Source organism: Kocuria sp. CPCC 204721 (genome assembly GCF_040980945.1).
GTDB classification, from domain to species: domain Bacteria; phylum Actinomycetota; class Actinomycetes; order Actinomycetales; family Micrococcaceae; genus Kocuria; species Kocuria marina.
This window is the reverse complement of record NZ_JAVKPO010000003.1, coordinates 171,776-229,446: the sequence shown is the minus strand read 5'-3', so window position 1 is coordinate 229,446 and position 57,671 is coordinate 171,776. Positions and strand designations below refer to the sequence as shown.

The window sequence follows — 57,671 nt, the reverse complement described above, 5'->3', positions numbered from 1 at the left end:
TCAGGCGTACTCCCCCGTGGGTCAGCTCGCGTCGGACATGATCCTGCGTGAGCTGGTGGCCCGCACGGGTGCCCTGGACCTGGGGAGCCATGCGCGGCAGTGGAGTGCACTCCGTGAGGTCCGTACCGCGGCGGCATGGGTCGATCTGGGATACCTTTCGAACGAGGATGAGGCCTCCCGGCTGCGGAGTGGTGAGTACCGCGCCCGTTTGGCGGAGGCGCTTCTGTGTGGCCTCCAGCGTGTTCTGGCGTCCACTCCGGAACCCACCGCCACGGGAACCATGAGCCTGGCGGACATCCAGGACTATTACCGTAGGGACGGCTGAACGCACCTCATCATGGGGCGATAGCGACTCGTTGGAGACAAGGCTGATCGACTTGCTGGTGACACTCGATCTCCCGGCTGATCTGTTGAGGTGATGGAAGTAGGGCCGCGATGTTTCACGTGAAACATCGCGGCCCTTATTCGTGGCTGCGGAAGCTCAGTTCGCGTCCAGCTTGGGGTCCAGCACGTCGATGATGCGGTTGAGGTCTTCGACCGATGCAAACTCGATCGTCATCTTGCCCTTGCGCGCACCGAGCTGGATCTTCACGCTCGTGTCCAACTTGTCGGAGAAGGCATCTGCGATGTAACCCAGTCGGTCATCGTGGCGGGTTACGGGGGTCTTCCGCTTGGTCGCGTGTCGCTTGAGACCGTCGGAGAGGGCCACGAGCTCCTCCGTGGCGCGCACCGACAGCCCCTCCGCCACGATCCGCTGGGCGACCCGCTCCATCTCGGCGGGATCCGTTAGCGCCAACAGGGCACGCGCATGTCCCGAGCTCAGTACCCCCGCGGCCACGCGACGCTGCACGAGCGCAGGGAGTCGGAGCAGGCGCAGAGTGTTGGAGATCTGCGGCCGGGAGCGTCCGATCCGTTCCGAGAGCTGCTCCTGAGTGGCCCCGAACTCCTCCATGAGCTGCTGGTACGCGGCGGCTTCTTCAAGGGGGTTGAGCTGAGCCCGGTGCAGGTTCTCCAGCAGGGCGTCCCGCAAGAGATCATCGTCCGCTGTGTCCCGGATGATGGCCGGGATGACGGCCAGACCGGCCTCCTGGACGGCTCGCCAACGCCGTTCGCCCATGACGAGCTCGTACTTCTGCTCTCCCCCCTCGTGACTGGGACGCACGACGATGGGCTGCAGGACACCGAGTTCCTTCACCGAAAAGGCGAGCTCGGCGAGCTCGTCCTCATCGAAGTCCTGGCGCGGCTGTTTGCGGTTGGGGTGGATGTCCGTGACCGAGATCTCCGCGAAGGTGGCTCCGGGGATGCTCTGCAGGTCTTCCTGGGCAGAGTGTTCGGTAGTCACGGCCTGTCGCTGTGACGCGGTGACGTCCGCCGTGGGGATATGCTCTCCGACGGTGTCCGCAGCACCATCGGCGGAGGCGGAAGGAGGCGCTATGTTCCACGTGGTAGAAGATTGGACCGATGTTTCACGTGAAACGTCGGCAGAGCCGGACTTTACCTGCTGGTTCCCCTGACCGGCATTCGTGGGCGTATTGCGCTCGGTCTCCTGGTGGGACCCATCCGCTGCACTCGAGGGGGTCACCTCTCCGACCTGCGAAGAGTCACGGACTTCGTCGGTACGCGAAAAGTCGTCAGAGTTTTCCGCATCAGTTTCTTCGTCACCACTCGATGGCAAGAAGAACATGTCCACCGGGCGGCGCACATTCGTTGTACTGCGTAGGGCCTGGCCCATGTCCCTCCGGGTCCGTGGCGACTTGCTTCCACGTGATGCCGGAGCCTTCGGGGAATCGGATGTTTCACGTGAAACATCGTCGGATCGTGACCCAGCGACGTCGGCACCGTCTTTGGTCGTACTCACCTGCGTCTTAAGCTTGGCCGCGTCTGGTTTAGTGCCCACACCCTTTTCGGAGCCCGCCTCCCCCGCTTTATTGGATCGCGACGACCGACGCACTGAGGTTCCGGTTTGATTGCCGTCACCGGTCGGGCCGGCTTTCTTACCAACTGCCTCAGCGTCGGGGCCTGATGCCTCGGTCTTGTTGCTCTTTGTCGCGGTTTTCTTGGGGGTCGCCGTCGCGAGTGGAGTTGCCTCCTGACGATTCTCGTCGGCAGACTTCAAGGGGGGGGTGGCCCGTACCCCCTTGGCAGTACCGGCTTTACGAGACGAGCTCCGATCGGGGGTCTCGGTCGGGCCGCTTCGAGAGGACTGCTTGCCACGACTTGCGGTCTCCCTAGGGTCGACCGCTGGCGGTGTCGTTTGCTCCTGAGCGTCCCCATTCGGGATGAGAGCGCCTAAACCGCGCCCGAGGCCACGACGTCGTTCTGCCACGATGAATTCCTCCCGGTGATGATGGTGTATCCATCGTAGTCAAGAACGGATCCTTCGTATGGCCCATTCACCGGCGGTAACCGCGCGCCTGACACACGATTACCTCGATGTTTCACGTGAAACATCGGGGTCATGATGGAAAGATCTATCAGCGCAGCGTTATGCGACCTGGCGCCCGCCAGCTGCAACTACGCAGAAAGTGGCTGCCTCGTTCGCGGTATCGAAGATGCCTACTCGGCCGCGCCGGATCCGCGGCTGGCCAGTTCCGCCGCAGCCTCCAGGTACGACAGCGCTCCGGTGGAACTGGGGTCGTAGGTGATGACGCTCTGCTGATAACTCGGCGCCTCCGAGACTCGCACCGACCGGGGAATCATGGTCTCCATGACCTCCCGAGGGAAGTGCTGCCGAACTTCGTCGGCCACCTGCGACGCCAGGTTGGTCCGCCCGTCGTACATCGTCAGCAGGATGGAGGACACCACGAGCTTCGGATTCAGGTGCTTCTGGATCATGGTGATGTTGTTGAGCAGCTGGCTCAGCCCTTCGAGCGCGTAGTACTCGCACTGGATGGGGATCAGTACCTCGGTCGCCGCAACGAACGCGTTAATCGTGAGGAGGCCGAGGCTGGGCGGGCAGTCGATGAACACGTAGTCGAGACGGGGGAGCCCATGCTCCTCGCGCGATGTCGCGTACTCCGCCAGAGCCCGCTGCAATCGCTGTTCACGAGCCACCACGGACACGAGTTCGATCTCGGCACCGGCAAGGTCGATGGTCGCCGGGAGGACCCACAGGTTGGACACCTCGGGGGACTCCTTGACCACCTCGGCCACCGGCACCTCGTCGATGAGCACGTCATAGACAGAGTCCGCATCCGCACCGTGGGGAATCCCGAGTGCGGTGGACGCGTTGCCCTGCGGATCGTTGTCCACGACCATCACGTTCTGGCCCTGCTGCGCGAGCGCCACAGCGAGGTTGACCGACGTACTGGTCTTCCCCACACCACCTTTCTGATTGCTGATGGTGATGTAGCGCGTGTTCTCGGGGCGGTCCAGGTGCACGTTCTTGAGCTTGGCGCGGCGCTTGTTCTCTTCCACGAGTTTCCTCCCCAGGGCGGTATCCGCCACCGCGTCTTGTGCCGTCACTCCTGCTTGACCGTCTGTTTCACGTGAAACATGGCGTCCGCGATCAGGAACAACTTTTTTTGTTTGCGAAATTGGATCAGGCGGCAATCCGAAGTCGTGTCCACGGGTACGTCCTGCTGTGGGCCGTTCCGGCTCGGTCATCGACTGTCCCTTCCGTGACTGGTGCGGTGCTCCTAGTAGCTTATCGACAAGGCCGCACCGGCAACGACGGATTCACAGCACGAGCCGGACCACCGTGGTGGGTTCCTCCAGGAGGTCCTCGCCCACGGTCACGACCTCCGAGGACCGAACCCCGAAACGATTGAACTTCTTGCTCGCCTTGCGCAGCTCGTCCTGGGCGGAGCGTCCCTTGAGCGCGAGCAGCTCACCTGAACCCTTCAACAGCGGCAGGGTGATGTCCACCAGACCGATGAGCGCGGAGACGGCTCGGGCCGTGACCACATCCACCGGGCCCACCTGGTTCTTCGCCTGTTCGGCGCGCGCCCGCAGCACACAGACGTTGTCCAGGCCGAGATCCGCCGCAATCTCCTCGAGCCACGCGACACGGCGCTCCAGCGGCTCGATCAACGTGATGGACAGATCGGGCCGGGCGATCGCGAGGCACAGGCCGGGAAGGCCGGCCCCCGAGCCCACGTCCGCGACGTGAGCGTTCCGCGGGATCAGGCTCTCCACCACCGCGCAGTTGAGTACGTGACGTTCCCACAATCGCGGGGCCTCACGGGGACCGATCAGTCCACGGACGATGCCCGAGGACGCCAGGTGCTCCGTGTAGCGCCGCGCCAGGTCGAGGCGGTCATCGAAGATCGTGCGCGCCGCGGCCTCGTGCTCACCGAGCTCGGGGGCTGGCTGGGGCTCGGGAGCGGGACGCGACGCGCCCTCGGCGCCCGACCCGTTCTTGTCCTGCCCGGACGCGGCGGGGTGCGGGGTGGAACGCGACACAGTCACTGAGCCGCCGAGACCACGATGTGGCGCCCGGCGCCGTCGCCCTCGGACTCGGAGACCAGACCGGCGTCCGCGACGGCGTCATGGACGATCTTGCGCTCGTACGGGGATAGCGGGGGCAGGTGCACGCTGCCGCCCTCGGACTCGACCTTGGCCACGGCGTCCTGCGCCATCTCGCGCAGCTCCGAGGCTCTCTCGTCACGGTGTCCCGCGATGTCCAAGATCAACCGGCTGCGCCGCTGCGTGGCGCTGAGGACGGACAGCCGCGCGAGTTCCTGCAGCGCCTCGACCGTCTCGCCGTTCTCGCCCACGAGCTCTCGCAGAGGGGAGTCGTCACCGTCCTCCGCGACCACGGAGACGTACGTGCGGCCGTCCCGGACCTCGATGTCGATGTCGCCGTCGATGTCCGCGGTGTCGAGGAGCTCTTCGATGTAGTCCGCGGCGATCTCACCCTCCTCCTCGAGGGGGGAGAGCTCGGAGGTCTGCGCGTCGGAGGACGCGTCCTGCGAGGGCAGCTGCTGCTGTTCGTCGATGTCGTTCATCGGGTGCGACCTCTCAGCCGTTCTTCTTGGCCTGTTGCTTCTGGCGCTTCTTGGACACGGGCTGCTGACGCTGGCCCGCCGCCGCGCGTTCACGCTGCTCCTCGAGCTTCTCCTCGTGCTCCTTCTTGGTCATGCCCACCGGGGGCAGACCCTTGGCCGCACGGCGTTCGTTGAGTTCACGCTCTGCCTGGGACCCCTTGGTGGGGTTGTTGCGGATGACCCACCACTGCTGGCCCATGGACCACAGGTTCGAGACTGTCCAGTAGATGAGCACACCCAGCGGGAAGTTGATGCCACCGATCGCGAAGATGAGCGGGAACAGGTAGAGCATCATCTGCTGCTGGCGGTACATGGGCGATTCCTTGGCGGCATCGCTCATGTTGCGCGCGGTCAGCTGCTTCTGCGTGATGAACTGCGTGGCACACATGGCCACGATCATGACGATCGCCAGCACGATGGTGGCCGTGTGGTTGCCCGCACCCGGCTGCATCAGGGTGGAGAACAGGGGAGCGCCGAAGATCGTGGAGTCGTTGAACTGGTGGACCAGCTGCGGCGTGAGGACGTGGATGGACTCGTCGTTCTGGGCGGCCTGCGGGACCGAACGCAGCACCTGGAACAGCGCGAAGAAGATGGGCATCTGCACGATGATCGGCAGGCACGCCGCGAACGGGTTGGAACCGTGTTCCTTGTACAGGGCCATCTGCTCCTCGGCCATGGCCTGGCGGGAGAGCTGGTCCTTCTTGCCCTTGTACTTAGCCTGCAGCTTGGCCATCTCCGGTTGCAGTTCCTGCATGCCGCGCATGGACTTGATCTGCTTGAGGAACAGCGGGATGGTCAGTGTACGCATGACCAGGGTCAGGCCCACGATGCACAGCACCCAGGTGACACCGGAGGTCGGATCCATCCCGAGGGTGGTGAACAGTTCGTGGAACACCCACAGCACGGCGGAGACGATCCACCTGAAGGGGAAGAGAATGATGTCGAAGAAGTTCATCGAGCGTTGGCTCCTTGAGCCGCGTGGTCGTCACGGGCCGGGCAGTCGTGCACGTGGTCGCGCACGAGGGTCGGGTGGTTGAGCAGAACGATTTTGGGGGTCGAGGCCACAGAGGGGAACTCCCGACCGCCGCTCGGGACCCTATCGATCCCGCCGGCCGCCCACGGGTGGCAGCGCAGCAGACGTCTGACGCTCAGTCCCAGTCCGCGCACCGCGCCGTGCACGGTGAACGCCTCCAGCGCGTATGCGGAACAGGAGGGGAAATACCGGCACACGTCTCCGTACAGCGGGGAGACAATCGTGCGGTAGAGCTTGAGCAGGGCGATGCAAAGATTCTGCGGAAGATGCTTCATGGTGCGCACGAGGCCACCGCCGGGGTTGTACTCGTGCGGCGCGCGCGCGAGGAGTTGCTCGGGAGACGGACGTGATGTCACGTGCGGGCCTCCTTCTCGACTCTGTACAAGCAACGTTACGGCATCCGCCGCGTACGCAACGGGGAGGTCATCGCGCCTTGCGCAGCGCGGCATGCAGGGCGTCGCGGTAGTCACGCCCCAGTTCGTCCCACCCTGCCGCGGCGGCCGCGGGCAAAGCACGGACGACGACGTCGAGCCCGGCCGGGTGTTCGCGGACGGTCACGGCAGCGAGTTCACGCAGGCGGCGCTTAACCTTGTTCCTGACCACGGCGTTGCCCACCGCCTTGGAGACGATGAACCCCACGCGGGACGCCTGCTCCGTGGTGCTTCGCACGGATACGACGACGTTCCGGCGGCCACTGCGGGCGCCGGAACGTACGGTGTCTGAGAACTGCGCCGAGGTCCGCATCCGATGCCTGGTGGGCAGCACGATGCGAACCTCGCGAGTTGACGATGAGTCAGGCCGACAGGCTGGCGCGGCCCTTGCTGCGGCGGGCGCCGATGATGGCGCGGCCGGCACGGGTGCGCATGCGAGCACGGAAGCCGTGCTTGCGAGAGCGGCGGCGGTTGTTGGGCTGGAAAGTCCGCTTGGGCATTAGTCACTCCACGAGGTTGGACAACGGCGCGCCAACTGCGACGGATCACAGGGGACGCACGCGGTACGTATTTGGGGGCATGCGGACGCGCAGAAATCGCAATCCTACACGCACAAGACTGATTCACAGTAGTCAAAAGGGCCACACCGGTCAAATTGCCGCACACTACGATCGGCGGTCCGGTGGGCTGCCAGACGGGCGGCCGCGTCCCTCCACAAGTGTGTACACCGCCCCCCGGGAGCATGTGGAAAAGCGCCGGATCACACCCCGCCAGAGCAAGTTATCCCCAGGTGGGAACTACACAGTTGTAGTTCTGTGCACCGGCTCCGACGGGCTATGTCGAGCCCGGAACCATGCTCTAGGCTGAGGTTTGCGGCCGCCCCCACGAGGTTATCCACCGCTGTGTACAAGTCTGTGGAAAACTGGGGCTTCCCCGTATCTCACGTCAGGAGTCGTTCATGCAGCAGGACAACAGGGCTTTGCTCGAGCAATGGGCAGAGTGCGTCCGCGTCATGAACGAGAACCCGCGGGTCACGGGACGGGCACGCGGGACCATCGCGGTGTGTGAACCCCGCGGCCTGATGGGCACCACGCTGCTGATCGCGGTCCCGAGTGAGGCCACGCGGGAATTCCTGCAGAACCGCCCCATGTCCGAGATCCTGGACGAGAGCGTGGGCCGGGTCCTGGGAGCGGACACGCTCGTGGCATTCGTCGTGGATCCCGAGCTCGAGGTCCAGCCGCCCACCACGCGCGCCGCGACCGACGCGCGGTCCTCCGACCGCACCATCCCCTCGCTCAACGAGCTCGAAGCCGAACGTACGCCCGGGTCCTTCCAGCCCGCTCCCGGCCGCGATGCGCCGTCGGGCGAGAGCGTCCCGCGCTCCCCGGCCGGCCTGGCAACCACCGAGCCCGGCGACGGCGCCGGCGAGTACGACGATCTGCCCCCGCGCCGCCTACCCGAAGCCGCGCCCCCGGTGCCGCAACAGCGCGAGGTGCTCAGCACCGGCAACGGTTCGGACACCAGCCCGGCGGATTCGGAATGGGACAGTTCCGCCCGACTGAACCCCAAGTACGTCTTCGACTCCTTCGTGATCGGCCAGTCGAACCGGTTCGCCCACGCCGCAGCCTTCGCGGTCGCAGAGACCCCCGCCAAGGCATATAACCCGCTGTTCATCTACGGGGATTCGGGTCTCGGCAAGACCCACCTGCTGCACGCGATCGGGCACTATGCCAAGCGGCTCTACCCCAAACTGCGCGTGCGGTACGTGAACTCGGAGGAGTTCACCAACGACTTCATCAACTCCATCCGCGACGACGAGGGCTCGTCTTTCAAGGGCATCTACCGCAACGTGGACCTGCTGCTGATCGATGACATCCAGTTCCTCGCGGGCAAAGAGCACACGCAGGAGGAGTTCTTCCACACCTTCAACGCGCTGCACAATCACGAGAAGCAGATCGTGATCACCTCGGACATGCCGCCCAAACAGCTCACGGGATTCGCCGAGCGGATGCGCTCCCGCTTCGAGTGGGGACTGATCACGGACGTGCAGCCGCCCGAGCTCGAGACCCGGATCGCGATCCTGCGCAAGAAGGCGATCAGCGAGGGGATGGACGCCCCGGACGATGTTATGGAGTACATCGCCTCCCACATCTCCACCAACATCCGCGAACTGGAAGGGGCGTTGATCCGGGTCACGGCTTTCGCGTCCCTCAACAAGCAACCGGTGGATCTCCCGCTCGCAGAGCTCGTGCTGAAGGATCTGATCACCGACGACGGGGGACAGGAGATCACCGCGGCCTCGATCCTGGGGCAGACCGCCGCGTTCTTCAACATCACCCTGGACGAGCTGAAGTCCAAGTCCCGCACGCGCACCCTGGTGACCGCGCGCCAGATCGGCATGTACCTGTTGCGGGAACTCACGGACATGTCCCTGCCCAAGATCGGTCAGGAACTGGGCGGGCGGGACCACACCACGGTCATGCACGCGGACCGTAAGATCCGCACGCTCATGGCCGAACGCCGGCAGATCTTCGATCAGGTCACGGAGCTGACCAACCGGATCAAACAACAATCGCGCGAGGGCTAAGACCCGCCCCGATCACGCGATACCCGGAGACGGGCCCTCGGAACACGGTTCCGGGGGCCCGTTCTTCTTGTGATTCGTCCACAGGCCGAGCCCGCGGATCCACTGCTTTCGCCGCCCACGGTGCACAGGAAAATTCGGGGGTGTGGACGCGCTGTGCACAGTCCTGTTCAGGCCCGTGTGGAAAAATCTGTGGACAACGCAGAGCAGGCGGTGGACAACCGCCGCGCATCGGTGGGCGAGCCTGTGGAATCCGCGGAATCACGCGGAAGTTGTGCACTCGGCACGCACAAGGCAATCCACAATCTTGCACACCGGATCAACACCCCCGAACCGCGAGATTCCTGAGGAACAGGCAGTTATCCACAGAGTCCACAGGGGTTATTAACACTTCTACCCCTTAAGAAAAGATCGACCGAATAACAAAAATCCGGTCCTCCCTGACCGAACGGGTCCCCGGGATCTCTGTAATTACAAGAATCCAGGAACCGCCACGGGCGGTTCCTGTCCGAACCCGACGATCCGGGGGTTCGGATGACGTCCCCGCGGCCGGATACCATGCAGACAAAACACTTCGGTTCCAAACCAAAGAGGGGCACCCCGTGAAGTTCTCGGTCGAGCGCGACGTACTGGCTGAAGCAGTCACCTGGACTGCCCGTTCGCTGTCACCGCGGCCTCCCGTCCCCCTGTTGTCCGGACTACTCATCAAGGCGGAGAACGGTTCGCTGTCCATCGCAAGCTTCGACTACGAGATCTCCGCGCGCCTGACCATCAGCGCGGACGTCCTCGAGGAGGGCACCACCCTGGTCTCCGGCCGTCTGCTCGCGGACATCTGCCGCTCGCTGCCCTCCGCTCCCGTGCAGCTCGAGGCCGACGGCGGCAAGGTCACCCTCACGTGCCGTTCCGCCAAATTCAACCTCGCGGCCATGCCCGTGGACGACTATCCCCAGCTGCCCGGACTGCCGGACCTGTCCGGCGTCGTGGCCGGGGACGAGTTCGCGCACGCCGTGGCACAGGTCAACATCGCGGCGTCCAAGGACGACACTCTGCCGATCCTCACGGGCATCCGCATAGAGATCGAGGGCGAGAAGATGACCCTGCTGGCCACCGACCGTTACCGGCTGGCCATGCGGGAACTGACCTGGCGGCCCTCCGATCCCACGATCTCCACGGCGGCCCTGATCAAGGCCAAGACGCTCAACGACATCGCCAAGACCTTGGGATCCTCCGGGGACGTGAACATCGCGCTCGCTCAGAACACGGAACTCGTGGGATTCGAATCCGGCGGACGACGCACCACGAGCCTGCTGATCGACGGCGAGTACCCCAAGATCCGCTCGCTGTTCCCGGATCACACACCGATCACCGCCGTGGTGAAGACCTCGGAACTCGTGGAAGCGGTGCGCCGCGTGTCCCTCGTAGCCGAACGCAACACCCCCGTGCGGCTCGCGTTCAGCGAGTCCCGGGTCGCGCTCGACGCGGGAACCGGGGAGGACGCCCAGGCGTCCGAAATTCTGGACGCCCAGCTCAACGGGGACGACATCACCGTGGCCTTCAACCCCACCTACCTCTCCGAGGGACTGCACGCGTTCGACTCCGACTACGTCCGGTTCTCGTTCACGGCCCCTCCGAAGCCGGCCGTGCTCTCGGCCCAGAGCAAGCCCGACGGCGAGGACAGCGTGGACTACAAGTACCTGCTCATGCCGGTGCGTCTGCCCAACCAGTGATCGTGTGTTCATAGACCACCTGTCGCTCGCCAACTTCCGGACCTACCCCGGTCTGGACCTCCCACTTGCCCCGGGTCTCACGGTGTTCGTGGGACCCAACGGTGTGGGCAAGACCAACATCGTGGAGGCGATCGACTGGGCCGCGACCCTGGGCTCCCACCGCGTGTCGGGCAACGGACCGCTCATCACCACGGGATCGGACCAGGCGATCATCCGGGTACGCGTCAACCGCGGGGGACAGCGCACGGTCCTCGAGTACGAACTCAACGCCGCGCGGGCCAATCGCGTGCGGATCAACCGGGCGGCCCCGGTCCGCGCCCGTGAGGCCCTGGGGACCCTGCACACCGTGTTGTTCTCCCCGGAGGACCTGACCCTGGTCAAGGGGGATCCATCCCACCGGCGGCGGTTTCTGGACGATCTCGCCACGGCCATGCGGCCGGTGCTCGGTGCCGCGCGCTCGGACTACGACCGGGCGCTGAAGCAGCGCAACGCCCTGCTGAAATCGGCGCGGCGCTCCCGGGGGTTCTCGGACTCGGATCGTGCGACGCTCGCGGTGTGGAACGACCAGCTCGCGCGCGCCGGCGCGGCCGTGATGGGTGCGCGGTTGCAGTTGCTCAAGGCTTTGGAGCCCGAGGTGGACCGGGCATACCAACAGCTCACGGACGGACCCAAGCACGTGTCCCTGGGCTACGAGAGCTCGTCCGTGGCACCCGGTGCCGATCAGGAAGCGCTCGAACACTTCTCGGTCACGGACCTCTACGAGCTCATGATGAATGCCTTCGAGCGCATGGCACGTCATGAGCGGGATCGCGGGATCACCCTGGTGGGACCGCATCGGGACGACCTCGTGATCCGGCTGGGCGACACCCCCGCCAGGGGCTACGCGTCCCACGGGGAGACCTGGTCCACGGCCCTGGCCCTCCGCCTGGGCTCGTGGTATGTCCACCTCGCCGACGATCCGGCCCGGGGTTCGGCGCCCGTGCTGATCCTGGACGACGTGTTCGCGGAACTGGACGCGCGCCGTCGACGCCGCCTGGCCGAGCTCGTGCGGCAGGCCGAGCAGGTGCTCGTAACCGCCGCGGTGGACGAGGACCTACCCGCGGCGCTGCTCGAGGACTCGCCCACGGTGATCGAGGTAGAGCCGGGGGCGGTATGGAACCGCGCGGCGTCGTCGGCCGAGCCCGAGCCCGAGTCCGGACCCGAGCCCGGGTCCGGCGGGAACCAGAACGCTCCCCAGGCGGAGCAGCCGTGAGCGAGCCCGTGCATCGCGACGTCGTGGACGCGGCGGCCGTGGCCCTGCAACGGGCCCGGAAGGCCGCCCGCGACCGCGGGGACACGCCCCTGTCCAAGGCGGCCGCGGCCAAGAACATGCGCGCCTTCGGCACGGCCATGGAGGAGGGAACGGGCTCCCCGGCATTGCGCGCGCGGGACCGCTACGGCGTGGATCCGCGGCAGCTCGGGGGCTTCTCGGGACCGGGGCGTTCCGCGCGGGACCCCCGAGCGCTGTCCACCGTGGTGGACGCGCTGATGACCCACAGGGGCTGGAAGACGCCCGTGAACGTGAGCAGTGTGCTCGCGGACTGGCCATCCCTCGTGGGGGCGCGCAACGCTGAGCACACGTGGCCCGAGAGTTTCGAGGACACCGTGGTGCGCGTGCGCTGCGACTCCACGGCCTACGCGACCCAGCTGCGGTTGATCCAACCCCAGATCATCAGGAAGTTCTCGGACAAGCTGGGGGAGGGGATCGTCACGCGGCTCGAGATCCACGGTCCCGTGGGGCCGAGCTGGAAACGGGGGCGCTGGTCGGTGCAGGGCAGGGGGCCGCGGGACACCTACGGGTGAGCTGAAATCGTCAAAAACGCGCCAGAAGCGCGCGAGGCGCACCGCACCCCGAAAATGGGTCCACCCAGCGCGGCGGGGCTCCGGGGCGTCTGCGGGCCGTCCAGCGCTTCATGCGGTAGAATGGGAAGCCAAAGATCTTCCCGTCCCGCCAGCCGATGAGCCGCGAGCCGTCTCATCGGCTGTATTCATATGGGTCGGGTGATGATCGCCATCGATTACGCAGGAGGACCGGAGACCCCGTGGCTACAGAGGATCCCCTACAGCACGAGTACGGCGCGAGCGACATCACCGTTCTGGAAGGCCTCGAGGCGGTCAGGAAGCGCCCGGGGATGTACATCGGTTCCACTGGCCCCCGCGGCCTGCACCACCTGGTCTACGAGGTGGTCGACAACTCCGTGGACGAGGCGCTCGCGGGGTACTGCGACCACATCGAGGTGACCCTCCAGTCGGACGGCGGCGTGCGCGTGAGCGACAACGGCCGCGGCATCCCGGTGGACATGCACCCCACGGAGGGCAAGCCCACCGTGGAGGTCGTGATGACCATCCTGCACGCCGGCGGCAAGTTCGGCGGCGGTGGCTACGCCGTGTCCGGCGGTCTGCACGGCGTGGGCATCTCGGTGGTCAACGCCCTGTCCCGGCGTGTGGACACCGAGGTCCGCCGGCAGGGCTACGTCTGGCGGATGAGCTTCGCGAACGGCGGCCACCCCCAGGGTGAGCTCGAACGCGGCGAGCAGACGGACGAGACCGGGACCACCCAGGTCTTCTACCCGGACCCCGAGATCTTCGAGACCGTGGATTTCGATTTCGAGACCCTGCGGGCGCGGTTCCAGCAGATGGCGTTCCTCAACAAGGGTCTGCGGATCACGCTCACGGACGAGCGTGTCACGGACGAGACCGGCGAGGAGATCGCGGGGGAGTCCCCCGTGGACGCCTCCGGTCCGGTCGAGGGACAGGACGGAGGGACGGTCGGCGCGGACGACGCCGCTGTCCACGCCCACGCGGGCGCCCGCCGGGTGGTCTACTGCTACGAGCACGGGCTGCTGGACTACGTCACGTTCCTGAATTCGGCCAAGAAGGTCGATCTGATCCACGACGACGTCATCTCGCTCGAGGTGGACGACCCGGACAAGAAGATGTCCCTGGAGCTGGCCATGCAGTGGACCACGGCGTTCAACGAGTCCGTGCACACGTACGCCAACACCATCAACACCCACGAGGGCGGCACCCACGAGGAGGGCTTCCGCACCGCGCTGACCACGCTCATCAACCGCTACGCGCGGGAGAACAGGCTGCTGCGCGACAAGGACGACAACCTCACGGGCGAGGACGTGCGCGAGGGGCTCACCGCGGTGATCTCGATCAAGCTCGCGGAACCCCAGTTCGAGGGGCAGACCAAGACCAAGCTGGGCAACTCGGAGGCCAAGACCTTCGTTCAGCGCGAGATGTTCGACTTGTTCGGGGCGTGGTTGGAGCGCAACCCCAACCCCGCCAAGGACATCATCCGCAAGGCGATCTACGCGTCCCAGGCGCGGTTGGCCGCGCGCAAGGCACGCGAGACCACACGACGCAAGGGCCTGCTGGAGTCCGGGGGCATGCCGGGCAAACTCAAGGACTGCTCGTCCAAGGACCCCACGGTCTCCGAGATCTACATCGTGGAGGGTGACTCCGCGGGTGGTTCCGCCGTGCAGGGCCGCGATCCCGCGCACCAGGCGATCCTGCCGCTGCGCGGGAAGATCCTCAACGTGGAGCGGGCCCGGTTGGACCGGGCGCTGTCCAACGCGGAAGTGCAGTCCATGATCACAGCCTTCGGCGCGGGGATCGGTGACGACTTCGACATCGAGAAGGCCCGCTACCACAAGATCGTGCTCATGGCGGACGCGGACGTGGACGGTCAGCACATCACCACCCTGTTGCTCACGCTGCTGTTCCGGTTCATGCGTCCGCTCATCGAGCACGGGTACGTGTACCTCGCGCAGCCGCCGCTGTATCGCATCAAGTGGTCCAACGCGCCGCACGACTACGTGTTCTCGGACGCCGAGCGCGATGCCGCCCTGGCCAAGGGGCTGGCGGAGAACCGCCGGCTGCCCAAGGACAACGGCATCCAGCGTTACAAGGGTCTGGGCGAGATGGACTACACCGAGCTGTGGGAGACCACCATGGACCCGGAGCACCGCACGCTGCTGCAGGTCACCATGGACGACGCCGCCGCGGCGGACCAGGTGTTCTCGGTCCTCATGGGCGAGGACGTGGAGTCCCGCCGCGAGTTCATCCAGCAGAACGCGAAAGACATCCGCTTCCTGGACATCTGAGCATGTGACGCCCGGAATATTCCGGCGCGAGTATGAACGATGATCCCGGGGACGAGAGAAGGAAACAGCAACCCATGAGTGACGAGACGCAGGACGGCAACGGCCCCGTGGACCCGCAGGACGCACCCGAGGCCGGCGACGGCGTCGTGACCGACGAGGTGGCGATCACGGGCGACCGCGTGGAGCAGATCGATCTCCAGACGGAGATGCAGCGCTCCTACCTGGACTACGCCATGGCGGTGATTGTGGGGCGCGCGCTGCCGGACGTGCGGGACGGTCTCAAGCCCGTGCACCGGCGGGTGCTCTACACGATGTACGACGGCGGTTACCGCCCCGATCGGTCGTTCAACAAGTGCGCGCGCGTGGTGGGCGACGTGATGGGCAACTACCACCCGCACGGTGACTCCGCGATCTACGACGCCCTGGTGCGACTGATCCAGGACTGGATCATGCGCTACCCACTGGCGCTGGGGCAGGGCAACTTCGGTTCCCCCGGTAACGACGGCGCCGCGGCCCCCCGGTACACCGAGACCAAGATGGCGCCTCTGGCCATGGAGATGGTCCAGGACATCCACGAGGACACCGTGGACTTCCAGGACAACTACGACGGCAAGCAGCAGGAACCCGTGGTGCTGCCCGCGCGGTTCCCCAACCTGCTGGTCAACGGCTCCTCCGGCATCGCGGTGGGCATGGCCACCAACATCCCCCCGCACAACCTGCGCGAGGTCGCGGACGGCGTGCAGTGGTACCTCAAGAACCCGCACGTGGACCGCGAGACCCTGCTCGAGGAACTCATCAAGCGGATCAAGGGTCCGGACTTCCCCTCCGGGGCGCAGATCCTCGGCCACAAGGGCATCGAACAGGCCTACCGCACCGGTCGTGGTTCCATCACGCAGCGCGCGGTGGTCAGTGTGGAGGAAATCCACAACCGCACGTGCCTCGTGGTCACGGAGCTGCCGTACCAGGTCAACCCGGACAACCTGGCCATCAAGATCGCGGACCTCGTCAAGGAAGGGCGGGTCCAGGGCATCGCCGACATGCGCGACGAGACCTCGGGGCGCACGGGTCAGCGGTTGGTGATCGTGCTCAAGCGGGACGCCGTACCCAAGGTCGTGCTCAACAACCTCTACAAGCACACGCAGTTGCAGGAGAACTTCTCCGCGAACATGCTCGCGCTCGTGGACGGGGTGCCCCGGACGCTGTCCCTGGACGCGTTCGTGCACCACTGGGTCACCCACCAGATGGAAGTCATCGTCCGGCGCACCACGTACCGCCTCAAGCAGGCGCAGGAGGAAGCGCACATCCTGATCGGCCTGCTCAAGGCCCTGGACGCCCTGGACGAGGTCATTGCCCTGATCCGGCGCTCGCCCACCGTGGAGCAGGCACGCACCGGGCTCATGGAGCTGCTCGAGATCGACGAGGCCCAGGCCCAGGCGATCCTCAACATGCAGTTGCGCCGCCTGGCCGCGCTCGAACGGCAGAAGATCCAGGACCGGCACGCCGAGCTGCAGCGGTTGATCGCCGAGTACGAGTCGATCATCGCGTCCGAGGAGCGTCAGCGCGAAATCATCTCGGAGGAACTGCAAGGCATCGTGGACCACTACGGTGACGACCGCCGCACCGAGGTGCTCTACGGCTTCGACGGGGACGTCTCCATGGAGGACCTCATCCCGCAGGAGCAGGTGGTCGTGACCATCACGCGCGACGGCTATGTCAAGCGAACCCGCGCGGACGAGTACCGCGCCCAGCACCGAGGTGGCCGCGGCATCAAGGGCGCGCAGTTGCGCGGCGACGACGTCGTGGAGCACTTCTTCGTGACGAGCACCCACAACTGGATCCTGTTCTTCACGACCCTCGGGCGCGTCTACCGCGTCAAGGCCTACGAGTTCGTGGAGGCCGGCCGGGACGCAAAGGGCCAGCACGTGGCCAACCTCATGGAGTTCCAGCCCGAGGAACGCATCGCCCAGGTCATGGAGCTGCACTCCTACCAGGACGCCCCGTACCTCGTGCTCGCGACCCGCAACGGGTTGATCAAGAAGTCGCGGCTCACGGACTACGACACCAATCGTTCCGCGGGCGTGATCGCGATCAACCTGCGCGAGAACGACGAGTTGGTCTCGGCCATGCTCGTGAACACCGACGACGACGTCATGCTGATCTCGCGCCTGGGCCAGTCCCTGCGGTTCACCGCTGACGACGACGCCCTGCGCCCCATGGGTCGCGCGACCTCCGGTGTCACGGGCATGAAGTTCCGCCCCGGGGACGAGTTGCTCTCCGCCAACGTGGTCAGCGACGACTCCTACGTGTTCGTGGTGACCGAGGGCGGCTACGCCAAGCGCACGAGCGTCCAGGAGTACCGCGTGCAGGGCCGCGGTGGCCTGGGCATCAAGGTTGCCAAACTCGCCGAGGTCCGCGGTGGCCAGGTGGGCGGGCTGATCGTGGGCGAGAACGACGAGGTGCTCGTGGTCATGGAGAGCGGCAAGGTCGTGCGCTCCAACGTGAGCGAGGTCCCCGCCCGCGGCCGTGACACGATGGGTGTGATCTTCGCCAAGCCGGGTCCCAACGACGCTATCGTGGGGGTCGCCCGCAACGCCGAGCGGGAGATCGAGAAGGAGGTCGCGGAGGAGGATGCCGCCGAGGCCACCGGGCCGAGCGACGTCGCCCCCGGCTCTACGATGGACTCCCCCGAAGCCACGACCGCGGACGTCCCCGCGGGCCAGGACGGTGCCGACGCCGCTGCGCCGGTCGGTGACGACGATGCAGTAGCGTTGGAGCACAACGACAACGGAGGTGACGCATGAGCGCGAGCTCAGCCTCGAAGGCGGGCCAGCCCGTGAAGACTTCTTCCCCCCAGAAGCCGTCCCCGCAGAGCGCCAAGAGCTCCGGCAAGGGACTCGTGCGACCCGCCCCCCGGGCCAAGGTGCGCCGCGCACGGCTCGTGGTGTCCAAGGTGGACACGTGGTCCGTGCTCAAGCTGGCCTTCCTGCTCTCCGTGGCGCTCGGGATCATCACGGTCGTGGCGTCCCTGGTGCTGTGGATCGTGCTGAGCCTCACCGGGTTGTTCGACGGGATCAACGAACTGCTGTCCATGCTCGGCGGCAGCGCCGGGGGAGCGGACATCAAGCGGTTCCTCTCGCTCGGCAACGTGGCCCTGTTCGCCACGATCATCTCCGTGGTCAACGTCATCCTGCTGACCGTGCTGTCCGTGCTCGGGGCGCTCGTGTACAACATCGCGGCGTCCCTGATCGGGGGCATCGGGGTGACCCTGACCGACGACTGATCCCGCGGTCCGCCCGATTTTGTGCGGCGGATGAAACTCCGGTAAAGTCTTGGCGTGGCCGATCAGAGGACGATTCTGGCGGTGCACGCTGAGGGCGTATAGCTCAGACGGTTAGAGCGCTTCGCTGATAACGAAGAGGTCCCAGGTTCAATTCCTGGTACGCCCACCCATCGAATTCCCGCCAACCGCGAGATGATCTCGTTCGGAGGGTCCCCATGAAGGCACGAATCGCAGCCCTGGCCGCACTGGCCGGCTTGTCCGTGGCAGCCTTCAAGTCCTGGCGCGAGGCGGAAGCCAAACGAGAGGCGTGGAATTCGGCCGTGGACCCCGTGGACTGACCGTCCCGGTACCGCGATCCGCGTTCTGCAGGATCAGCACCACAACTGAACACGGGGCCTTAGCTCAGTTGGTAGAGCGCCGCCTTTGCAAGGCGGATGTCAGGAGTTCGAATCTCCTAGGCTCCACACCCGAGAACCCCCGGGGACCGCAGCGCCGGTCCCCGGGGGTTCCTTCGTGCCGGGCCTGTTCCTGGTCCATGCTCATCCGCTTTCATCCGGTTCGTCCTGGCCCGGTTCCTCCTGTCCCCGGCCTAGCGTGCGCGTCCCCGGTCCCCGGCGGGGACACACCAGCCATACTTCGCCACCGAAGGAGTGTGGCTCACCCCGCGTGAAAGACTGCATGAGCACAACTGTGACCTGATTCATGCCCGAAGTGTGGAGCCCCCCGATGCGCGACAAGACCCCGCTGCAACCCCTTCCGTCCATCGACCCCGATGAGTCGTTGGAGAAGGTCAAACGGTGGCAGCTGATCGGTCCCGGTCTCGTGGTGGCGGCCACGGGCGTGGGTGCCGCGGACATGGTGGCCACGCTGACCGCCGGCTCGCGCTACGGCTACACCCTGTTGTGGGCGGTCATCGCGGGCACGATCATGAAGATTGTGCTCGTGGAGGGCGCCGGTCGGTACTCGCTCGCGAGCGGGCGCACTATTTTCGAGGGTTGGCGCTCCCTGGGCCGGTGGACGTCCTGGTACTTCGGTCCGTACATCCTGATCTGGGGATTCGTGTACGGCGCCACGGCCATGTCCTCCTCCGCCCTGCCGCTCGCCGCGCTGTTCCCCATCCTGCCCCTGTGGGCGTGGGCCATCCTCATGGGCCTGATCGGGTTCGTGATCGTGTGGGCGGGGCGCTACGCGGTGATCGAGAAGATCACCGCGGCCATGGTGGGGATCATGTTCCTGGTCATGGTGGGGCTCGCGATCATCACCCTGCCCAATATCCCTCAGATGCTTACCGGGCTGATCCCCGTGATCCCGCAGGGCGGTGTGGTCTACACGCTCGCGTTGGCCGGCGGCGTGGGCGGCACGATCACCCTCGCGGCTTACGGTTACTGGCTGCGGGAGAAGGGCTGGCACCAACCGCGGTGGATGCGCGTGATGCAGCTCGACAACACCGTGGCCTACACCGTGACCGGTATCTTCGTGCTCGCAATGCTCGTGGTGGGTGCCGAGGTCCTCTACTCCGCCGGCTACGCCATCAGCGCCGGGGACAAGGGCCTGCTGGACCTGGACCGGGTGCTGCGCGACCGCTACGGGGACGTCATCGGCATCGCGTTCCTCGTGGGGTTCTGGGCGGCCTCGTTCTCCTCCGTGGTGGGTGTGTGGTCCGGGGTGTCCCTCATGTTCGCGGACTACTGGGGCAACATCCGCAAGAAGCCCAGCGGCCATCCGGACACCCGCAACGGCGGGAAGTACTTCAAGTTCTACCTGCTGTGGCTCACGTTCCCGCCCATGCTCCTGCTCCTGTTGGACCGGCCCGTGTTCCTCATCCTGCTCTACGGCGTGCTCGGGGCACTGTTCATGCCGTTCCTGGCGGTCACGCTGCTGGGACTGCTCAACACGTCCCGCACGCCCAAGCGCTGGCGCAACGGTGTGTTCACCAACGCGGTCCTGGTGGTCTGCGCCGTGCTGTTCATCATCCTGGGCGTCTACCAGATGTGGGACACGGTCTCCAACATCTTCTCCTGAGTCCCACCGCACGGGCCGCGGGTCTCCCGGCGCGGCCCGTGCGTTCGCAGCGAACGACTCATGCGTTCCTTCCATGTAGCCCGTGCGCTCGCCACGCACGGGTTCGTGTGTTCATTCCGGTACGACGACGGCGCCGCACCCCCGAAGGGATGCGGCGCCGTCGTCGTCGTGCGGGTCACGCGCGGTCGACGCGCGAGAACCGGCTCAGTGCTTGGGATCGCCCGGGTTGTGCTTGGAGCGGTTGTCCGGGGTGCCCATGTCGTCCGTCTTGGAGCCCTTGATCTGCTCCTTGACCTCGTTCACGGTCTGCTTGGCGTCCTCGGCCACGGACTTCACGCTGTCCGAGGCGCGGTGGGCGGCCTGGGACGCGGTGCCCGCCTTCTGGGCGGAGGAGGTGGGGTCCTTGACGTCGTCCACCTTCACACCGGTGCCGGCGGCGACCGTGGAGTTCGTGTTGACCGGGGAAGCCGATACACGCGGGGAGGCCGTGACGGGGGTCTTCCAGGGGTCCTGCACCGGGCGGGACGCGCGCCACGCGGCCACACCGGCCACGCCACCGGCGGCGAGGAGACCGAGGAGCAGCAGACCCTTGTGGCCACCCTGGGCCTTCTTCTGCTGCTTGGCGTATTCCTTGGCCGAGTTCTTCGCGGCCTTCTGGATGCGCTTGACGGTCTTCTTGTCACCAGTCAGCTTGGCCACGAGGGCGTCGAACTGGTCCGAGGTGTCCGCGTGGGCGACCTTGGAGGCCAGCGCGGCCACGGCGCCGGAGTATTTGTCCTGCGCCACGGCACGGCCCTCGGCGGTCTTTTTGGCGGCCTTCGCGGCCATGGGGGCGGCGGCAGCGGCACCGGCGGCCTTGGCCTTCTCGCCGCGGTGCTTGATGTCCTCACCGAGGTTCTGCGCCTTGCCCAGACCGTCCTGGACGTAGGGACCCGTGGCCTCCACACCGCTCGCGAGGGCGGACGCACCCGCCTGCACGCCGTGCTGCAGCTTCTCCCCGAGCTCACCGATCTCGCTGGAGAGCCAGTCCCCAGCGCTGACGACCTTGGACTCGGCGTTCTTCCGGGCGTGCTCGGTCTGCTTCTGGGCCTTGCTCTTGAACAAGCTCATTGTGTGTCCCTCCTACAGTGGTGACCGTAAAAATCTCCACCTTCAGCATACGGTCTGACAACCCCGGGATTCCCGGGGAAAAGCGACACCCCAGCCCTTTTCACTGTGCGCTGAACACCTCGGGAGCGTTCTGTCGGCCCCGAGGACGCCGTGCCACAATGTGAATCATGACTTCCGCTATCGCCACGCACAAGGCCACCATCCACACCAACCACGGGGACATCGTGGTGGACCTTTTCGGCAACCACGCGCCCAAGACGGTCAAGAACTTCGTGGGTCTCTCGGACGGCACCCAGGAATGGGCGGACCCCCGCACGGGTGAGAAGCAGAACGGTCCGCTCTACAAGGACGTCGTCTTCCACCGCATCATCAAGGACTTCATGATCCAGGGCGGGGACCCGCTGGGCCAGGGCATCGGTGGCCCGGGCTACAACTTCGACGACGAGATCAGCCCCGAACTGAACTTCAACGCCCCGTACATGCTGGCCATGGCCAACGCCGGTACCCGCAACGGCCGCGGCACCAACGGCTCCCAGTTCTTCATCACCACCGCGCCCACCACGTGGCTGCAGGGCAAGCACACCATCTTCGGTGAGGTCGCGGACGACGAGTCCAAGAAGGTCGTGGACGAGCTCAACAACGTGCGCACCGGCGGCCAGGACCGCCCCGTGGAGGACTGCGTGATCACCTCCATCGACATCGAGAAGCTCTGACCCGCAGCTTTCACGCCCGGCACGAAGCCCACCCGGTCCCCGGGTGGGCTTCGTCCGTATTCGAGCCCCGTCCAGCCGCCCCGCCCACTCCCGGAGGATGACCATGACCCACCACCCCGACGACCCGCCGGACCACGGACGGCCCGCCGGCGCCCCGGACGGTCCCGCCCCGTGGAGCGGCGCGCCCGTTCCCGCCCCGCGGTACGGGCAGTACGTCCACGGTCAGCAGTCCGCCCACCCGGGTGGCGCGCCACGCGGCGGGTACGACGGCGCTGCGCCGCACCGTCGTCGCAGCCCCCAGCGCGTCGGGGGCATGCCCGTGACGTGGACGCTCATCGGGCTCTGCGTGGTCATGTGGGGCCTGCAGTGGCTCACGAGCCTGTTCACGCCCTACAGCCTGACGAGCATCCTGGGATACGCTCCCTCGCTCACGGACACCCAGCCGTGGCGGATGCTCACGAGCGGTTTCGTCCACGCGATGCCCTCACCGCTGCACCTACTGCTCAACATGTACACGCTCTATCTCTCCGGTCGGATGCTCGAGCCGCTGCTGGGGACCTGGCGGATGGCCGTCCTGTTCGTGGTGTCCGTGCTGGGCGGATCCGTGGGAGTGCTGTTGCTCGGTAATCCGTGGGTGCTCGTCATCGGGGCGTCCGGCGGCGTCTTCGGGCTCTTCGGCGCCATGTTCGTGTTCATGCGCCACTTCAAGAACAACATCACGCCCATCGCGGTGTTGATCGCGATCAACCTGGCTTTCGGTTTCCTGGTGGGCGGCATCGCCTGGCAAGCGCATGTGGGCGGGTTGATCGCCGGTGGTCTCGTGGCGCTCGCCATGCTGCCGGGGCTGCGTCGCCGACTCTGACCGGGCCCGGCCGCAAGCAGGGAAAGCTCTCCCGTTCCGCCGGATCCGGGTCGGGGATCGCGCTCTGATCTGGGCGTCCCAATGGCTGTCCACAGGGGTTGTCCACACCTGTTAACAACTTACAGATGTGTAATTCCACAACTGTGAACACCCCTGTGGATACCGCGACAGCGCGCTAGGACTGCCCCGTAGGGGACATGTCGATCGCGATATGCACACGGTTCTCCACACCTGTGGATAACTTTCGTGCACGGGGTGGGGACAGTTCGTGATCGTGACCTCACCCACACGTGCGCGGGCTCGTGAATAAATCGCGCGTGCACCGTGTTGTAGTAATCCTGTGCCCGCCCGGGTGCTGCCCGAATGGTCCGCCCGCGCGGTTCACCCGCTACGAGCGCCTGCGCGGTGCGCTGTCATAGGCCACGGACCGATCGCCACGGCCTCTCCGGCCACTCGCCCGCATCCCTCTGGGGAGCTCCACCTGCGAATCCTCGAAAGGTCGCGCGTCCATGACCCAGTTGACCCCCGCCCGTCGCAGACTCGCGCTGTTCGCCCTGGCTCTGGGCGGTTTCGGCATCGGCTGCACGGAATTCGCGTCTATGGGACTGTTGCCCCAGATCGCCCAGAACCTCCTGCCCGATCTCTACGGTGCGTCCTCCGAGACCGGGATCGCACGCGCCGGGTGGCTCGTGAGCGCGTATGCCATAGGTGTCGTGGTGGGGGCCCCGGTCATCTCCTTCTTCGCCGCGAAGTCCTCCCGCACCACGATGCTGCTCGTGATGGCCGCGGCACTGCTCATGGGCAACCTCGCCTCTGCAATCGTGCCCACGTTCGAGTCCCTCCTGGTGATGCGGTTCCTCGCGGGTATTCCCCATGGCGCATACTTCGGTCTGGCGTCCCTCGTGGCCGCCACCGTGATGGGTCCGGGGAACCAGGCCAAGGGTGTGGCACTTGCTTTATCGGGGCTCACGGTCGCCAACGTCGTAGGTGTCCCCGTGATGACGGCGGTCGGTCAGGCCTACGGCTGGCGCATGGCATACGTCGCGGTGGCCGTGGTCTTCGCGGTCACTGCGATCGGCGTGTGGCTGACCGTCCCGCACCAGGACCGGGTGGTCGGAGCGAACCGGCGCCGTGAACTGCGGGCGTTCCGGCTGCCGCAGGTGTGGATCGTCATGGGGATCGCGGGGATCGGTTTCGGCGGGTTCTTCGCGATCTACAGCTACCTGACCCAGATGAGCCGTGAGCTGGCGGGGCTGTCCGGCGCCGGCATCCCGTGGTTGCTCGCGGTCGTGGGAATCGGCATGACCCTGGGCAACATCCTGGGCGGGATCAGCGCGGACCGCAGTGCCCGGCGCACCATGGCCGTGGGTTTCCCGGCCCTCACCGCGGCACTGTTGCTCGTGGGGGCGCTCGCGGGATCCCCCGTGGGGATCTTCGTGGCCGGGTTCCTCATGGCACTGGCCAACTCGTTCATCATGCCCAGCATCCAGAGCTGGCTCATTACGGCGGCGGGGCCCGCCCAGCTCATGGGCGCATCGCTCAACCACGCGGCGTTCAATGTTGCCAACTCGATCGGGGCCCTACTGGGCGGTGCGGTGATCTCCGCCGGTTTCGGCTACCGCTCCCCGGCCCTCGTGGCGGCCGCGCTGGCCGTGATCGGAGGTCTCCTCGCGCTCGCGGGTGTGAAGCGCCAGAAGGCGGACCGGCGGCGTCGGCTCGAGGCCGGCCTCCCGGTGACGGCCTCGCAACAGGCCGTCTGACGCCCCACCCGCGCTCCGCGGACACCTGGCCCGCGCCTTACTGGACCAGGAAGTGGCCCACCAGCAGGAACTCCCCGGCGTCCAGGAGCATGAGCAGCGCCGCGAGGCCCAGCACCGCGGTGACCAGCCGGTTGACCCACGGGGACACGGCGGCCCATGCCCTGCGCATGACCCGGGAAAACCGCTGCTGTTTCCCCAGGATCGTCAGTAGCATCAGAAGTGTCAGGGGGAACTGACTGATGAGGGACCACGCGATCCATCCGGCCACCCCGTGGGACGGGGGTTGTGAGGCGGCGGTGGCCACGTGCACGTCGAACGGGAGATCGAAGATCACGATGCCCACGAAGACCACCGCGGTCACGTACAGGGCCCACGGACTCGTGGCGGGCTTCTCCTCGGGGGTGTCGCGGCCCCGGGAGCGCCGCGCCGCCACCACCCGCCACACGGCGTAGCCACCGATGGCCAGGGCGAGGACCAGTTCGATCCCCGCCGAGATGCTGCCGTGGCGGAGGAGTTCCCCCCAGTTCACGCGCTGCAGACCGGGGCCCACGAGCAGGGTCAGGGCCATGCCCCACGCGGCGGTGCCGCCCAGCAACACCCCGGCGGAGCCCATGATGTGCCGTTTCCGGATCCCCGCGCCCAAAGCTGCCGCGAAGATGAGCAGGGGCGCGGGGTCGAAACCACCCAGGGCCGTGAGCAGGACGCTGAGCGCGTATTCCTGGGTGTTCATCTACGCCGTGCCGGTCAGGAGCTCACGGGCGCGAAGGCCGGGGACGTGCGGCCGAGCCATTCGAGGGACGGATCCAGCTGGGCCTCCCACAGCGCCACGCGGTGGCCGCCGCTCTGTGAGAGGTTGGACACCAGGGTCGTGGGCGGGGACACCGACGCCGCGAACTTGCGCACCGCGTCGACCGAGATGGTGTCCTCACCGCCGGAGAAGAACCAGATCTTCACGTCCGGTTTGTCCCGGGCCACGACCGAGGCCAGGTCGTAGGAGCGAGGATCCGTGGTCTTCCACTGCTGGCCCTTGCTGTACGTGGGGGCGAAGTACCCGGCCAGGTTCACGCTGCTGGCCCAGACGTCCGGGTGACGCACGGCGAACATGGACGAGCACCAACCACCGGCGCTGTAGCCCAACGTGCTCCAGGCTTCCCGGTCCGTGGACACCCGTAGATTGCCGCGGATCCACGAGACCACGTCCTTGCTCACATAGCTCTCCCACTGACCGTTGTTGCTGTCCACGCATTCGGTGTCGTTGTTACCGGGATAAACGTTCGGGATCACCACGATGGCTTCCCGCATGGCGCCGCTGTTGACCCGCGAACGAATGTGCTGGGCGATGTCCATGGCCTTGGTATAGGTCTTCACGTCCCCGGGGAAACCGGTGAAAGCGGTGATCACCGGATACGCCCGCTGCGGTTGTGTCATGTAGGACGGCGGTAACCAGACGGTGGCTTCCTGCGTGATGCCGGATTGCGGTCCGTGAATCTTCAGATTCACCCACTGCCCTGACGTGTTGTTGGGATCCATCTGGGACCCGAAGAACGCGTTCTGCGTGGGGTTCGTCTGCATGGCGTTGAACGCCCGATGCGGCAGGTCCTTGATGGGCTTGGCCGCCGCGGCGGTGGCACCCACATCCGTGACGGCCACCTGGCCGCCACCGTCGGAGAGTAGGTCCCCCCAACTGGAATACCACTGGTTGTCCATGTTCATCTTGAGGAAGATCCCCACCAGCACCAACAGGGACACGAGCGCCACGCCCACGAATTGCATCGCGTACTTGAGGATTCCCGGCCGGCGTTGCCGCGGCAGCACCACGACGGTGAATGCCAGCGCCAGGAAGGCCAAGGTCACGGTGATGATGAACAGGGGCCACCCGTTCAGCTCGAAGAACGCCATTGCGAATTGCTCGTTTCCAGAGATTCCCCACGTATCTTGTGTGCAGTACGAAGCCCGGCGGAATAAGACATAACCAATGGGTAGCCGCACGGAAAAACAGCATAGGTACATCGGCGCCGCGCGCTACACTCGCCGGGCCCGTAAGGGGAAGTTGATGGTTGACGCCCAGCTCGCGCACGGTTGCCGTGTGCCCGAGCTCAGCACCACCACGCCGGCGCAACGGCGGTGGGCGAGGATCCTCACGTGGGTCTTCGCCGTGGCCACCCTCGTGGGGGTGGTCCTGCTCCTGCTGCACTGGGTGGTGCGCATCAATCCGCTGCCCACCCTGCTCTTCGGGACCCTCAACATCCCCGTGGCGCCCTCGCTCGTGTCCGTGGTGGTGCTCGGGTTGCTCACCGGTGCGCTCGTGCGCCGCAAGCGCATTGCGCTGGTCACGGTCGCGATCACCCAGATCGTGGGTGTGCTGTGGTCCGTGTTCCAGGAGGTCCTGCGGGCAATGGGCCCCGAGGTCCCCAATCACGGGCCCATCCCCTCCGTGGTGTTCGTGACCCTGGACGTCGTGGCCATCGTGGTGGGCATCGCCGCGCTGTGCCTGCTGTGGTGGTTGCGCCCGGCGTTCCCCGCGCGCACGGCCCCGCGCGGTGCGATGGCCGCCCTGGGGACCCTCGTGGGCGGTGTGGTCCTGACGATCATGGCCACCCACGCGGTGCTACTGGTCACGACGAACTCGGCGATCGACGACTGGAACGTCCTCGCCCAAGCCCTCGTGCGCAGCCTCGGCTGGGCGGGCCCCCGGCGACACTTCCACGGCACGGTCCCGCCGTGGCTCCCCGAACTGACCTCCGTGTCGCTGGCCCTGACGATCGTGCTCGCGGTGCTGATCTTCCTGCGCTCGTCCTCCCGTGCGGCGTCGTGGCGGCCCGGGGACGAGATCGCGGTGCGCTCGCTGCTCGCGCAGTACGGTGACGAGGACTCCCTGGGGTACTTCGCGACCCGCCGCGACAAGATCTCGGTCTTCTCCGTGGACGGACGCGCATGCGTCACCTTCCGGGTGGTGGGTCAGGTGGCGATCGCCTCCGGTGACCCGGTGGGGGACCCCGCGGCGTGGACTAACGCCGTGGAACGCTGGCTCGCGCGCACGCATCACTACGGCCTACTCCCGGCCGTCACCTCGGCATCCGAACGGGGTGCACGGGTGTATGCCTCTCAGGGAATGAGCGTATTGGTCATGGGGGACGAGGCCGTCCTGCATCCCGACCGCTTCTCCCTGGCCAACTCCTCGATGACCGCGGTGCGCCGGGCGGTGCGGCATGCGCGCCGGGCCGGGCTCACGGTGGAGATCGCCCGGCACGAGGACCTCGACCCGCAGGAGCTCGAGCGCATGGGGCGGCTCGCGGACGAGTGGCGCGGGAACGAACCGGACCGCGGGTTCTCCATGGCGCTCAACCGCTGGGGGGACCCGGCGGACGGTCGCTGCATGCTCGTCGTCGCCCGCGATCGCGACGGCGCGGCGCTGGGCCTGCTCTCGTTCGTCCCGTGGGGTCGGCGCGGACTGTCCCTGGACGTGATGCGGCGCAGCCCCCAGGCGCCGAACGGCACCACGGAACTGATGGTCTCGGAGCTCATGGACTACGGGGCGTCCCACGGGATCCGCGAGGTCTCCTTGAACTTCGCGATGTTCCGCGGGGTCTTCGAGGACTCCGAGAAGCTCGGTGCTGGTGTGATCACCCGCTTCAACTCCTCGGTGCTGGGTTTCATGGACCGGTTTTTCCAGCTCGAGAGCCTGTACCGGGCCAACGCCAAGTACCTGCCCGAGTGGGTACCCCGCTACGCGTGCTTCGACGGCTTCCTGTCCCTGCCCCGCATGGCGGCCGCCACGGCCCAGGTGGAGGGGTTCCTGCCCGCGGTGTTCGTGCGCACGGGGTCACAGCCGCAGCTCGACGCCGAAACACTCGCCGTGGTGCGCGCGATCGACCACGAACCCGCACCCAGGCGCGTCCTGGCCCCCAAGCGCTCGCAGCAGACCCGCCACCGCATGCGGCACGCGCGTGCCCTGGCCCACGCGGGGATCGACCCTTACCCTGTGGGTCTTGCGGAGGCCGAGCCCCTCGCTGCGGTGCTCGCGCGCCGGGGCGACGCCGCGGCGTCGTCGGCCGTGCGCACGAGCGGGCGCGTCCGCAGGTTCCGCGACTTCGGAGGCGTGGGTTTCCTGGACCTGACCGACGGCGGCGCGACCGTGCAGGTGCTCGTGGACCGCGAGCGCGTGGACGCGTCCTGGGCGGCGATCCGGCCCAACCTGGACGTGGGTGATCTCGTGGTGGTGGACGGGCACTGGGGTGTGTCCCGCACCGGCACGGAGTCCGTGCTCGCCGAGCGGGTGACGATGGCCGCGAAGGCGCTGCAGCCCGTCCCGTTCGGCAGTTTCGAGAACCCGGAACAGCGGCTGCGCAAGCGGTCCATGGACCTCCTGGTGCACCCGCGCGGGATGGACCTGTTGCGTCAGCGCTCGCTCGCGGTGGACACCGTGCGCCGCGTGTTGACCGGGCAGGGCTACCGCGAGGTCGAGACACCGGTGCTGAACACGGTGCACGGTGGGGCCTCGGCGCGCCCGTTCCGCACGTACATCAACGCGTACGGGATGGACCTCACGCTGCGGATCGCACCCGAGCTGTACCTCAAGCGACTGCTCGTGGCGGGCAGCGGGCCCATCTTCGAGGTGGCCCGCAACTTTCGCAACGAGGGCGCGGACGCGACCCACAACCCGGAGTTCACCGCGCTCGAGGCGTACCACCCGTTCGCGGATTACACGGTCATGCGCGAGCTGACCGAGACGATGATCAAGACGGTGGCCCAGGCGTTGCACGGTACCCAGGTGCTGCCCCTGTACGACGTGCACAACCCCGACGCCGCGCCCGTGCTGACCGACGTGTCCGGGCCGTGGCCCGTGATCGCCGTGACGGATGCGGTGAGCAAGGCGGTGGGACGGCGGATCTCGATCGAGTCGGACTTCGAGACCCTGCTCGCAGTGGCCGCGCAGCACGACGTGGTGATCGGTCCGGGCATGGGCCCCGGGGCGGTGCTCGAGAGCCTCTATGAGGAGCTCGTGGAACCGCACACCGTGTTCCCCACGTTCTACTGCGACTTCCCGGAGGAGACCTCCCCGCTGACCGCACCCCACCGCTCCGATGGCGGGCTCGTGGAACGCTGGGACCTGGTGGTCAACGGCATGGAACTCGGTACGGCGTACTCCGAGCTGACCGACCCGGTGGTCCAGCGCCACCGGCTCACGGAGCAGTCGCTCAAGGCCGCCGCGGGGGACCTCGAGGCCATGCGGGTGGACAATGATTTCCTGGACGCCCTGGAGGTGGGCATGCCCCCGGCCGGTGGCATGGGGATCGGGCTGGACCGGTTGGTCATGCTCATGACCGCCACGACCATCCGCGACGTCCTGAGTTTCCCGTTCGTGAAGCCGCAGCAGCCGTGATCGCGCCCCGCGCGACCCCGGTTGCGGGCACACCCACGGGACGAACGAGCTACCCCGGGCGAGCGCCGTCGTCCGGGGAGGAACAGGACCGTGGTGCGCGGCACCCGGCCCACGAGGAGAAGAGTGGGTCACCATGACGCTTGAACTGCTGCACACCGCGGGAACGCTGATCCCGCAGCTGCCACCGCTAGGCGATCCCGCCCAACTGCTCGAGCAGCTGGGGCCGTGGGCGCTCGCCGGGACCACCCTGATGGTGTTCGTGGAATCGGGGCTGTTGTTCCCGTTCCTGCCCGGGGACTCCCTGCTGTTCACGGGTGGACTGCTGCACGAGGCGTTGCAGGTCCCGCTGTGGCTCATGATCCTGGTACCGTTCATCGCGGCGGTCGCGGGGGACCAGGTGGGCTACTTCCTGGGTAACCGGTTCGGCCGGCGCTTCTTCTCCGACGACGCCCGGTTCCTGAAGACCTCCTACCTCAACCGCACGGAGGACTTCTTCCTGCGCTACGGCGGCAGGGCGATCGTGCTCGCGCGCTTCGTCCCGATTATCCGCACGTACGTCCCGCTCGTGGCGGGCACGGCGCGCCACCCGTACCGCCGCTTCGTGGGTGGAACGTCCTGGGTGGCTTCCTGTGGGTGACCATCATGGTGGTGGCCGGGTCCCTGCTGGGCGGGATCCCGCTGATCCGTGACCACGTGGACCTGATCGCGATCCTGATCGTGGTGATCTCGGTGATCCCGGTGGCCCTGCAGATCCTCAAGGGGTTCCGGGACCGGGGGCCGCAGGAGAGTGCTACGGGACGATCGTGAACTTGACGTGGCCGTCCCCGCCGCGTTCGACGATCCGCAGCACCTCGCCGGCCTCCTCGAACGGGTATACGGGGCCCAGGCAGTAGTCCACGATCACCTCGCCGTCGTGGATGCGGTGCACGGCCTTGTGGAAGGATACGAGACCGGGCTCGGACCGGGCGGCCACGGAGGCCAGTTCCTCGTCCGGGACCCGGACCGTGTGCGCCCCCAGCTCCCGGGCGATCCGCAAGCGTGATTCCTGCTTGTCCGAGACGATCACCTGCTCGAAGCCCCGGCGCAGCGCGTCCTGGAGGAAGAACAGATCCGCGGAGCCCGCACCCATGATCACGCACGTGCCCGCGTGGCCTCCGGGGTCGGTCACTGCTCGGTCAGGATGGTCCCCTTCTCGAGGACATGGGTTGCGCGCACGATGACTCCTCCACAACGGGGACGGACAGGCTTCCGTCCTCACCGTATGGCACCGGTGTGGTCCCCGTGACAACGTACCGGTAACCTGTGCGGGTGAAACTTCCCCGGGCCCTGCGGCCGTTCTCGTCACGTGCGTACACGGTGCTCGCCGTGGCCATGTGCATGAGCGTCTTCGGCTCCGGGTTGTGGGCCGTGGCCCTCGTGGCGCGGGTCATGGCGCTCGGGGGTTCCGCGGTTCAACTGTCCCTCGTTATGGCCGCCGGCGCGGTGGGCATGGTGTGCTTCGTGCTGCTCGGCGGGGTCACCGCGGACCGCCTGCCCCTGGGACTCATCCTGCGGTGCGTGGAGGTCACCAACCTGGTCACGGCGTTGACCATCGTGATCCTCACCTGGACCGACACCCTCGCGCTGTGGCACCTCGCGCTCGCCGCGTTCGTCTTCGCCGGCACCGTGGGGTTCTTCTACCCCGCCTACTCCGCGGCCCTGCCCAGGATCCTGCCGCCCGATCAGCTGCTCGCGGCCAACGGCGTGGAGGGCACGGCCCGCCCCCTGCTGCAGATCGCGGCCGGGCCCGCGGTGGGCGGGGTCCTCACGGGCCTGGCCCTCCCTGGGGCGTCCGTCCTGGCGATCGCGGTGTGCCACGCGATCGCGCTGTCCTTCATGCTGCGGTTACGGATCCCGGAGCGCGAGGTCACCGGACCGATCCCTGCGGTGGACACTGCCCGGCCCTCCGTCCTTCGCGATCTCGTGGACGGGTTCCGGTACTGCGTGCGCACCCCGTGGTTGCTGTGGACGCTCTTGTGGGCCATGAGCGCGGTGTTCCTGTTCATCGGCCCGCTCGAGGTGCTCGTCCCGTTCCTGGTGGTGGACCGGCTGGGCGGATCGCTCGCGAGTTACGGCGCCATGCTGGGGCTGTACGGCGTGTCCACGGCCGTGGGCTCGAGCATCATGGCATCAGTGCAACTGCCCCGCAAGTACCTCACGACCATGATCTGGCTGTGGGGTTTCGGCACCCTGCCGTTCGGTCTGGTGGGTAGCACCGACTCGTGGTGGGTCATGGCGGCGGCGCTGTGCATCTTCGGGGCCACGGGTGGCGCGGGTCAGGTCATCTGGGGCACGCTCCTGCAACGGCGGGTGCCCGGGCACATGCTGGGGCGGATCTCGTCCCTGGACTTCTTCGTTTCGCTGTCCCTCATGCCCATCTCCATGGCCGTGGCCGGACCCGTCTCGCAGGTGCTGTCACCGGAAGCGATCTTCTGGGGTGTCGCACTGCTGACCCCCACGCTCGGCGTGGTCGCGGTCGTCGTCGGGCGGATGTACCGGGATCAGGCCGCCCACCCCTTGCGGTGATCCTCGCGCGCGTGTCCTGAACGGACGACGACGCCGCGGTGCCCCTCCCTGGGGACGGGCGACGCGGCGTCGTGACAAGTATTTATATCGGGATTAGTATGCCTTGTTGCGCTGCTGGACGACCAGGTGGATCAACGCGAACGTGTGGTCCTCGTCGATCGCCTTGTAGGCCTGCTCAAGCGCCCCGGGGATCTCGGACTCGCGCTCCACACGCACGCCGAAACCGTGGAACGCCGTGGCCATGGCCGCGAAGTCCGGGTTTTTCAGCTGGGTCCCGGAGACGTGACCCGGGTAGTGCTGTTCCTGGTGGGTACGGATGGTGCCGTACTCCTGGTTGTCCATCACGATGACCAGGGGAGTGGCGCCGTACTGCGCGGCGGTCGCGAGTTCCTGGCCGTTCATGAGGAACTCGCCGTCCCCGGCGATCGAGATCACGCGGCGGCCGGGGTAGTTCAGGGACGCCGCCACGGCGGAGGGGATCGAGTAACCCATGGAGCCGTTGCGCGCGGAGATCATGGACGCGTAGCCGTTCGTGGGGAAGTAGCGGTGGGCCCAGTTGGTGTGCTCGCCCGCGCCGAAGGTGACCATGGCGTCCTCGGGGAGGGTCGCAACGAGGTTCGCCATCATGGTGTCCATCGAGGCCGGGCCGTCCGCGGGGGAGGCGTCCTTGGGGGTGGAGAAATCCACCTGCTGCTGACGCATCCGCGCGCACCAGTTCCGCCACACGTCCGAGACGGGCAGGTTCATGCGCACCAGGTCACGCACGAACACGTCCGGCTTGGCCACGATCTGGTAGGTCACCGCGCCGGAACGCCCGCGCATGGAGGGGTCCATGGTCACGATGAAGTTCTTCTTGGTCCAGTCCTGGCGCACCAGGAAGCCGTTGGTGATCACATCACCGGGGACCGTGCCCACGAACACCAGCAGGTCGGTCTCCTCCAGCAGATCGTGGGTGGGCTTGGGGCGGCCGTAACCGATGGGTCCCACGTACGAGGGGGAGTCGAACGGGACGGTGCCCTCGCAGCGCCACTCCGCGGCGGCGGGGATGTGGTGTTCCTCGAGCCACGCGGTGAAATGCTGCGCGCCCTGCGAGGTCCAATCGTTACCACCGAAGACAAACAGGGGCTTCTGGGACTCCTTGAGCGCGGACTCGAGGGCCTTCCAGTCCTCCACGGTCATCCCGCCGCCGGCCACCGGGATCTCCGGGTGCACCGTGGGTTCAATTTGCCGGGTGATGATGTCCTCGGGCAGGCCCACCACCACGGGCCCCGGACGCCCGGAACGCGCGGCGAACATGGCCTCGGCCACGTACTCAGAGGCCCGCTCCGCGTGGTCCAGGACCATCACGCGCTTGGCCCCGGAGGCGAACCACTGATGCGGGTCGAACTCCTGGAACGCTTCCTTCTCACGGTGCTCGAACGGGATGAGTCCCACGAACAACACCATGGGCGTGGAGTCCTGCCACGCGGTGTGCAGGCCCACGTGCGCGTTGGCTGCGCCGGGACCACGGGTCACCATGGCCACGCCCGGGACGTCGTTCATCTTCCCGTCCGCTTCCGCCATGTACGCGGCGCCACCCTCCTGACGGCACACCACAGTGTCGATGGGGGAGTCGTAGAGCCCGTCCAGGACGTCCAGGTAACTCTCGCCGGGAACCACGTAGGCGCGCTCGACCCCGTGCGCCGCGAGGGAATCCACGATCACGTGGCCCGCGGACTTGCGTCCTGAGGTCGAGGAGTCGGTGTGCTGCGTCATGGGAGGCTCTCTTTTCGTCGTTGAATGTGTCGTGCTTCCCGGGCCCCGATGCCCGGGCAGCGGCAAATCTGTCTTGAAAATACCCGAACACCGGACCCCTACCGGTATTACGACGAGCTGTTATCACGGCCTGAACCCGGTGTGACGATGCCCCGGTGCGCGTGTAACGCGAACCGGGGCATCGGGACGGGGAGAGTGGGATCAGGCGTGCATGTCCTCGAGTTCCACGTTGTTGGTCTCCCGCACCATCTTGATGGTGAAGACCAGGGACACCAGCGCGAAGAACGCGTAGATGCCGTAGGTCAGCCCCAGTGAGAAGTTGGACAGGGACGGGAAGGAGACGGTCACGGCCCAGTTGGCGATCCACTGCACCGCACCGGCCACGGCCAGCGCCGCGCCGCGGATGCGGTTGGGGAACATCTCGCCGAGCAGGACCCACATGAGCGGGCCCCATGAGACACCGAAGAACACGACGAACAGGTTGGCGGCGATCAGTGCCACGGGTCCGGCCATGGGGCCGAGCTCGGGGGTGAGCTGACCGTCCACCATGACCTTGGTGGCGGTCGCGAACACCACGGACATCACGCCCAGGGACAGGGCCATGCCGGCGGAGCCCACGAGCAGCAGCGGCCGGCGCCCGATCCGGTCCACCAGGAAGATGGCCACGACGGTCACCGCCACGTTGACCACGGAGGTGGCCACGGAGATGGTGAACGAATCGGACTCCTTGAAGCCCACCGACTCCCACAAAACGTTGGAGTAGTAGAAGATCACGTTGATGCCCACGAACTGCTGCAGTGCGGCCAGGCCGATGCCCACCCACACCACGGGCTTGAGCCCGGCCATGGAACCGCGCAGGTCCGCGAAGCGGGGCTTGCGCTCGTTGTCCACGGTGCTGCGGATCTTGGAGACGCGGGCGTCCACGGCGTCGTCACCGTGGATCCGGGAGAGGACGGCGCGCGCCTCGTCCGGGCGACCCACCGAGACCAGGTAGCGCGGCGACTCGGGGATCAGGAACGCGCCGATGCCGTACAGCACGGCGGGCACGGCCATGACCAGGAACATCCAGCGCCACGCGGCCAGCCCGAACCACAGCTCGTTGGCGGCGCCACCGGCCCAGTGGGCGAGCAGGGCGTCGATGAGCAGGGACAGGAAGATGCCCAGCACGATACCCATCTGCTGGAGCGAGCCCAGGCGTCCGCGCAGGTGTGCGGGGGAGACCTCCGCGATGTACGCCGGTGCGATCACGGACGCCACACCCACGCCGATACCGCCCACGACCCGCCAGAACACGAGCCATTCGATGGACTGCGTGAAACCGCAGCCGATCGCCGAGAGCAGGAACAGCAGTGCCGCGATCTTCATGATGGGGATGCGCCCCGTGCGGTCCGCGATGCGGGAACCGAAGAACGCACCCACGGCGGCGCCCAGGAGGGCCGCGGCTACCGCGAAGCCCAGGGGCCCCGGACCCACGTCGAACGTGGACTGGATGGAGGAGACCGCACCGTTGATCACGGCGGAGTCGTACCCGAAGAGGAGGCCGCCGAACGCGGCCACGGTGGTGATGCGAATGACCGCGCCGGTGTTCGTCTGATGACGCTCCGGCGAGTGTGCTTGCGCTGGATGGCTCATCCCGCAGCTCCCTTGCTGTATCGAAATTCAACGCTTCCCGCTCCCGGGCATCATGCGTCCCGTTCCGGGGATGTACCGGTCGAGGGGCCCGTACGAGGCGGGTTTTCGTCTCCTGGAATCGGCTCGTGGGACCAGGGAGGGCAGCTGCCGGGGAAGGACAGTGAACCCAGGGTAGGACCCAGATCACAAAATGTCCATGAGTCGAAGACAAATTTCCCGCGTGTCGTTTGCAGCGGCTGGCGCGCCCCGGACGTCTTACACGGGGAGGGACGTCTCGGCCCGCGCACGGATGAGCGCACCCGTGAGGTGCGCCCGGGCCCCGAGCTGCGCGGTGGCGATCCGCAGCCCGGACACGCAACCGCGCACCGCGTAGCGCTGCACTGCGTCCCGCACGGGATCGAGCAGCAGGTCCTCGGCGCGCGCGAGCTCCCCGCCCACGACCACGAGTTCCGGGTTGAACGCATTGCACAGCTGCGCCACGGCGCCGCCGATCAACCGCCCGGTGTCCGTGATCACCCGGGTGCATCCGGGATCGCCGGCCAGCGCCTCCCGGACCACGTCACCCACGGATTCCACGCGCCGACCCGAGGAGGCCACGACGTCCAGCACGGTCTGGGAGGACACGAAGGTCTCGAGGCACCCTCGGTTGCCGCACCTGCACAGCCCCGCGCGTTCGTCGAGCGTCACGTGGCCGATCTCACCCGCGGACCCGGTGGCCCCGCGGTACAGCCCGCCGCCCAGGATCAGCCCGGCACCCACGCCGTGCGAGAGCTTGAGGTAGGCCATGTGAGCCGTCCCACGCCCCGCGCCGAGCGCGTGCTCGGCCACGGCCCCGGCGTTCGCGTCGTTCTCCACCACGGTGGGACAGCCCAGCGTCCCGGTGGCCAGCGCTCGCAGGTCCAGCCCGGCCCACGCCGGGAGGATGGCCTCCGAACCGAGGCCGCGGCACTCGGCGTCCACGGGCGCGGGAAGGGTGAGCCCCGCGCCCAGGATGCGCTGGGCGGGGACGTCGAGCGAGGTCCGCAACTCGTCCAGGATCTCTCGCGCCCCGGTCAGTACGTCCTCGGCGCGGTGCCCGGCCGGGAGGTCGATGCGCCGCTGCGCGCGGACGTCCAGGTTCAGGTCCGCCACGGCCACGCTCGCGTGACGGTGGCCCACGTCCAGGCCCACCAGGTAGCCGGCGCTCTCGCTGAAGTGCACGCGCTGCCCGCGCCGCCCGCCGTTCTCGGGTTCCATGGCGAGCAGGTCGCACGCGGTGAGCTCGTGGACGATGGACGAGACCGTCGACGGCGCCAGGGCCGTCTCCCGCGCGATGCTCGCCTGGGTCGCCGCACCCAGCTCGCGCACCGCGTCCACGACCCTGCGGCGATTGGCGAGGCGCAGTGCGGCCTGCGATCCCGGGGCGGGGGGCTGGGTGAATGGTGGCTGCGGCGAGGGCGGCTGTGTGGAGGGCGGACCGGCCTGGGCCCAAGGCTCTCGCGTGGAGTGCGGGGGCGGGGGTGTGGACGCCATCGTCTCTTCCCTTCTCGAATGTTTCTTGAGGGCTGAGTGTAGTCAGTGTTCGGGAAATGAACTTTTCGGGCGTCCCGTGACGGTGTCCGCGGCAGAAAAACCACATGACTGGATTTCCTATCCCCATCAAGGATATTCCAATCGACGCATGCAACCATAAAAAAGTGTTTTCAGATTAAGTGTTTCACGTGAAACCCCATTTCCAGCCCGCGGGGCACGGTGCGCCCGCGCAGCGACGCCGACCCTGGAACACCCCGGAACTCCGCATCACACACGCCACACCGCGTGCGACACGCCCACTTCAGGAATCGTTGAGTGTCTCGTGTCACCATTGACACATGACCTATCCGGCGCAGCACACTTCCCCCTCGCCGGGCGGGTCCCCGTGGCGGTTGCCGCAGTTGCGTCACCGAGTGGCCGTTCCCTTGGTCACGGTGTTGTTGACGGCAACCCTTGGGCGTCTGGTGGTGTTGTCACCGCAGATCACCCACGGGGAGACCGCGTTGCTCGAGGGGTTCTCCCAGCATCGCAACGTTCTTCTGGACGCGGTGGCCACCGCGGTGCAGTACGCACTGTCCAACGGCGCGGTGGTGTTGATCATCGCCGCCGTCATCGGGTGGCTGGCCGTCCTCAGACGCCGCCCCCTCGACGCCACCGGGTTCGGGATCACCGCCCTCGCCGGATGGGGTGCCGTGGGTCTGGTCAAAGTGTTCGTGGAGCGGCCGCGTCCCATGTTCCTGAGCGGAGAGGCCCTCGCGCCGGTCACTGGCTCCATGTCCTTTCCGTCCTCGCACACGGGTGCGGTCGTGGCGATCGCGCTGGCCATGGGTCTCGTGGCCTCCCGCCGTTCCTCACGGCGTCGGATCGCGCTGCTCGGCACGCTGGCCGTGGTGATCGTCGGGGCCGCCCGCATGTACTCGGGCGCGCACTACCCGTTGGACGTCCTGGCCGCCGTGCCCGTGGCCTGGGCCGGGGTCATGGCCGGGTGCGCCCTGGCCAACAAGGTGGTGCCCGCTCTCGCGTTCGGGTTCTCGTGGCGTCAGGCCGGGGTGTCCCAGCCCGCACCCGCGACCGTGCGCCGCGCCGGCTCCACGACGGCAGCCGCGCCCGCGCCGTCGTACCGGCCCGCGCGGGGCAGCACCCCTCTGGACGGCGCCGCGCAGCACGACGAGCGCACCAACCGCGCGGCCTGAGCGCTCTTTCCATCACGTCCCACCGACGACGGCGGGCCGGACCTTGGGGGTCCGGCCCGCCGTTCCATGGGGCGATGGTCAGTGCTCGAGCGGTCCCGCTCGCCGGGGGTCGGCGGCGCGCGACGGGAGGCTGTCGACGTCGCTCGCTCAGGCGGCGTCGTACCCCGCCTTCACGCACAGCACAGGGCACCCGGCCTCGAGTAGCAGCCGCTGCGTGGTGGGGGCCATGATCAACTTGCCCACCGGGGTGCGCCGGCGAGTCCCGATCACGAGCAGAGCGGTCCGGCCGCGATAGGTGGCCTCGAGGATGACATCCGCCGGATCGGCGTCGTGCGCCACGGGGACCAGCTCGTAGGACACGCCGCTTTCGTCCAGTGCGGCGCGGTCCTCCCGCATGGCGGCTTCGGGGTCCTCGGGGCCGGTGTGCCGCCCCCAGCGCTTGGTGTGATGGCCCTGGACCACCACGAGGTCCGCCGAACGCAGGATGGCCTCGGCGATCCCGGCGCGCAGGGCGGCCCGGCCGGCGGGGGTGGGTAAGTATCCGACAACGATGTTCATGACGTCTCCGGGTCCGTGAGCGGGTGGGCGGGGGAGCGGACTCAGCGGTCCACGTCCTCCAGGTTGGCGAGGTCCTCGGGGCGCTGGAAGCGGGTGCGGCGACCCGTGAACAGGCGGGCGTACAGGAAGTTCAGCAACCACAGGACCAGGCCCAGGGCGATCAGGACGAGCGCGATCTGGTACTCGATGACGTCCTGCGCCCACGGTCCCAGCAGGAACGCGCACGTGATGGCGCCCAGATAGGGCAGGACGCGCGGGGCGTGGAAGTAGTCGTGACCCTCCTGGGAGCGGTCGCGGCGCAGGATCACGGCGGCCACATTGACCACGGTGAACACCGCGAGCAACAGCAACGCTGTGGTGCCGCCCAGTGCCGCGGCGGTGCCCTTACCCATCGCGTTGTTCACCAGGATGATGAGCACCATGCCCAGCACGGTGGTAAAGATGATCGCGGTCCAGGGGGTGCGGCGCCCGGGGAGCACCTTGCCCAGGAAGCCCGGGATCACGCCCTGCCGTGCCATGCCGTAGAGCAGGCGCGAGGCCATGAGCATGTTGATCAATGCTGTGTTGGCGACCGCGAAGATGGTCAGGAACGGATAGATGGTGTCGATCGGCAGACCGGGGGCGCCGATGCGCACCACGTCCAGCAGCGGGGTCGTGGACTGTCCCAATTCACCGATGGGCACGATCGCCACCGTGAACACGGACACCAGCACGTAGATCACGCCGGTGATGCACAGGCCCAGCAGCATCACGCGCGGGAAGTTACGCGTGGGGTCCTTGGTCTCCTCGACCATGTTGACCGAGTCCTCGAAGCCCACGAAGGAGAAGAACGCGAGGGACGTGACGGCGGTCAGGGCCAGGAACATGCCCTTGTCGTCCGAGGTCTCGAAGATGACCGTGCGGCTGAAGTCCGCGTTGCCCTGGGCCGCGGCCCAGAACCCCACCAGGATCACGATCAGCAGGCCGGTGAGTTCGATGCACGTGAGCACCACGTTGAGCTTGACCGATTCGGACACCCCGCGCAGGTTGATCAGCGCGAGGATCGCCAGGAAGGCCACGGCCACGATGGTGATCCCCAGCGGGCCCACATCCAGGTGGAAGCCCTTGGCGAAGTTGGAGGCCACGGTGCTGGATGCCGTGGCGGCGGAGGTCAGTCCCGAGCACAGCACGGCGAACGTCACGAGGAACGTGAGGAAGTGGATCCCGAACGCCTTGTGCGTGTAGAGCGCCGCACCCGAGGCCCCGGGGTACTTGGTCACGAGTTCCAGGTAGGAGAACGCGGTAATCGTGGCCACCACGAACGCGATGAGAATGGGTGCCCACGCGGCGCCGCCGATCTCACCGGCGATGTTGCCGGTGAGCGCGTAGACGCCCGTGCCCAGGATGTCGCCCACGATGAACAGGAGCAACAGTCCCGGACCCATGACCCGCTTCAGCTCGTGCCCGCCCCCCGAGGACGCGGGTGCCCCGGAGGCACCGGATGCGCCCGGTGTCCGGCTGTTCGCCGTGGATGCCGACGTGGCACCCTTCGACGCTGGTGAATCGCTCATGGTGTCCTCCACGGATCGGCCTCGTGCAGCCGCTGACTGGCACCCGTTTCCGATGACATGGATGTGACCCGCGGCTCATGCGTACAGGTAACCCTAAAGGATGCGGTCCGGGTGGTGGGAGCAACGGAGGACCCGGCGCGGCGAGCCGTGCCGAGGAAGGGCGCGAGCGGCGTCGTCGTCCGGTACGACGACGCGCCCCGCACCCGCCGCTGCGGGTACGGGGCGCGCGCCCACGGAAGGGGAACTCAGCGGATGCCGCGCATGAGCCGCAGGATGGGCTTGGCGGCGAGCAACATGATGATGCCGAGCACGATGGTGATCGCACCCATGGTGCCGAAGTAGCCGACCTCGTTCTCACGGGAGTAGAAGCCTGCGAGGGAACCGGACAGGGCGGTACCGAGGGCCACCGCGAGGTTGTTCAGGGCCACCATCTGCACCGGGAACTTGCGCGGGGCGAGTTTGGTGGACAGGGACAACCCAACGGGGGAGAGGAACAACTCACCCATGGTCGCGAAGAACAGGACCAGGACGATCCACCCCACGAACACGGAGGCAGTGTTCGCCTGCGTGATGAACAGCAGGAAAGCCACGCCGATCGCCAGCAGGGCCATACCGAACTTCACGGGGGTGCTGGGCTGACGGGTACCGAGCTTGGTCCACATGGCCGCGAACACCATGCCGAACAGGATGATGAACACCGGGTTGATGGACTGCACCCAGGAGGGCGGGAACTCGTAGCCCAGGAAGTTCAGGTTCAGGCGGGTGTCCGCATAGATGGCGAGCACCGTGAACTGCTGCTGGAACAGGGCGAAGAATGCCGCGGTGGCGATGAACATGGGGATGAAGGCCAGGACCCGGGAGTGTTCCTCCGGGGAGAGGTCCTTGTCCCGCAGCATGATCGTGAACAACAGGATGGTCGCCACCAGCACCACGAGGACCACGGCGTCGGCCAGGTTGCCCGGGTTGAGGAGGCCCGTGAACAGCAGCACCAGGATGATCACGACGGCGGCCACGGCAATGCCGATCCACTTGCCGTACTGCGAGCGCGGCAGGGGGTTGGCTACGGTGTGCACGCTGGCGGGCAGGCCCTTGCGGGTGAGGACGTACTGGATCAGGCCGATCGCCATGAAGAAGGCGGCCAGGCCGAAGCCGAAGTGGAAGCCCCACGTGTTCCAGGCGAAGCCGGTCAGCAGGGGGCCCAGGAAGCCGCCGATGTTCACGCCCATGTAGTAGATGGAGAAGCCGGCGTCACGGCGGGGGTCCTCACGGTCGTAGAGGGTTCCCACGAGGTTCACGCACGTGGTCTTGAGACCACCGGACCCCGCGGCGATGCACAGCAGACCGATGGTCAGCCCGGCAACGCTGGGGATCAGGGCCAGGGCGATGTGTCCCGCCATGATGAGCACGGCCGAGGCGAGCATGGTGCGCTCGGAGCCGAGCAACCGGTCCGCGATCCAACCGCCCAGGATGGAACACAGGTAGACGGTACCGCCGTAAGCACCCACGATGCCCGCGGCGACGCCCTGGTCGATACCCAGGCCGCCATCGGAGACCGCGTAGTACATGTAGTACAGCACCAGTGCTTGCATGCCGTAGAAGGAGAAGCGTTCCCACATCTCCACGGAGAAGAGATTGGCCAGCATTCCTGGCTGGCCGAAGAAGGATTTGCGACCCGCGGGGTTGTGCGGGTCCACGTGTGTATTGGGAGCGACGGGCACGCTGCTGGCCTGGCCGCCGTCCGAAGTGTCGTGACTCATAACTCTCTATGATGCACCCGCGCGCCGGGTGCGGTGACCTTTGACGCCGCACGAACGTGCCCCCGGGGCCCTCTCATGAGGACCTCGGGGGCACGTTTCCGGGGCATGGCCCGCCGTGTCGCGGGAAGTCGACGCCGCCTCGTGACCGGCCGACGCCGCGTCACAGCAGTGTGCGCCGCGTCACGGGACGCGTGTGTCGGAGATGTCAGTCGTTGAAATCGGCGGGGTCGGGGCCGAGGCGCCCGTCCTCGCGGGACAGCCCGCTGATCCGCTCGATCTCGTCCTGACTCAGGGTGAGTTCCTGGGCGTCCCAGTTCTCCTGGATGCGCTCCGGGGTCACGGACTTGGGGAACACCACGTTGCCCAGGGCCAGGTGCCACGCGATGATGACCTGCGCGGGGGTGGCGTCGTGGGTGCGGGCGATCTCACCGATGGTCTCGTCCTGCAGCTCCGCCTTGCCCTGGCCCAGCGGGGACCACGCCTCGGTCACGATCTGGTGCTGGGCGCCGATCTCGCGCAGGGGCTCCTGGGTGAAGTACGGGTGCAGCTCGATCTGGTGCACCGCGGGGACCACGCCGGTGTCCAGGACGTCCTGCAGGGCCTTCTCCGTGAAGTTGGAGACACCGATGGAACGCGCCTTACCGGACTCCTTGATCTCCTGGAACGCCTTCCAGGTCTCCAGGTACTTGCCCTTCTCGGGCTGCGACCAGTGGATGAGGTAGAGGTCCACGTAGTCCAGGCCGAGCCGCTCGAGGGACGCGTCGATGGCCTGCAGCGCGGAATCGTGACCCTGGTCGTCGTTCCACAGCTTGGTGGTCACGAACAGTTCCTCGCGGGGGATCCCGCTCTTGGCGATCGCGCGACCCACACCTTCCTCGTTGCCGTAGATCTTGGCGGTGTCGATGTGGCGGTAGCCGATCTGCAGTGCCTTGCTCACGACGTCCTCGGCGACGTCCGCCGCGACCTGCCACACCCCGTACCCGAACTGGGGGATGGTGTTTCCGTCGTTGAGCTGCACGGTCTGGTTGGTGGGCATGAGGGCAAATCCTTTCGTTGACAACTACCGCTCAGTCAACTGCCTACCGGGTGGTTCTGACAAGCCCTTTACGTTCTGGGTGAAGTCCCTGGTGGGGGCCGGTATCCCGGCGGGAGGCCCCGCGGAAACGTGATGGAATAGGGGTATGCAGTTCAATTTCCGGCGCGTCAAATCCCCCGCTTACCTCACGTCCGTGGGTCTCCTGCTCATCGGTCTGCTGTTCGCCCTGGCCTCGGTGGCCGTGGCCGCCTGGATCTTCTTCCTCCTGGGTATCGCCCTGAACGTGGTGACCGTGAGCGTCACGAACGTTCCCGATTCCTCGTCCCGTGCCCGCGGTGCCGGCACCCGGGTGGTCGTGGAGCCCGAGGCGGACACCGAGCAGCACGCGGCGGTCCCGCCCGCCGGATCGTCTCCCGTGGGTTCGTCGTCCCTGCGCCGGGACGAGGAGTGGGTCCGGGACGCACACGAGGGTTCCCGCCACTGACCCTGCCCCCGGCCGTGCGTCGTCGTTCCGCAGCACCGGAGCTGATGACGACGGCGCGGTATGGGACCCTGCCCCGCGGTCAGTTCATGGCCGCGGCGCGGTAGATCTGCTGCACCGTCAGTTCGGGCAACCGGGTTTCGATCCCCACCGTGTTCTCCGGGTCCGAGCGCAGGTAGCGCACCGGCCCGTGCGATCCCACGGTGAGCTTCTCGGCGTCAGCCAGTGCGTAGACCGCGTCCAGCACGGCGGTGAACGCCGGGCCCTGCGTGGGGTTCACGCGCAGGGTGAGGTGGGCGGTCACGGTGTCCGAGACGCCGTTCTCGTCGAAGGGGGACTCCACGTCCAGCTCGCGTACGATGCCCACACCGTGGCCGATCACCCCCGGCAACCGCGCGGCCAGGTGGCCCCGGGCGCGGGCGAACGCGCCCCGCAGCACCGCGACCCAGGACAGCGCGGCCAGCGCGAGCACCACCGCGATGACCCCGAGCCACAGCCCGTTACGGGTGTCCGTGTACCGGATGGCGCTGAGCACCACCACGAGCGCGGAGACCAGGGGGATTACGAGCAGCAGGGAGGCCGTGAGCTTCTCGCGCAGGGTGGGCTTGGCGGAGAGGTCGGGATCGGCCCCCGGGGCCCCGGTGCCGGTACCCGCGGAACCGGTCCCTGCGGCGTCGCCCGACGCGGGTGCGCGGCCCAACTGACGCATGGCGGCGGCGTCGAACCCGCGGTCGTCAACGGTCACGGGCGCGGGCCAGGTGTCGTGGGAGTCCATGCCTCCCATTATGGTGGCATGGACGTCCAGGAGAGGTGGCCCCGTGCTCGCAGTCGATCCACGCCCCGAGCGTTCTGTGTCCGCCCGTGCGCCCCGCGCGGGACTGCTGCTGGTCGGCGTGCTCCTGCTGGGGGCCAACCTGCGGGCGGGGATCACCGCGGTGGGCCCGGTGCTGCCGCAGATCGAACACGAGGTGGGATTGAGCGCGTCGCAGGCGTCGCTGCTCGTGAGCCCCTGCCGCTCGTGGCGTTCGCCGTGATCTCCCCCTTCGCGCCGCGACTCGCGGAGGCATTCCGGCTCGAACGGGTCCTGGGTCTCGCCCTCGTGGTCCTCGCGGCGGGCATCGTGGTCCGCTCGGTTCCCGGACCCGGATTGATCTGGGTGGGCACGGGATTGCTGGGCGCGGCCATCGCGGTGCTCAACGTGCTCATCCCGTCCCTGATCAAACGTGACTGGCCGCACCGGATCGGCCCCATGACGGGTGTGTACCAAGCGGTCACGGCGCTGACCGCGGCGCTCGCCTCCGGTGTGGTGGTCCCCATCGCGGACGTCGCCCCGTCCGGCTGGCGGTTCGCGCTCGGGATCTGGGCGGCCGTGGCGATCATCGGCGTGGCCGTCTTCCTGCCGTGGATCCTGGGGGTGGCCTCCCGGGTGGGCTCGGGCACTGCCGCTCCCCGGGCTGCGGCCCCCGGCCCGGCGGCCCCCGATGCGACGGGGCCTGGTTCGCCGACTCCGGGTTCAGGAGCGGACGACGACGCCGCACCGGCGGTTCCCCCGGCCGTCACCGCGTCCGTTGCACGTTCCCGGGCCCGGCTCCCGCTGGGCTCCGCCCTGGCCTGGCAAGTGACCGTGTACATGGGGCTGCAGTCCACCGTCTACTACACGATGGTCACATGGCTGCCGACGATCCAGATCTCCGCCGGCGCTACCCCGGTCCAGGCCGGGTGGTACCACTTCGCGTTCCAGGCGTGCGGACTCGTGGGGACTCTCTTCGCCGCGTTCATGATCCCCCGGCTCCGGGAGCAGTCCGGTCTGGGTGCGGTGTTCGCTGCCTCAGCGGTGATCGGTCTGCTGGGTCTGCTGTTCGTCCCCTCCCTGTCCCTGTTGTGGGCGCTGTTCATCGGGTTCTGCACCGGCGGGGCGATCGTGCTGGCCATGGCCCTGTTCGGGCTGCGCACCACGGACTACCACCGGGCTGCGGCCCTGTCCTCCATGGCGCAGAGCGTGGGGTATCTCTTCGCCGCGCTCGGCCCCGTGATGATCGGGTTGTTGGAGGACGCTTCCGGGTCCTGGACCGCACCGCTGCTCGTGATGGTCGGGGTGGCCGTGGCACAGGGCGTGTTCATCGCCCTCGCGGGGCGGCGTCGCACGCTGGGTGCCTGAGCGGTCGGCGTGGGGCGGGGTCACCCAGGTCCTTAGATACGCGAGATATTTGCTGCGTCAATATATGCTCACTACACTCGTGAGTATGGAAGAGACAAAGTGGCTGTCAGAGGACGAGCGGGAAGCGTGGCTCGCGCTCGTCTCCATCATGTTCCGCCTGCCGGGTGCCGTGGAGGGGCAGTTGCGCAGCGAGGAGGACATGTCACTCGCGGAATACCTGGTGCTCGCCATGCTGTCCGAAGCCCCGGACCACCGGCATAAGATGTCCGCTCTGGCCACGGCCACGAACACGTCCCAGTCCCGGCTCTCGCGAATCGTCGCGCGGATGGAGAAAGACGGGTTGGTCACTCGCGCGGGCCGTCAGGACGACCGCCGCGTGGTGATCGCGGAGATCACCCCCGCGGGACTCGAACGTTTGCGTGAGGCTGCTCCCGCCCACGTGCGTCATGTGCGGGAAATCGTCTTCGACCGACTGGCCCCCGAGCAGGTGGGCCAACTCAGTGAGATCGGCCGCGCCCTCAACCGCGGCTCCAATACCCGCGGTGCCATGGGGCTGGACTGCCCCGCGTGATTCCCTGACCCGGGGATACAGTTGCGAGCGTGAGTATGCAGAGCGCCCACATGGCCATGTGGCGGACCATGAAGGGGCAGGAGAACAAGGGCCGCAAGATCAGCGGTGAAACCGTGCGACGCATCATCACGTTCGCGCGTCCCCACCGCCACGCGATCCTGGCGTTCGTCCTGGTGTCGGTGGCCCTGGCCGTTCTGGGTGTGGTCACGCCCGTGCTGGCCGGGCGGGTGGTCAATGCGATCACCGGCGGGCACGACGTCTCCGTGGTGGTGTGGCTCGCGGTGGCCATCGCGGCGGTAGCCATCACGGACGCTGGACTGTCCCTGCTGAACAGGTGGCAGTCCTCGCGGATCGGTGAAGGGCTCATCTACGATCTGCGCACCGCCGTGTACGACCACGTGCAGACCATGCCGCTCGCCTTCTTCACCCGCACGCGCACCGGGGCTCTCGTGTCCCGGCTGAACACGGACGTGATCGGCGCGCAGCGCGCGTTCGCCGGGACCCTGTCGGGTGTGGTGTCCAACGTGGTGTCCCTGGTGCTGACCGTAGGGGTCATGGTCACCATCTCGTGGCAGGTTACCGCGCTGTCCCTGCTGCTGTTGCCCATTTTCCTGATCCCCGCCCGGGCCATGGGTGGCCGGTTGGCCGCGTTGCAGCGTCGCTCCGCCCAATACAACGCCCAGATGTCCACGCGGATGACCGAGCGGTTCTCCGCCGGTGGCGCCACCCTGGTCAAGCTCTACAGCGATCCCGCGCAGGAATCGCGGGAGTTCGCCGCCCGCGCGAACGACGTCCGGGGAATCGGGATCCGCGCGACCATGTTGCAGACCACGTTCGTCACCGCCCTGACCCTGGTCTCCGCCCTCGCACTGGCGCTCGTGTACGGCGTGGGCGGAGCGCAGGCCCTGCTGGGTCACCTGGACGCGGGCTCGGTCGTGGCCCTGGGCATGCTTCTGACCAGGTTGTATACCCCGTTGACCATGTTGGCGAACGCCCACATGGACATCATGAGCGCGGTGGTCAGCTTCGAGCGCGTGTTCGAGGTCCTGGACATCAAGCCCCTCATCACAGAGAGCCCCGAGGCGCGTGCCCTGCCCGAGGGGCCCGTAGCCGTGGAGTTCGATCACGTGCGCTTCTCCTACCCCTCCGCGGACAAGGTCTCGCTCGCGTCCCTCGAGGACGTGGCCGTCCTGGATTCGCGCGGCGGCGAGGAAGTCCTGCACGACATCGACTTCCGGGCGGAACCCGGCCACACCGTGGCCCTTGTGGGGTCCTCCGGGGCCGGGAAGTCCACGATCGCGCAGTTGGTCGCGCGGTTGTACGACGTCGACTCGGGCGCGGTCCGGCTCGGCGGCCAGGACGTGCGGGACACGACCTTTGAATCCCTGCGCCGCTCCGTGGGAATGGTCATGCAGGACGGGCACTTGTTCCACGACACGATCCGCGCGAACCTCGGTGTGGCCCGGGAGGGGGTCACGGACGCCGAGCTGTGGAACGCCCTGGAGCGCGCTCGGTTGCGGCACGTGATCGAATCCCTCCCGGACGGTCTGGACACCGTGGTGGGGGAGCGCGGCTACCGGCTCTCGGGTGGCGAGCGCCAGCGCCTCACGATCGCTCGCTTGCTGTTGGCCCAACCCCGCGTGGTGATCCTGGACGAGGCGACCTCCGCCCTGGATTCCACGAACGAGGCCTATGTGCAGGCGGCACTCGACGAGGCGATGTCCGGGCGCACCGCCGTGGTCATCGCGCACCGGCTGTCCACGATCCGCCAGGCGGACCAGATCCTCGTGATCGAGGCCGGCCGAATTGTGGAGCGCGGTTCCCACGAGGAACTGCTCGCACGCGCTGGCCGCTACGCGGAGCTGCACGCCACGCAGTTCGCGGCGGGCCGCAAGGACGACGCCGCTACCCACCTCGATGACTCCGCCCGGCCCAAGGAAGGCGCCGGACCGGCGTCGTCGGCGTCGCTGGAACGCGGCACGGGCCGGGGCTGAGGCGTGCCGTCCTGGGAGGGTCTGGGCGCCGAACTGGGGATCACGTCCGCCCATGCGATCGTGGTGGTGCTCTCCGCGGTGGGGATCTACGTGGCATTCCTCGTCTTTGTGCGGATCTTCGGCCAGCGGGTGCTCACGGCCATGTCCACGTTCGACGTGGTGATCACTGTGATGCTGGGTGCCGTGGCGGGGCGCGTGATCCTGGGGCACCCGCCGACACTCATGAGCGGTGTGCTGGGACTGGGCACCCTGTTCCTGCTGGAAGTGGTGTTCGGCCACCTGGGCACGCGGGCTCGGTGGCAGCGCGTGTTCAATTCACCCGCCCGCCTGCTCATGATCGGTGACCGCGTGGACGAGCACGCCCTGCGTCGCGCCCACATCACGCATTCCGAACTCAACGGGGCACTGCGTCGGGCGGGGGTGCGCTCCTACCGCGAGGTGGCGTGCGTGCTGCACGAACCCGGGGGCGGGATCAGTGTGCTGCACCGGGGGGTTCCCATCGACCGGCGGATCCTCGCGGACGTGGCCGGGGCGGACCGGATCCCGGAGGAGTTCCTGACCGAGGACATCGGGGACGCGCCACTTGATGCGCCACATGATCGGTGAACTCACTGATGGGAACCCACCCCGGTGGTGCGGGGCGAAGTCCCAGGGATGCTCTATAGCAGGTTCGGTTGGTGGAACCTCGTAGAAAGAGAATGTCATGAAATTAAAAAGCCCGATCACAGTTTACTGCAGTGCGTTTGCAGTGATCGGATTGACCATATGCGGATGGTTGCTGATTTCTAAGGGGGTTGTTTTCCCCTTGGCCCTGACTCTGGCGTTTTTCTGTCTAGGGTCTCTCATGACATCCTTTTTCGTCGTTTCCGATGCCGTCTGGGGAAAGCAGATGCGGTGGGATTCGAACGCCTACAGGTCCGGTAGTGCGAGTGAATAGGACGTAGACAAGGATCTCAAGACCGGCCGGCGCATATTTGATCTGCGTTTTCATCATCAGTGCGATACTGGCAATCTGGTTCTTCGAGGTTGGGGGTGTGGTGGGGGTTCACGCGGCGGTGGTCGCATGGACGTCGGGGTCCCCGTGGATGGAGGTTTTGCACTCACCATCCGGAAGAGCTCGACGTGTTCAACGCTATCTTCGCCGCGCTGTGCCTGATCACGTTCTGCCGCCTCGCCGTACTTGGCCTCGAAGCCGTCGGGCAGCGACTCGACCCGGATCGGGCGGTCATTGAGTGTCGTGTCGTCGGGGGTGATCCGTGGTGGCGTAAGTTCAGCGGGTTAAAGGCCGCCGCGGCGGAGGAGCTGCCCGACGCGGTCCCGGTGATGGACCTGTTCCATGTCGTTCGTCTGGCCGGCGACGCCCTCGACCGGTGCCGGCAGCGCGTCCAGCAGGACACTCTGGGGCATCGTGGCCGCGTCGGCGACCCGCTGTAGAAGGCGCGCCGGGTCCTGCACGCCGGTGCCGGTCTGCTCACCGAGAAGCACACCGCCCGCTTCAACGCCGTGTTCGCGATCGAGGAGCATGTCGAGGTCGAAGCGACCTGGGGCATTTACCAGCGCATTGTCCCCGCCTACCGCGAGCCCGAGAAGAAGAAGGCGAAGCAGATGATGCGAGCGGTGATCCACGCGCTTAGCAGCGGCGTCCCGGCTACGCTCGTCGATATCCGCAAGCTTGGCCACACTTTTAGGCAACGCGCCTTCGACGTGTTCGCGTTCTTCGACCGGTCAGGCACCAGCAACGGGCCGACAGAGGCGATCAATGGGCGCGTTAAGCACCTGCGCGGCTCCGCTTTCGGTTTCGGCAACCTCACCAACTTCATCACCGGGAGCCTGCTCGAGGCTGGAGGATTCAGACCACACCTATACCCTCGAATGCGATGAGCCGGCAATCCCGGTGTTCATCCAGACGCGGGACATCATACAAATCTGACACGTGAGCGGCGCGCGTGAGTGCAAAATAAAATGGGTGGGGCATTTACGAGTGTTCCGCCCATCGCTGTGGTTGGGGCTTGGGGGCGCGCGTGGCCGCGCGTTGTCCCCGCTCGCGCAGCTTCTGGTCCAGTCCGGACTCGCTGGTGCTGCCCAGGCGGTTCCGATCCTTGGCCGCCATCGCGGACGTCTTCCTCGTGCCTTCCTTCCGGACGGCATGCTTCAGCGGCACTTGTGACGGCTCCACCGGGTGAACCGTCACGAAACCGGAAATGGTTCGCTCACTGATGGTTGTGCTCCGTTAGGATGAGGCCACGGCTACGAAGGGATACGGCCCCATGACCGATCTGGCGATCCGCTACCGCGGGGTGAGCAAGGTCTATTCGGACGGTACGGCCGCGGTGGATAACTTGGACCTGGACGTTCCCGCGGGTTCCCTCACGGTGTTCGTGGGCCCGTCCGGTTGCGGCAAGACCACGTCCCTGCGGATGCTCAACCGCATGGTGGAGCCCTCCTCGGGGACGGTGGAGGTCAACGGTCAGGACGTCGCGAGCATCCCGGCCGCCAAGCTGCGCCGCTCCATGGGGTACGTGATGCAGCAATCGGGTCTGTTGCCCCACAAGACCGTGGAGGACAACATCGCCACGGTCCCCCGGCTGAACGGGGTGTCCAAACGGGAGTCCCGCGCGCACGCCCGGCAGTTGCTGGGCTCGGTGGGATTGGACGAGTCCGTGGCCACCCGGTACCCGGCGCAGTTGTCCGGAGGTCAGCAACAACGCGTGGGCGTGGCACGTGCCCTGGCCTCGGATCCGCCCATCCTGCTCATGGACGAACCGTTCTCCGCCGTGGACCCCGTGGTGCGCCAGGACCTGCAGAGCGAATTGTTGGACCTGCAGAAGCGGTTGCACCGCACCATCATCTTCGTGACCCACGACATCGACGAGGCGATCCTGCTGGGCAACCGCGTGGCCGTGTTCGCGCGCGGGGGCAGGCTCGCGCAGTACGCGACCCCGGAGGAACTGCTGCGGGCCCCCGCGGACGACTTCGTCGCGGACTTCATCGGCCGTGACCGCGGGTTCCGTTCGCTGAGCTTCGACAACGCCTCCGTGGCACTGCAGCCCGTCACGGTTCTGGTCGTGGACACCGGCGAGCGCTTCCTGGTGGGCCCCTGCAGTGAGGACCCCGCGCCGTGGCAGGCGGCGGGAGCGGCGTCGTCGTCGGACTGGGTGCTCGCGGTGGACGAGCGCCGCCACCCGCTGGGCTGGCTGCCCGTGACGGCGTCCGGAGAACCGGCCGCGCGCGAGGAACTGCGTGTGGGAGGGACCCTGTGGCACGACGGCGGGTCGTTGCGCACCGCGCTCGACGCCGCCCTGTCCTCCCCGTCCGGGCAGGCCGTGGCCGTGCACCGCGACGGCTCCGTGGCGGGCGTAGTGCCCGGCGAGGACGTGATGCGCGCGATCGAAGAGCAGCGCTCGGCGCGCTACGACAGGTCGGAACGCTCGTGAACTGGCTGCCGAACAACTGGTCCACGGTCCTGGACCTCGCCGGCGCGCACCTGATCCAGTCCATCGTGCCCGTGGTCGTGGGCCTGCTGATCAGCGTCCCGCTTGCCCGGTTGGCCACGAGCAGACGCTGGTTGCGTCCGGTGTTCGTCACGGGCTCGTCACTGCTGTACACGATCCCCTCGCTGACCCTGTTCGTGGTCCTGCCGCTGATCCTGGGCACGGGCATCACGTCCGTGGTCAACGTGATCGTGGCGCTGACCCTGTACGTGATCGCAATCCTGGTGCGCTCGTGCGTGGACGCGTTCGAGTCCCTGGACCGAGATGTCCTCCAGGCCGCCACCTCGCTGGGGTACAAACCCGTGCGCCGCTTCTTCGGGGTGGAACTGCCGCTGGCGGTGCCCGTGATGATTGCGGGGCTGCGCGTGGCCACGGTCTCCAACATCTCCATGGTCTCCGTGGGCGCCGTGATCGGCATCCAGTCCCTGGGCACCCTGTTCACGGACGGGCTGCGCCGCTCGATCGTCTCGGAGATCGTGGTGGGCATCGTGGCCACCGTGCTGATCGCGATCGTGCTGGATCAGCTCTTGCGTCTGCTCGGCCATGTCCTGACCCGCTGGCAGCGCACGGGGACCACGACGGCGCGCGAGCGGCGTCGTGCCGGCGCGGCGCGGCACGACAGCGCTAACGGCCGAGTCGACCGGCCCGGGGGCGGGGACCCCGAGGGCCGCGATTCCGTGGCCGGTGCGCCCGCCGGCGCGGGCGCCGTCGCCGCCGTGGAAGCCCGGGGTGATCGCGCGTGAACCTGTTCTCGGAAGCCGCGCAGTTCCTGACCGACCCCGCCAACTGGAGCGGAGCCACCGGGATCCCGCAGCGTTTGCTCGAACACGTGGGCTACAGCGTGCTGACCATGGGGATCGCGCTCGCGATCGCCGTGCCCCTGGGCCTGTGGGTGGGCCACACACGCCGCGGCGGCGGCGTGATCGTGGGCCTGGCCGGCGCATTGCGCTCGCTGCCCACCCTGGGTCTGCTGAGCCTGTTCACGCTGCTCATGGGGCTGGGGCTCATGCCCCCCATCCTGGCGCTCGTGCTGCTGGCCATCCCGCCCATCCTTTCGGGCACGTACTCGGGGGTCGCCGCGGTCTCCCCGGCGCTCGTGGACGCCGCCCGTTCCATGGGCATGACCGAGGGTCAGGTACTCACGCGCGTGGAGATCCCCGTGGCGCTGCCGGTGATCCTGGGCGGGATCCGCAATGCCGCGTTGCAGGTGCTCGCGACCGTGACCATCGTGGCGTACATCAACCTGGGCGGTCTGGGCCGCTATCTGATCGACGGGCTCGCGGTGCGCGACTACGCGCGCATGCTCGCGTCCGTGGTACTCGTGGCCGTGCTCGCACTGGCCGCGGATGCAGTACTCGCTCTCGTACAACGCCTGGTGACGTCGCCGGGCCTCAGACTGGCAGGAGATCGACCATGACACCGTCCCCCTCTACGCAGCGCACGCGCGCTGCGCGCCGCGCCCTCCGCCCCGCCGCGTGGGCGGCCATGACCGCCACGGCCGTGTTCGCCCTCACCGCGTGCGGCGGCGGTTCCGACCCGCTCGCGGAGAACTCGGGCGACGCCGCCTCAGGCGGCTCCTCGGACGCCGTCACCGTGGGCTCCGCGGATTTCCCCGAGTCGCAGGTCATCGCCGAGCTCTACGCCGGGGTGCTGCGGGACGCGGGCGTCACGGTGGAGACCAAGCCGGGCATCGGCGCGCGCGAGGCCTACGTGGGTGCCGTCAAGGACGGTTCCGTGGACGTGGTCCCGGACTACTCCGGGAACCTGCTGCTCTTCGCGGACAAGGACGCCACCGCGGCCTCCGCCGAGGACATCATGAAGGCACTGCCTTCCGCGTTGGAGGGCCAGCAGCTCTCGGTGCTCGACCCCTCCCGCGCGGAGAACAAGGACGCCCTGGTGGTCACACAGGCCACCGCGGAGAAGTACGGTCTGACGTCCATCGAGGACCTCTCCTCGGTGTGCGGGGACCTGATCATGGCTGGCCCGCCGGAGTTCCAGGAACGCGCCTACGGCGTGGACGGGTTGAAGCAGAAGTACGACTGCTCCTTCAAATCCTTCCAGCCCATCAACGACGGCGGCGGCCCCCTCACCGTGCAGGCCCTGACCCAGGACGACGCCCAGGTGGCGGACATCTTCACCACCACCCCGGCCATCCAGGACCAGCACCTCACGGTGCTCGAGGACCCCAAGAACAACTTCATCGCCCAGCAAGTGCTCCCGCTCACCGCCCCGGACCGCTTGCCGCAGAACGCGGTGGACGCGCTGAACGAGTTCTCCACCAAGCTGACCACCCAGGACCTGATCGACCTCAACCGCAAGGTCAGCGGGGACCAGCAGCAGAACCCCGCGGACGCCGCCAAGCAGTGGCTCTCCGACCACGGGTACGAGAAGGCCTCCTGATCCGCGACACCCGCAGCGACGTTGGTCGACGAACCGCCGTCAGGGTCGCCTGGTGACGTCCGGAATCCACCCCACGGGGTGGGATCGCCCGGTGCTCCCCGCATGGGGAAGCACCGGGCGTTCGTCATGTTCCGTTCATCCGCGTCCGGCCGAGCGCGTTCTCCACGGCCGTGTGCGCGGTTCTGCACAGGCTTGTCCACACCCGCTGGGGATTCGCGTCATATCGCCCTGACCTGGGGTTTCAGAGGTATCGCCCCACGTGGCCCACCCGGGAACGCGCCATGGTTTCCACACCTGTGGATAACTCTGTGCACAACCTGTGGGGTGAATACGGGGTGCGGGGACGAGTCACGCGGACGTCACCTGAGCGTCGAGTGCAACCGCGCCCGTATCCTGGACGCAACCGGCCCGCGGGAACGCGGAGGCGGTCGATCCGAGCTCGGCATCAAGGGGGATCCCGGGCACCATGACTCCCCACGCACGTGACGTGCGTCAACCGAGGAGGCATTCCCGTGTTGTCCGAACCCTCGATCCCCCGGGACACCACCGATCGCGAACACGTACTCAAATCGGTGCGGGAGCATCTCGCGCTGGATACGCGCGCGACCCCCGAGGAACGCACCGTCTTCCTTGGTCGGCTCAGCCGTCAGCTGGACCGTCTGATCACCTCCTTGCACGCGGTCTACGGACCCGGGCTCGGTATCTGGGACACCGTGACCCGCGCCGTCCTCACCGCGTGGGAGGCCTATGTGCAGCGCCCCCGGGACCTCAAGGACCTGGACCGCCGCCGCGAGGACCAACTGCCGTGGTTCACGTCCCGGGAGGCCGTGGGCGGGGTGTGTTACGTGGACCGCTACGGCGGGGACCTCGCGGGGATCCGGGAGAAGATCCCGTACTTCGAAGAACTCGGGCTGACCTACCTGCACCTCATGCCCCTCTACGAGAGCCCCGCCGGCAACTCGGACGGGGGGTACGCGGTGTCCTCCTACCGCCGGGTGGACCCGGAGCTGGGGACCATGGCAGAGCTCGCGGACCTGGCGGCCGAACTGCGGGCCCAGGGGATCGCCCTGGTGCTGGACTTCGTGTTCAACCACACCTCCAACGAGCATGAGTGGGCCCGGGCCGCGGCCGCCGGGGACCCGTTCTACGAACGCTTCTACTGGATGTACTCGGAGCGCACCGTGCCGGACGAGTTCGAGCGCACCGCGCGGGAGATCTTCCCGGATGACCACCCCGGGGTGTTCACGCGCGTGGACAGCACGCCGGCGGGACGGGACGCGAGCCCCTACGACCCGGATCCCCGGTGGGTATGGACCACGTTCCACCGCTTCCAGTGGGACCTCAACTACTCCAACCCACACGTCTTCCACGCCATGGCCGCGGAAATGCTGTTCCTGGCCAACCAGGGGGCCCAGGTGCTGCGCCTGGACGCCGTGGCGTTCATCTGGAAGCAACTCGGCACCTCGTGCGAGTCCCAGCCACAGGTCCACGATCTGCTGCGCGCGTTCAACGCCGTGACGGCCCTGGCCGCCCCGGCCGTGGAGTTCAAGTCGGAGGCGATCGTCCACCCGGACGAGGTCATCCGCTACGTCCACCCGGACCAGTGTGCGCTGTCCTACAACCCCCTGCAGATGGCCCTCACATGGGAGGCCATGGCCACCCGGGACGTCTCCCTGCTCTCCGCCGCGCTCGCCGAACGTCACGAGACGCCAGCGGGCACCGCGTGGGTCAACTACGTGCGCGGCCATGACGACATCGGGTGGACGTTCTCCGACGACGACGCCGCTCGCCTGGGTGTCGATGGCCACGACCACCGCCGCTTCCTTAATGCCTTCTACACCGGGCGCCACCCCGGTAGCTTCGCGCACGGCGTGGCCTTCCAGGGCAACCCCCGCACGGGCGATTGCCGGATCTGCGGCACCACCGCGTCCCTGTTGGGTCTGGAGACCGAGCCGGGTCCGGCCGTGGATCGGATCCTGCTGGCGCATTCGCTGGCCATGAGCACCGGCGGAGTCCCCCTGCTTTACCTGGGTGACGAGGTGGGTCAGCGCAACGACGTCCATTGGGACGAGAACCCGGACGCCGCGGACGACGCCCGCTGGGTCCATCGCCCGCGCTACCCCCGCGACGACTACGAACGCCGCCACGACCTGTTCTCGGTGCAGGGGCGGATCTTCGGCGGGATCCGGGGGATGATCTCGGTGCGCCGTGCCACCCCGGAGTTCGAAGGCACCGCGCTCATCCCGTTCATCACGCACAACCGCCATGTCCTGGGCTATCAGCGTCCCGGCGAGCACAGCGTGGTGCTGTGCCTGGCGAACTTCAGCGACTGGCCCCAGTTCGTCACGGGTGAGACGCTGAGCGGTTTCCTGCCCTCGGCGACCATGCTGCACGAGAACGAGCGGGTGGACCTGCGCGGGGGGATCCTGGTGGAGGCTCACGGTTTTCGGTGGCTGCGCGTGATTCCCACCTCCTGACACCGCGGAAATCACAGCGTCACATAACTGCCCCCTAAAAGGGGGTAACTCAACGCAGATAAGCGGACAGTGAGCGTTATCCACAACGCTTCTCCACAGGAGTGGATAAGTCACACGACTGTCATTCGACCCGGTTGGCCAGACGCTTGTTCGGTATTTCCCCTGGTCATGCGTCGTTTCCTGCCGTTACCGCGCCTGCCCAGGGCGTGTGCGTCGAAACTGTGTTCGAATTGTGCACAGACTTTTCCACCCCTGTGGATAACTTTTCTCCACCTCTTGTGGACGCGTCACACTTCCCCCGGCGGAGTGACGGCTTGTCGTCTTTGCATCAGACTGAGGGTCGTAAGTTACTCGCGTGTAGTTGGCGTCCGGTGGGACGGGCGCCATGGGGAGAAGCACGCACCAAGGGGGAAACATGTCTGTTCGCATCACCGAGGTCGATTCCACCGACCACGGATTCTCGCTGCTCGTGGAGCAGGACGTGGCGGTCACCGCCC

General features: G+C 67.3%; 51 protein-coding genes, 2 tRNA genes and 1 pseudogene (2 of these 54 running past the window's edge). 33 read left to right on the top strand and 21 right to left on the bottom strand.

Translation table 11 applies throughout. The features are described 5' to 3' along the window. Positions 1-325, top strand: the 3' end of a protein-coding gene (locus tag RF637_RS05065) for a peptidoglycan-binding protein (RefSeq protein WP_368844302.1). The gene continues 854 nt to the left of window position 1, outside the view; the window shows 325 of its 1,179 coding nt (coding positions 855-1,179); its start codon lies beyond the left edge, outside the window; it ends in the stop codon at positions 323-325. Positions 326-481: 156 nt separating this feature from the next. Here RF637_RS05065 and RF637_RS05060 read toward each other — a convergent pair whose 3' ends face one another. From RF637_RS05060 to rpmH, 8 genes are all read right to left on the bottom strand, one after another. Further along, positions 482-1,732: a ParB/RepB/Spo0J family partition protein gene (locus RF637_RS05060; protein ID WP_368844301.1), complete on the bottom strand. Its 1,251-nt coding sequence runs from the start codon at positions 1,730-1,732 to the stop codon at positions 482-484. A gap of 824 nt (positions 1,733-2,556) precedes the next feature. Continuing rightward, positions 2,557-3,417 carry a ParA family protein gene (locus RF637_RS05055; protein ID WP_342358290.1) on the bottom strand — a complete coding sequence of 287 codons (861 nt, stop codon included), beginning with the start codon at positions 3,415-3,417 and terminating at the stop codon, positions 2,557-2,559. Positions 3,418-3,678: 261 nt separating this feature from the next. Beyond that, a complete protein-coding gene (rsmG, locus tag RF637_RS05050) occupies positions 3,679-4,269 on the bottom strand; it encodes a 16S rRNA (guanine(527)-N(7))-methyltransferase RsmG (RefSeq protein ID WP_260850520.1) in 591 nt (196 codons plus the stop codon). 137 nt (positions 4,270-4,406) lie between these two features. Continuing rightward, a complete protein-coding gene (locus RF637_RS05045; protein ID WP_368844300.1) occupies positions 4,407-4,949 on the bottom strand; it encodes a protein jag in 543 nt (180 codons plus the stop codon). Between the two features lie 13 nt (positions 4,950-4,962). After that, positions 4,963-5,943: a membrane protein insertase YidC gene (gene yidC, locus RF637_RS05040; RefSeq protein ID WP_368844299.1), complete on the bottom strand. Its 981-nt coding sequence runs from the start codon at positions 5,941-5,943 to the stop codon at positions 4,963-4,965. After that, positions 5,940-6,377, bottom strand: coding sequence for a membrane protein insertion efficiency factor YidD (yidD, locus tag RF637_RS05035; protein WP_064845486.1), 438 nt, complete (start codon positions 6,375-6,377; stop codon positions 5,940-5,942). Before yidD ends, yidC begins: the two co-directional genes overlap by 4 nt. A gap of 67 nt (positions 6,378-6,444) precedes the next feature. Continuing rightward, positions 6,445-6,786 carry a ribonuclease P protein component gene (gene rnpA / locus RF637_RS05030; protein WP_035962805.1) on the bottom strand — a complete coding sequence of 114 codons (342 nt, stop codon included), beginning with the start codon at positions 6,784-6,786 and terminating at the stop codon, positions 6,445-6,447. A 28-nt stretch (positions 6,787-6,814) separates the two neighbouring features. Next, on the bottom strand, positions 6,815-6,952 hold the full coding sequence (gene rpmH / locus RF637_RS05025; protein ID WP_035962803.1) for a 50S ribosomal protein L34: 138 nt from the start codon (positions 6,950-6,952) through the stop codon (positions 6,815-6,817). A 458-nt stretch (positions 6,953-7,410) separates the two neighbouring features. Here rpmH and dnaA point away from each other — a divergent pair, with 458 nt between their 5' ends. The 11 genes from dnaA to RF637_RS04970 all read left to right on the top strand — a co-directional run bounded on the left by dnaA (position 7,411) and on the right by RF637_RS04970 (position 20,216). Continuing rightward, on the top strand, positions 7,411-9,039 hold the full coding sequence (dnaA, locus tag RF637_RS05020) for a chromosomal replication initiator protein DnaA (RefSeq protein ID WP_131332065.1): 1,629 nt from the start codon (positions 7,411-7,413) through the stop codon (positions 9,037-9,039). Between the two features lie 599 nt (positions 9,040-9,638). Beyond that, complete coding sequence (dnaN, locus tag RF637_RS05015; protein WP_368844298.1) at positions 9,639-10,763, top strand: DNA polymerase III subunit beta; 1,125 nt, start codon at positions 9,639-9,641, stop codon at positions 10,761-10,763. Positions 10,764-10,767: 4 nt separating this feature from the next. Further along, positions 10,768-12,015: a DNA replication/repair protein RecF gene (gene recF, locus RF637_RS05010; protein WP_368844297.1), complete on the top strand. Its 1,248-nt coding sequence runs from the start codon at positions 10,768-10,770 to the stop codon at positions 12,013-12,015. Next, the gene (locus RF637_RS05005; RefSeq protein ID WP_064845489.1) at positions 12,012-12,605 is read left to right on the top strand and encodes a DUF721 domain-containing protein; all 594 of its coding nucleotides are present in this window, start codon (positions 12,012-12,014) and stop codon (positions 12,603-12,605) included. The genes recF and RF637_RS05005 overlap by 4 nt, the downstream gene beginning before the upstream one ends. A gap of 239 nt (positions 12,606-12,844) precedes the next feature. Then, positions 12,845-14,914, top strand: coding sequence for a DNA topoisomerase (ATP-hydrolyzing) subunit B (gene gyrB, locus RF637_RS05000; protein ID WP_085107213.1), 2,070 nt, complete (start codon positions 12,845-12,847; stop codon positions 14,912-14,914). Between the two features lie 74 nt (positions 14,915-14,988). Continuing rightward, the gene (gene gyrA / locus RF637_RS04995; RefSeq protein WP_367403080.1) at positions 14,989-17,715 is read left to right on the top strand and encodes a DNA gyrase subunit A; all 2,727 of its coding nucleotides are present in this window, start codon (positions 14,989-14,991) and stop codon (positions 17,713-17,715) included. Next, positions 17,712-18,194, top strand: coding sequence for a DUF3566 domain-containing protein (locus RF637_RS04990; protein WP_035962792.1), 483 nt, complete (start codon positions 17,712-17,714; stop codon positions 18,192-18,194). The genes gyrA and RF637_RS04990 overlap by 4 nt, the downstream gene beginning before the upstream one ends. A 92-nt stretch (positions 18,195-18,286) precedes the next feature. After that, positions 18,287-18,360 (top strand) — tRNA-Ile (locus RF637_RS04985). A gap of 49 nt (positions 18,361-18,409) precedes the next feature. After that, positions 18,410-18,532 carry a hypothetical protein gene (locus RF637_RS04980; protein WP_255359867.1) on the top strand — a complete coding sequence of 41 codons (123 nt, stop codon included), beginning with the start codon at positions 18,410-18,412 and terminating at the stop codon, positions 18,530-18,532. Positions 18,533-18,585: 53 nt separating this feature from the next. Continuing rightward, a tRNA-Ala gene (locus tag RF637_RS04975) sits at positions 18,586-18,658 on the top strand. Positions 18,659-18,920: 262 nt separating this feature from the next. Beyond that, entirely contained in the window at positions 18,921-20,216 is a 1,296-nt protein-coding gene (locus RF637_RS04970; RefSeq protein WP_368844296.1) for an Nramp family divalent metal transporter, read from the top strand. 204 nt (positions 20,217-20,420) lie between these two features. Here RF637_RS04970 and RF637_RS04965 read toward each other — a convergent pair whose 3' ends face one another. Beyond that, positions 20,421-21,326 (bottom strand): hypothetical protein, encoded by a 906-nt coding sequence (locus RF637_RS04965; protein ID WP_098053827.1) that lies wholly within the window; start codon positions 21,324-21,326, stop codon positions 20,421-20,423. A gap of 167 nt (positions 21,327-21,493) precedes the next feature. On the opposite strand from RF637_RS04965, the gene RF637_RS04960 reads away from it, so the two are divergent. The 3 genes from RF637_RS04960 (at position 21,494) to RF637_RS04950 (ending at position 24,661) form a co-directional block, all read left to right on the top strand. After that, positions 21,494-22,039 carry a peptidylprolyl isomerase gene (locus tag RF637_RS04960; protein ID WP_064845494.1) on the top strand — a complete coding sequence of 182 codons (546 nt, stop codon included), beginning with the start codon at positions 21,494-21,496 and terminating at the stop codon, positions 22,037-22,039. A 103-nt stretch (positions 22,040-22,142) separates the two neighbouring features. Continuing rightward, positions 22,143-22,901, top strand: coding sequence for a rhomboid family intramembrane serine protease (locus RF637_RS04955; protein ID WP_368844294.1), 759 nt, complete (start codon positions 22,143-22,145; stop codon positions 22,899-22,901). A gap of 509 nt (positions 22,902-23,410) precedes the next feature. Next, positions 23,411-24,661 carry an MFS transporter gene (locus tag RF637_RS04950; RefSeq protein WP_144932786.1) on the top strand — a complete coding sequence of 417 codons (1,251 nt, stop codon included), beginning with the start codon at positions 23,411-23,413 and terminating at the stop codon, positions 24,659-24,661. A gap of 37 nt (positions 24,662-24,698) precedes the next feature. Here RF637_RS04950 and RF637_RS04945 read toward each other — a convergent pair whose 3' ends face one another. Together RF637_RS04945 and RF637_RS04940 are read right to left on the bottom strand one after the other, a co-directional pair. Continuing rightward, on the bottom strand, positions 24,699-25,391 hold the full coding sequence (locus RF637_RS04945) for a hypothetical protein (protein WP_368844293.1): 693 nt from the start codon (positions 25,389-25,391) through the stop codon (positions 24,699-24,701). Between the two features lie 14 nt (positions 25,392-25,405). Then, a complete protein-coding gene (locus RF637_RS04940; protein ID WP_368844292.1) occupies positions 25,406-26,560 on the bottom strand; it encodes an alpha/beta hydrolase in 1,155 nt (384 codons plus the stop codon). A 154-nt stretch (positions 26,561-26,714) separates the two neighbouring features. Here RF637_RS04940 and lysX point away from each other — a divergent pair, with 154 nt between their 5' ends. The 3 genes from lysX (at position 26,715) to RF637_RS04925 (ending at position 30,851) form a co-directional block, all read left to right on the top strand. After that, positions 26,715-30,044: a bifunctional lysylphosphatidylglycerol synthetase/lysine--tRNA ligase LysX gene (gene lysX, locus RF637_RS04935; RefSeq protein ID WP_368844291.1), complete on the top strand. Its 3,330-nt coding sequence runs from the start codon at positions 26,715-26,717 to the stop codon at positions 30,042-30,044. Positions 30,045-30,177: 133 nt separating this feature from the next. Beyond that, positions 30,178-30,681 carry a DedA family protein gene (locus RF637_RS04930; RefSeq protein WP_368844290.1) on the top strand — a complete coding sequence of 168 codons (504 nt, stop codon included), beginning with the start codon at positions 30,178-30,180 and terminating at the stop codon, positions 30,679-30,681. Then, positions 30,678-30,851: a hypothetical protein gene (locus tag RF637_RS04925; RefSeq protein ID WP_240919027.1), complete on the top strand. Its 174-nt coding sequence runs from the start codon at positions 30,678-30,680 to the stop codon at positions 30,849-30,851. Before RF637_RS04930 ends, RF637_RS04925 begins: the two co-directional genes overlap by 4 nt. Here the strand turns inward: RF637_RS04925 and RF637_RS04920 are convergent. Continuing rightward, the gene (locus RF637_RS04920) at positions 30,835-31,212 is read right to left on the bottom strand and encodes a hypothetical protein (protein WP_368844289.1); all 378 of its coding nucleotides are present in this window, start codon (positions 31,210-31,212) and stop codon (positions 30,835-30,837) included. The genes RF637_RS04925 and RF637_RS04920 overlap by 17 nt on opposite strands. Before the next feature lie 140 nt (positions 31,213-31,352). Between RF637_RS04920 and RF637_RS04915 the strand changes: the two genes are divergently transcribed. After that, complete coding sequence (locus RF637_RS04915; protein ID WP_318541915.1) at positions 31,353-32,609, top strand: MFS transporter; 1,257 nt, start codon at positions 31,353-31,355, stop codon at positions 32,607-32,609. 93 nt (positions 32,610-32,702) lie between these two features. Here the strand turns inward: RF637_RS04915 and RF637_RS04910 are convergent, their stop codons facing one another. From RF637_RS04910 to RF637_RS04900, 3 genes are all read right to left on the bottom strand, one after another. Then, the gene (locus tag RF637_RS04910; RefSeq protein WP_064845500.1) at positions 32,703-34,364 is read right to left on the bottom strand and encodes a thiamine pyrophosphate-dependent enzyme; all 1,662 of its coding nucleotides are present in this window, start codon (positions 34,362-34,364) and stop codon (positions 32,703-32,705) included. 201 nt (positions 34,365-34,565) lie between these two features. After that, positions 34,566-35,996, bottom strand: a complete 1,431-nt coding sequence (locus tag RF637_RS04905; protein WP_368844288.1) for a sugar porter family MFS transporter — start codon at positions 35,994-35,996, stop codon at positions 34,566-34,568. Positions 35,997-36,251: 255 nt separating this feature from the next. Continuing rightward, positions 36,252-37,508 (bottom strand): ROK family protein, encoded by a 1,257-nt coding sequence (locus tag RF637_RS04900; protein WP_368844287.1) that lies wholly within the window; start codon positions 37,506-37,508, stop codon positions 36,252-36,254. Positions 37,509-37,846: 338 nt separating this feature from the next. Here RF637_RS04900 and RF637_RS04895 point away from each other — a divergent pair, with 338 nt between their 5' ends. Beyond that, positions 37,847-38,701 (top strand): phosphatase PAP2 family protein, encoded by an 855-nt coding sequence (locus RF637_RS04895; RefSeq protein ID WP_368844286.1) that lies wholly within the window; start codon positions 37,847-37,849, stop codon positions 38,699-38,701. Between the two features lie 147 nt (positions 38,702-38,848). Here RF637_RS04895 and RF637_RS04890 read toward each other — a convergent pair whose 3' ends face one another. From RF637_RS04890 to RF637_RS04875, 4 genes are all read right to left on the bottom strand, one after another. Beyond that, positions 38,849-39,259 (bottom strand): universal stress protein, encoded by a 411-nt coding sequence (locus RF637_RS04890; protein ID WP_162229666.1) that lies wholly within the window; start codon positions 39,257-39,259, stop codon positions 38,849-38,851. Positions 39,260-39,300: 41 nt separating this feature from the next. Then, positions 39,301-40,809, bottom strand: a complete 1,509-nt coding sequence (locus RF637_RS04885; RefSeq protein ID WP_270240668.1) for an APC family permease — start codon at positions 40,807-40,809, stop codon at positions 39,301-39,303. A gap of 245 nt (positions 40,810-41,054) precedes the next feature. Continuing rightward, complete coding sequence (locus RF637_RS04880) at positions 41,055-42,566, bottom strand: peptide MFS transporter (RefSeq protein WP_368844285.1); 1,512 nt, start codon at positions 42,564-42,566, stop codon at positions 41,055-41,057. Between the two features lie 205 nt (positions 42,567-42,771). Continuing rightward, positions 42,772-43,602 carry an aldo/keto reductase gene (locus tag RF637_RS04875; RefSeq protein ID WP_368844284.1) on the bottom strand — a complete coding sequence of 277 codons (831 nt, stop codon included), beginning with the start codon at positions 43,600-43,602 and terminating at the stop codon, positions 42,772-42,774. 145 nt (positions 43,603-43,747) lie between these two features. Here RF637_RS04875 and RF637_RS04870 point away from each other — a divergent pair, with 145 nt between their 5' ends. Next, complete coding sequence (locus RF637_RS04870) at positions 43,748-44,086, top strand: hypothetical protein (protein WP_368844283.1); 339 nt, start codon at positions 43,748-43,750, stop codon at positions 44,084-44,086. A 79-nt stretch (positions 44,087-44,165) separates the two neighbouring features. On the opposite strand, the gene RF637_RS04865 is transcribed toward RF637_RS04870, so the two are convergent. Next, entirely contained in the window at positions 44,166-44,858 is a 693-nt protein-coding gene (locus tag RF637_RS04865) for a hypothetical protein (protein WP_368844282.1), read from the bottom strand. A 43-nt stretch (positions 44,859-44,901) separates the two neighbouring features. On the opposite strand from RF637_RS04865, the gene RF637_RS04860 reads away from it, so the two are divergent. The 6 genes and pseudogenes from RF637_RS04860 to RF637_RS04835 form a co-directional block, all read left to right on the top strand. Further along, positions 44,902-45,117: a hypothetical protein gene (locus tag RF637_RS04860; RefSeq protein WP_368844281.1), complete on the top strand. Its 216-nt coding sequence runs from the start codon at positions 44,902-44,904 to the stop codon at positions 45,115-45,117. Further along, positions 45,102-46,241 (top strand): MFS transporter, encoded by a 1,140-nt coding sequence (locus RF637_RS04855; protein WP_368844280.1) that lies wholly within the window; start codon positions 45,102-45,104, stop codon positions 46,239-46,241. Before RF637_RS04860 ends, RF637_RS04855 begins: the two co-directional genes overlap by 16 nt. An 85-nt stretch (positions 46,242-46,326) precedes the next feature. Continuing rightward, on the top strand, positions 46,327-46,812 hold the full coding sequence (locus tag RF637_RS04850) for a MarR family winged helix-turn-helix transcriptional regulator (RefSeq protein ID WP_064846950.1): 486 nt from the start codon (positions 46,327-46,329) through the stop codon (positions 46,810-46,812). Positions 46,813-46,862: 50 nt separating this feature from the next. Next, complete coding sequence (locus RF637_RS04845) at positions 46,863-48,806, top strand: ABC transporter ATP-binding protein (protein WP_368844314.1); 1,944 nt, start codon at positions 46,863-46,865, stop codon at positions 48,804-48,806. 3 nt (positions 48,807-48,809) lie between these two features. After that, a complete protein-coding gene (locus RF637_RS04840) occupies positions 48,810-49,412 on the top strand; it encodes a DUF421 domain-containing protein (RefSeq protein WP_368844279.1) in 603 nt (200 codons plus the stop codon). A 663-nt stretch (positions 49,413-50,075) separates the two neighbouring features. Next, positions 50,076-50,687: pseudogene (locus RF637_RS04835) on the top strand (transposase); the annotation flags it as partial. 94 nt (positions 50,688-50,781) lie between these two features. Here the strand turns inward: RF637_RS04835 and RF637_RS04830 are convergent. Next, positions 50,782-50,916, bottom strand: coding sequence for a hypothetical protein (locus tag RF637_RS04830; protein ID WP_259462927.1), 135 nt, complete (start codon positions 50,914-50,916; stop codon positions 50,782-50,784). A gap of 157 nt (positions 50,917-51,073) precedes the next feature. On the opposite strand from RF637_RS04830, the gene RF637_RS04825 reads away from it, so the two are divergent. The 6 genes from RF637_RS04825 to RF637_RS04800 all read left to right on the top strand — a co-directional run. Further along, positions 51,074-52,240 (top strand): ABC transporter ATP-binding protein, encoded by a 1,167-nt coding sequence (locus tag RF637_RS04825; protein ID WP_085108213.1) that lies wholly within the window; start codon positions 51,074-51,076, stop codon positions 52,238-52,240. Beyond that, positions 52,237-53,040 (top strand): ABC transporter permease, encoded by an 804-nt coding sequence (locus tag RF637_RS04820; protein ID WP_085108216.1) that lies wholly within the window; start codon positions 52,237-52,239, stop codon positions 53,038-53,040. The genes RF637_RS04825 and RF637_RS04820 overlap by 4 nt, the downstream gene beginning before the upstream one ends. Continuing rightward, positions 53,037-53,714 (top strand): ABC transporter permease, encoded by a 678-nt coding sequence (locus RF637_RS04815; protein WP_064846971.1) that lies wholly within the window; start codon positions 53,037-53,039, stop codon positions 53,712-53,714. Before RF637_RS04820 ends, RF637_RS04815 begins: the two co-directional genes overlap by 4 nt. Positions 53,715-53,782: 68 nt before the next feature. Further along, on the top strand, positions 53,783-54,697 hold the full coding sequence (locus RF637_RS04810) for an ABC transporter substrate-binding protein (protein WP_165489837.1): 915 nt from the start codon (positions 53,783-53,785) through the stop codon (positions 54,695-54,697). A 512-nt stretch (positions 54,698-55,209) separates the two neighbouring features. Further along, on the top strand, positions 55,210-57,174 hold the full coding sequence (locus tag RF637_RS04805; RefSeq protein WP_368844278.1) for an amylosucrase: 1,965 nt from the start codon (positions 55,210-55,212) through the stop codon (positions 57,172-57,174). 415 nt (positions 57,175-57,589) lie between these two features. Next, positions 57,590-57,671 carry the beginning of a hypothetical protein gene (locus RF637_RS04800; RefSeq protein ID WP_368844277.1) on the top strand. The gene runs 527 nt beyond the window's last position, so the window shows 82 of its 609 coding nt (coding positions 1-82); it begins with the start codon at positions 57,590-57,592; the stop codon falls past the right edge of the window.

Excerpts from the sequence above, each read along its gene's own strand:
- RF637_RS05060 (WP_368844301.1), bottom strand. The coding sequence starts at position 1,732 with ATGGGCCAGGCCCTACGCAGTACAACGAATGTGCGCCGCCCGGTGGAC.
- RF637_RS05045 (WP_368844300.1), bottom strand. The coding sequence starts at position 4,949 with ATGAACGACATCGACGAACAGCAGCAGCTGCCCTCGCAGGACGCGTCC.
- yidC (WP_368844299.1), bottom strand. The coding sequence starts at position 5,943 with ATGAACTTCTTCGACATCATTCTCTTCCCCTTCAGGTGGATCGTCTCC.
- rpmH (WP_035962803.1), bottom strand. The coding sequence starts at position 6,952 with ATGCCCAAGCGGACTTTCCAGCCCAACAACCGCCGCCGCTCTCGCAAG.
- dnaA (WP_131332065.1), top strand. The coding sequence starts at position 7,411 with ATGCAGCAGGACAACAGGGCTTTGCTCGAGCAATGGGCAGAGTGCGTC.
- gyrA (WP_367403080.1), top strand. The coding sequence starts at position 14,989 with ATGAGTGACGAGACGCAGGACGGCAACGGCCCCGTGGACCCGCAGGAC.
- RF637_RS04990 (WP_035962792.1), top strand. The coding sequence starts at position 17,712 with ATGAGCGCGAGCTCAGCCTCGAAGGCGGGCCAGCCCGTGAAGACTTCT.
- RF637_RS04980 (WP_255359867.1), top strand. The coding sequence starts at position 18,410 with ATGAAGGCACGAATCGCAGCCCTGGCCGCACTGGCCGGCTTGTCCGTG.
- RF637_RS04970 (WP_368844296.1), top strand. The coding sequence starts at position 18,921 with ATGCGCGACAAGACCCCGCTGCAACCCCTTCCGTCCATCGACCCCGAT.
- RF637_RS04965 (WP_098053827.1), bottom strand. The coding sequence starts at position 21,326 with ATGAGCTTGTTCAAGAGCAAGGCCCAGAAGCAGACCGAGCACGCCCGG.
- RF637_RS04960 (WP_064845494.1), top strand. The coding sequence starts at position 21,494 with ATGACTTCCGCTATCGCCACGCACAAGGCCACCATCCACACCAACCAC.
- RF637_RS04955 (WP_368844294.1), top strand. The coding sequence starts at position 22,143 with ATGACCCACCACCCCGACGACCCGCCGGACCACGGACGGCCCGCCGGC.
- RF637_RS04950 (WP_144932786.1), top strand. The coding sequence starts at position 23,411 with ATGACCCAGTTGACCCCCGCCCGTCGCAGACTCGCGCTGTTCGCCCTG.
- RF637_RS04945 (WP_368844293.1), bottom strand. The coding sequence starts at position 25,391 with ATGAACACCCAGGAATACGCGCTCAGCGTCCTGCTCACGGCCCTGGGT.
- RF637_RS04940 (WP_368844292.1), bottom strand. The coding sequence starts at position 26,560 with ATGGCGTTCTTCGAGCTGAACGGGTGGCCCCTGTTCATCATCACCGTG.
- lysX (WP_368844291.1), top strand. The coding sequence starts at position 26,715 with ATGGTTGACGCCCAGCTCGCGCACGGTTGCCGTGTGCCCGAGCTCAGC.
- RF637_RS04930 (WP_368844290.1), top strand. The coding sequence starts at position 30,178 with ATGACGCTTGAACTGCTGCACACCGCGGGAACGCTGATCCCGCAGCTG.
- RF637_RS04910 (WP_064845500.1), bottom strand. The coding sequence starts at position 34,364 with ATGACGCAGCACACCGACTCCTCGACCTCAGGACGCAAGTCCGCGGGC.
- RF637_RS04905 (WP_368844288.1), bottom strand. The coding sequence starts at position 35,996 with ATGAGCCATCCAGCGCAAGCACACTCGCCGGAGCGTCATCAGACGAAC.
- RF637_RS04900 (WP_368844287.1), bottom strand. The coding sequence starts at position 37,508 with ATGGCGTCCACACCCCCGCCCCCGCACTCCACGCGAGAGCCTTGGGCC.
- RF637_RS04895 (WP_368844286.1), top strand. The coding sequence starts at position 37,847 with ATGACCTATCCGGCGCAGCACACTTCCCCCTCGCCGGGCGGGTCCCCG.
- RF637_RS04890 (WP_162229666.1), bottom strand. The coding sequence starts at position 39,259 with ATGAACATCGTTGTCGGATACTTACCCACCCCCGCCGGCCGGGCCGCC.
- RF637_RS04885 (WP_270240668.1), bottom strand. The coding sequence starts at position 40,809 with ATGAGCGATTCACCAGCGTCGAAGGGTGCCACGTCGGCATCCACGGCG.
- RF637_RS04880 (WP_368844285.1), bottom strand. The coding sequence starts at position 42,566 with ATGAGTCACGACACTTCGGACGGCGGCCAGGCCAGCAGCGTGCCCGTC.
- RF637_RS04875 (WP_368844284.1), bottom strand. The coding sequence starts at position 43,602 with ATGCCCACCAACCAGACCGTGCAGCTCAACGACGGAAACACCATCCCC.
- RF637_RS04870 (WP_368844283.1), top strand. The coding sequence starts at position 43,748 with ATGCAGTTCAATTTCCGGCGCGTCAAATCCCCCGCTTACCTCACGTCC.
- RF637_RS04865 (WP_368844282.1), bottom strand. The coding sequence starts at position 44,858 with ATGGACTCCCACGACACCTGGCCCGCGCCCGTGACCGTTGACGACCGC.
- RF637_RS04850 (WP_064846950.1), top strand. The coding sequence starts at position 46,327 with ATGGAAGAGACAAAGTGGCTGTCAGAGGACGAGCGGGAAGCGTGGCTC.
- RF637_RS04845 (WP_368844314.1), top strand. The coding sequence starts at position 46,863 with ATGGCCATGTGGCGGACCATGAAGGGGCAGGAGAACAAGGGCCGCAAG.
- RF637_RS04830 (WP_259462927.1), bottom strand. The coding sequence starts at position 50,916 with ATGGCGGCCAAGGATCGGAACCGCCTGGGCAGCACCAGCGAGTCCGGA.
- RF637_RS04825 (WP_085108213.1), top strand. The coding sequence starts at position 51,074 with ATGACCGATCTGGCGATCCGCTACCGCGGGGTGAGCAAGGTCTATTCG.
- RF637_RS04810 (WP_165489837.1), top strand. The coding sequence starts at position 53,783 with ATGACCGCCACGGCCGTGTTCGCCCTCACCGCGTGCGGCGGCGGTTCC.